The 57,671-nt window shown below is 61.8% G+C and carries 45 protein-coding genes (2 of these 45 cut by a window edge); 27 read left to right on the top strand and 18 right to left on the bottom strand.

Annotated elements, in window-relative coordinates:
• Together ACS5Q0_RS10970 and ACS5Q0_RS10965 are read right to left on the bottom strand one after the other, a co-directional pair.
• Positions 1-602, bottom strand: the 5' portion of a protein-coding gene (locus tag ACS5Q0_RS10970) for an aspartate aminotransferase family protein (RefSeq protein ID WP_473126663.1). It extends 790 nt beyond the left edge of the window; only the first 602 of its 1,392 coding nucleotides appear in the window; the start codon lies at positions 600-602; the stop codon falls past the left edge of the window.
• 19 nt (positions 603-621) lie between these two features.
• Positions 622-1,155, bottom strand: a complete 534-nt coding sequence (locus tag ACS5Q0_RS10965) for a DUF2147 domain-containing protein (protein ID WP_473126662.1) — start codon at positions 1,153-1,155, stop codon at positions 622-624.
• 436 nt (positions 1,156-1,591) lie between these two features.
• Here ACS5Q0_RS10965 and ACS5Q0_RS10960 point away from each other — a divergent pair, with 436 nt between their 5' ends.
• From ACS5Q0_RS10960 to ACS5Q0_RS10910, 11 genes are all read left to right on the top strand, one after another.
• Positions 1,592-2,467: an efflux RND transporter periplasmic adaptor subunit gene (locus tag ACS5Q0_RS10960; protein WP_473126661.1), complete on the top strand. Its 876-nt coding sequence runs from the start codon at positions 1,592-1,594 to the stop codon at positions 2,465-2,467.
• Positions 2,467-5,556, top strand: a complete 3,090-nt coding sequence (locus ACS5Q0_RS10955) for an efflux RND transporter permease subunit (protein WP_473126660.1) — start codon at positions 2,467-2,469, stop codon at positions 5,554-5,556. The genes ACS5Q0_RS10960 and ACS5Q0_RS10955 overlap by 1 nt, the downstream gene beginning before the upstream one ends.
• 259 nt (positions 5,557-5,815) lie before the next feature.
• Positions 5,816-6,400, top strand: coding sequence for an acyloxyacyl hydrolase (locus ACS5Q0_RS10950; protein WP_473126659.1), 585 nt, complete (start codon positions 5,816-5,818; stop codon positions 6,398-6,400).
• A 447-nt stretch (positions 6,401-6,847) separates the two neighbouring features.
• Entirely contained in the window at positions 6,848-9,274 is a 2,427-nt protein-coding gene (locus ACS5Q0_RS10945; RefSeq protein ID WP_473126674.1) for a penicillin acylase family protein, read from the top strand.
• Between the two features lie 278 nt (positions 9,275-9,552).
• Positions 9,553-10,488, top strand: coding sequence for a D-alanyl-D-alanine carboxypeptidase family protein (locus tag ACS5Q0_RS10940; RefSeq protein WP_473126658.1), 936 nt, complete (start codon positions 9,553-9,555; stop codon positions 10,486-10,488).
• 411 nt (positions 10,489-10,899) lie between these two features.
• On the top strand, positions 10,900-11,853 hold the full coding sequence (locus ACS5Q0_RS10935) for a Bug family tripartite tricarboxylate transporter substrate binding protein (protein ID WP_473126657.1): 954 nt from the start codon (positions 10,900-10,902) through the stop codon (positions 11,851-11,853).
• Entirely contained in the window at positions 11,843-12,361 is a 519-nt protein-coding gene (locus ACS5Q0_RS10930; RefSeq protein WP_473126656.1) for a tripartite tricarboxylate transporter TctB family protein, read from the top strand. Before ACS5Q0_RS10935 ends, ACS5Q0_RS10930 begins: the two co-directional genes overlap by 11 nt.
• The gene (locus tag ACS5Q0_RS10925; protein WP_473126655.1) at positions 12,362-13,849 is read left to right on the top strand and encodes a tripartite tricarboxylate transporter permease; all 1,488 of its coding nucleotides are present in this window, start codon (positions 12,362-12,364) and stop codon (positions 13,847-13,849) included. It begins immediately after the preceding gene.
• Between the two features lie 58 nt (positions 13,850-13,907).
• On the top strand, positions 13,908-15,443 hold the full coding sequence (locus tag ACS5Q0_RS10920; RefSeq protein WP_473126654.1) for an MmgE/PrpD family protein: 1,536 nt from the start codon (positions 13,908-13,910) through the stop codon (positions 15,441-15,443).
• A complete protein-coding gene (locus ACS5Q0_RS10915; RefSeq protein WP_473126653.1) occupies positions 15,436-16,317 on the top strand; it encodes an isocitrate lyase/PEP mutase family protein in 882 nt (293 codons plus the stop codon). The genes ACS5Q0_RS10920 and ACS5Q0_RS10915 overlap by 8 nt, the downstream gene beginning before the upstream one ends.
• Positions 16,318-16,328: 11 nt before the next feature.
• Positions 16,329-17,045, top strand: coding sequence for a GntR family transcriptional regulator (locus ACS5Q0_RS10910; protein ID WP_473126652.1), 717 nt, complete (start codon positions 16,329-16,331; stop codon positions 17,043-17,045).
• Between the two features lie 280 nt (positions 17,046-17,325).
• On the opposite strand, the gene ACS5Q0_RS10905 is transcribed toward ACS5Q0_RS10910, so the two are convergent.
• Positions 17,326-17,967, bottom strand: a complete 642-nt coding sequence (locus tag ACS5Q0_RS10905; protein WP_473126651.1) for a TetR/AcrR family transcriptional regulator — start codon at positions 17,965-17,967, stop codon at positions 17,326-17,328.
• Positions 17,968-18,191: 224 nt separating this feature from the next.
• Here ACS5Q0_RS10905 and ACS5Q0_RS10900 point away from each other — a divergent pair, with 224 nt between their 5' ends.
• The 4 genes from ACS5Q0_RS10900 to guaD all read left to right on the top strand — a co-directional run bounded on the left by ACS5Q0_RS10900 (position 18,192) and on the right by guaD (position 24,729).
• On the top strand, positions 18,192-19,361 hold the full coding sequence (locus ACS5Q0_RS10900) for an efflux RND transporter periplasmic adaptor subunit (RefSeq protein WP_473126650.1): 1,170 nt from the start codon (positions 18,192-18,194) through the stop codon (positions 19,359-19,361).
• Positions 19,358-22,504, top strand: coding sequence for an efflux RND transporter permease subunit (locus tag ACS5Q0_RS10895; RefSeq protein WP_473126649.1), 3,147 nt, complete (start codon positions 19,358-19,360; stop codon positions 22,502-22,504). Before ACS5Q0_RS10900 ends, ACS5Q0_RS10895 begins: the two co-directional genes overlap by 4 nt.
• A gap of 70 nt (positions 22,505-22,574) precedes the next feature.
• Positions 22,575-23,114, top strand: coding sequence for a TetR/AcrR family transcriptional regulator (locus ACS5Q0_RS10890; protein ID WP_473126648.1), 540 nt, complete (start codon positions 22,575-22,577; stop codon positions 23,112-23,114).
• 238 nt (positions 23,115-23,352) lie between these two features.
• Positions 23,353-24,729: a guanine deaminase gene (gene guaD, locus ACS5Q0_RS10885; RefSeq protein WP_473126647.1), complete on the top strand. Its 1,377-nt coding sequence runs from the start codon at positions 23,353-23,355 to the stop codon at positions 24,727-24,729.
• A 77-nt stretch (positions 24,730-24,806) separates the two neighbouring features.
• Here the strand turns inward: guaD and ACS5Q0_RS10880 are convergent, their stop codons facing one another.
• The 12 genes from ACS5Q0_RS10880 to ACS5Q0_RS10825 all read right to left on the bottom strand — a co-directional run bounded on the left by ACS5Q0_RS10880 (position 24,807) and on the right by ACS5Q0_RS10825 (position 38,323).
• Positions 24,807-25,628, bottom strand: a complete 822-nt coding sequence (locus ACS5Q0_RS10880; RefSeq protein ID WP_473126646.1) for an SURF1 family protein — start codon at positions 25,626-25,628, stop codon at positions 24,807-24,809.
• Positions 25,559-25,969 carry a cytochrome o ubiquinol oxidase subunit IV gene (gene cyoD / locus ACS5Q0_RS10875; protein WP_473126645.1) on the bottom strand — a complete coding sequence of 137 codons (411 nt, stop codon included), beginning with the start codon at positions 25,967-25,969 and terminating at the stop codon, positions 25,559-25,561. The genes ACS5Q0_RS10880 and cyoD overlap by 70 nt, the downstream gene beginning before the upstream one ends.
• Positions 25,966-26,592, bottom strand: a complete 627-nt coding sequence (gene cyoC, locus ACS5Q0_RS10870; RefSeq protein ID WP_473126644.1) for a cytochrome o ubiquinol oxidase subunit III — start codon at positions 26,590-26,592, stop codon at positions 25,966-25,968. The genes cyoD and cyoC overlap by 4 nt, the downstream gene beginning before the upstream one ends.
• A 4-nt stretch (positions 26,593-26,596) precedes the next feature.
• Entirely contained in the window at positions 26,597-28,600 is a 2,004-nt protein-coding gene (gene cyoB / locus ACS5Q0_RS10865) for a cytochrome o ubiquinol oxidase subunit I (protein ID WP_473126643.1), read from the bottom strand.
• 17 nt (positions 28,601-28,617) lie between these two features.
• Positions 28,618-29,871, bottom strand: coding sequence for a ubiquinol oxidase subunit II (gene cyoA / locus ACS5Q0_RS10860; RefSeq protein ID WP_473126642.1), 1,254 nt, complete (start codon positions 29,869-29,871; stop codon positions 28,618-28,620).
• Positions 29,872-29,874: 3 nt separating this feature from the next.
• A complete protein-coding gene (locus tag ACS5Q0_RS10855) occupies positions 29,875-31,218 on the bottom strand; it encodes an MFS transporter (RefSeq protein WP_473126641.1) in 1,344 nt (447 codons plus the stop codon).
• 455 nt (positions 31,219-31,673) lie between these two features.
• A complete protein-coding gene (locus ACS5Q0_RS10850) occupies positions 31,674-32,729 on the bottom strand; it encodes a methyltransferase (RefSeq protein ID WP_473126640.1) in 1,056 nt (351 codons plus the stop codon).
• Between the two features lie 6 nt (positions 32,730-32,735).
• Positions 32,736-34,310: a DHA2 family efflux MFS transporter permease subunit gene (locus ACS5Q0_RS10845; RefSeq protein ID WP_473126639.1), complete on the bottom strand. Its 1,575-nt coding sequence runs from the start codon at positions 34,308-34,310 to the stop codon at positions 32,736-32,738.
• 214 nt (positions 34,311-34,524) lie between these two features.
• Positions 34,525-35,370 (bottom strand): SAM-dependent methyltransferase, encoded by an 846-nt coding sequence (locus ACS5Q0_RS10840; protein ID WP_473126638.1) that lies wholly within the window; start codon positions 35,368-35,370, stop codon positions 34,525-34,527.
• Entirely contained in the window at positions 35,367-36,506 is a 1,140-nt protein-coding gene (locus ACS5Q0_RS10835) for an NAD(P)/FAD-dependent oxidoreductase (protein ID WP_473126637.1), read from the bottom strand. The genes ACS5Q0_RS10840 and ACS5Q0_RS10835 overlap by 4 nt, the downstream gene beginning before the upstream one ends.
• Positions 36,507-36,520: 14 nt before the next feature.
• On the bottom strand, positions 36,521-37,234 hold the full coding sequence (locus ACS5Q0_RS10830) for a methyltransferase domain-containing protein (protein WP_473126636.1): 714 nt from the start codon (positions 37,232-37,234) through the stop codon (positions 36,521-36,523).
• 6 nt (positions 37,235-37,240) lie between these two features.
• Complete coding sequence (locus ACS5Q0_RS10825) at positions 37,241-38,323, bottom strand: type III polyketide synthase (RefSeq protein ID WP_473126635.1); 1,083 nt, start codon at positions 38,321-38,323, stop codon at positions 37,241-37,243.
• Between the two features lie 441 nt (positions 38,324-38,764).
• On the opposite strand from ACS5Q0_RS10825, the gene ACS5Q0_RS10820 reads away from it, so the two are divergent.
• The gene (locus ACS5Q0_RS10820; protein ID WP_473126634.1) at positions 38,765-39,541 is read left to right on the top strand and encodes a hypothetical protein; all 777 of its coding nucleotides are present in this window, start codon (positions 38,765-38,767) and stop codon (positions 39,539-39,541) included.
• Between the two features lie 235 nt (positions 39,542-39,776).
• Here ACS5Q0_RS10820 and pgi read toward each other — a convergent pair whose 3' ends face one another.
• On the bottom strand, positions 39,777-41,426 hold the full coding sequence (gene pgi, locus ACS5Q0_RS10815) for a glucose-6-phosphate isomerase (RefSeq protein WP_473126633.1): 1,650 nt from the start codon (positions 41,424-41,426) through the stop codon (positions 39,777-39,779).
• 330 nt (positions 41,427-41,756) lie between these two features.
• Between pgi and ACS5Q0_RS10810 the strand changes: the two genes are divergently transcribed.
• The 8 genes from ACS5Q0_RS10810 to ACS5Q0_RS10775 all read left to right on the top strand — a co-directional run bounded on the left by ACS5Q0_RS10810 (position 41,757) and on the right by ACS5Q0_RS10775 (position 49,991).
• A complete protein-coding gene (locus ACS5Q0_RS10810) occupies positions 41,757-42,752 on the top strand; it encodes a DctP family TRAP transporter solute-binding subunit (protein ID WP_473126632.1) in 996 nt (331 codons plus the stop codon).
• A 69-nt stretch (positions 42,753-42,821) separates the two neighbouring features.
• Positions 42,822-43,379: a TRAP transporter small permease gene (locus ACS5Q0_RS10805; RefSeq protein WP_473126631.1), complete on the top strand. Its 558-nt coding sequence runs from the start codon at positions 42,822-42,824 to the stop codon at positions 43,377-43,379.
• Positions 43,376-44,656, top strand: a complete 1,281-nt coding sequence (locus ACS5Q0_RS10800; protein ID WP_473126630.1) for a TRAP transporter large permease — start codon at positions 43,376-43,378, stop codon at positions 44,654-44,656. The genes ACS5Q0_RS10805 and ACS5Q0_RS10800 overlap by 4 nt, the downstream gene beginning before the upstream one ends.
• Before the next feature lie 111 nt (positions 44,657-44,767).
• The gene (locus ACS5Q0_RS10795; RefSeq protein WP_473126629.1) at positions 44,768-45,748 is read left to right on the top strand and encodes a D-2-hydroxyacid dehydrogenase; all 981 of its coding nucleotides are present in this window, start codon (positions 44,768-44,770) and stop codon (positions 45,746-45,748) included.
• Between the two features lie 109 nt (positions 45,749-45,857).
• Positions 45,858-46,682 carry a class I fructose-bisphosphate aldolase gene (locus ACS5Q0_RS10790; protein ID WP_473126628.1) on the top strand — a complete coding sequence of 275 codons (825 nt, stop codon included), beginning with the start codon at positions 45,858-45,860 and terminating at the stop codon, positions 46,680-46,682.
• The gene (locus ACS5Q0_RS10785; RefSeq protein WP_473126627.1) at positions 46,679-47,719 is read left to right on the top strand and encodes an alcohol dehydrogenase catalytic domain-containing protein; all 1,041 of its coding nucleotides are present in this window, start codon (positions 46,679-46,681) and stop codon (positions 47,717-47,719) included. Before ACS5Q0_RS10790 ends, ACS5Q0_RS10785 begins: the two co-directional genes overlap by 4 nt.
• Positions 47,712-49,268, top strand: coding sequence for a xylulokinase (locus ACS5Q0_RS10780; protein ID WP_473126626.1), 1,557 nt, complete (start codon positions 47,712-47,714; stop codon positions 49,266-49,268). Before ACS5Q0_RS10785 ends, ACS5Q0_RS10780 begins: the two co-directional genes overlap by 8 nt.
• Positions 49,269-49,286: 18 nt before the next feature.
• The gene (locus ACS5Q0_RS10775; RefSeq protein ID WP_473126625.1) at positions 49,287-49,991 is read left to right on the top strand and encodes a FadR/GntR family transcriptional regulator; all 705 of its coding nucleotides are present in this window, start codon (positions 49,287-49,289) and stop codon (positions 49,989-49,991) included.
• Between the two features lie 530 nt (positions 49,992-50,521).
• Here the strand turns inward: ACS5Q0_RS10775 and ACS5Q0_RS10770 are convergent.
• On the bottom strand, positions 50,522-50,647 hold the full coding sequence (locus ACS5Q0_RS10770) for a hypothetical protein (protein WP_473126624.1): 126 nt from the start codon (positions 50,645-50,647) through the stop codon (positions 50,522-50,524).
• 322 nt (positions 50,648-50,969) lie between these two features.
• Between ACS5Q0_RS10770 and ACS5Q0_RS10765 the strand changes: the two genes are divergently transcribed.
• Positions 50,970-53,264: a bifunctional diguanylate cyclase/phosphodiesterase gene (locus ACS5Q0_RS10765; RefSeq protein WP_473126623.1), complete on the top strand. Its 2,295-nt coding sequence runs from the start codon at positions 50,970-50,972 to the stop codon at positions 53,262-53,264.
• A gap of 114 nt (positions 53,265-53,378) precedes the next feature.
• On the opposite strand, the gene ACS5Q0_RS10760 is transcribed toward ACS5Q0_RS10765, so the two are convergent.
• On the bottom strand, positions 53,379-54,353 hold the full coding sequence (locus tag ACS5Q0_RS10760; protein ID WP_473126622.1) for a Bug family tripartite tricarboxylate transporter substrate binding protein: 975 nt from the start codon (positions 54,351-54,353) through the stop codon (positions 53,379-53,381).
• A 302-nt stretch (positions 54,354-54,655) separates the two neighbouring features.
• On the opposite strand from ACS5Q0_RS10760, the gene ACS5Q0_RS10755 reads away from it, so the two are divergent.
• Together ACS5Q0_RS10755 and acnA are read left to right on the top strand one after the other, a co-directional pair.
• Entirely contained in the window at positions 54,656-55,387 is a 732-nt protein-coding gene (locus tag ACS5Q0_RS10755) for a GntR family transcriptional regulator (protein WP_473126621.1), read from the top strand.
• A gap of 34 nt (positions 55,388-55,421) precedes the next feature.
• Positions 55,422-57,671: the 5' portion of an aconitate hydratase AcnA gene (acnA, locus tag ACS5Q0_RS10750; protein ID WP_473126673.1), read on the top strand. The gene runs 441 nt beyond the window's last position; only the first 2,250 of its 2,691 coding nucleotides appear in the window; the start codon lies at positions 55,422-55,424; its stop codon lies beyond the right edge, outside the window.

The raw sequence follows: 57,671 nt of genomic DNA, 5'->3' as shown, positions 1-57,671 counted from the left end.
ATGAAGGCGGCGATGGTCTTCGACGCGAGTGCGCGCTCGAGAGCCGCAAGGTCGTCGAAGGGGATCTCAGCGCAGTCCGGCAGGAGCGGTTCGAACCCCCTTCGGAACATCTCGTCGCCTGTAATCGACATGCTGCCATAGGTAAGTCCATGAAAGGCATGGCTGGCGAAGAGAATGCCCGGCCGCCCGGTGGCGCCGCGGGCGAACTTGAGCGCAGTCTCAACTGCCTCTGTCCCTGAATTGGTGAAGAATGCCTTGTCAAGGTATGGCGTGCGCGACAGAAGGCGCTCGGCAAGAAGTCCTGCGAGTGGAGATACGTCCATCTGTACAAGGTTCGGCAGCTCCCCATCCATGGCTGAGACGAGCGCGTCGCGAACGCCCTTGTGATTGCGTCCGAGAGCGAAGACACCCCAGCCGGACAGGAGGTCAAGGTAGCGCCGATCGCGACTGTCCCACAGATGGGCTCCCTGTGCCCTGCGAAAGCTCACATCGTAGCCGATCACCTTCAGCACGCGCACCATCTGTTCGTTGAGATGGCGCGTGTGCAGATCGTATCGGTCCTCCTCGTGAGCGTGGAAGAGTGCAGCGATGTCAAGACCCATTGAGGAGCTCCGAGTCCGTTTAGCGGGGCTTTATGGAGCGAGTGCCGTCGGTGGGCTTCGGCTGGTTCGTGCCCAGGGTCTCACTCGCGCGTGTCCAGGTTTCGCCGTCACAGAGAAGACCGCCAAGGATGCAGCCCTCGATCCTGAGGGAGGTCGGGCTCTGCGGTACCAAGGTGGCTGCATAGGTCTTGCCGTTTTCGGCATTGTAGACGCTGCCCTCCCATGAATTCTGGCCCTTAAGCTTCATACTCTTGATGATCTCGAGACCGAGAAGGGGTTTGTTGCGCTTGGCCGGATCAGGATTGTTCGAATCGACGCCGCCCGGGGTCTTTGTCCAAATGAGCGTGCCGCAACGGGTTCCGTCGCTGCCGTCGCCGCACGGCGCGATACTGATGCGAGCGGTCTGATCGGCGACAATCCACTCGCCGTCGATGGGCGCAGCCGGCGTCTGCGCGATCGCAGCCGTCTTCAGCCCATTCTCGGTCCGGGCCGCCGCCGAGGCGAGGATGAGTACTCCGAGAGAGGTCGCGACAAGTACCTTCTTTCTGACCATGCTGGCGTCGGACCCTGCGGGTCCGCTCCGGTTGAGCCTGAGCAGGTTCACATCTGCGCAACGGAAATCGGTCTTGAGCTTGTTTCTTGCGATTCTAGAGTGTTCTTGTGCCCTTAAAGCGGCAAGCATGAGGCGTGATTCGCGTAAAGGCGGATGGAACACAGAGCGGCTTTGTGAAACCTTCCAGGCCGTCTCTCGGAACTATTCTGACGAAGCCTGGCAGTTTGCGGGGATGCTGTGGCGCTATCACTGGTCACGCGTCTGTCGGATCGGCCCGTCGCCAAAGCTCGACCAAGTGATGATAGCTGTCTCAGCCGTTGCAGGATCGGATCTGCCGGTACGCCGCTGTATAGGACCCGGCACAATCAAGCGGCCTTGCTCTGGACAAGCCCAGCCGCCCGTGGCTTCTTCTTCCAGGTGATCTGGAGCGGATGGTATGGCCCCTCCCTTCGTATGCAGGCTGGCCCTGATCGGCTTGGCACTATGGCCGACGCTTGGCACAGCGCAACCCACGACGCCGGTTCCGACTGTCACGACCGCTACCGCCACCCAGGCATGCTTCGAGGATCATGTCTCCTTCATCGGTGCGCTTGTGCCCCGAGAGGATGTGCTCGTTATCCCCCTCGTCAATGGCGCAAGAGTGAACGAGGTGCTGGTCGAGGCGGGCGAGCGGGTGAGGAGCGGCCAGGTACTGGCGCGGCTCAGCCGGCCGGGACCGTCGGAGGTGCCGACCGGAGGGTCGATTGACGTGACAGCGCCCGTGGATGGCGTAGTCCTGACCCGTAGCGCCCGCATTGGCCTCATCGCCTCCGCCTCGTCCACTGAGCCCCTTTTTCGCCTCGCCCGCGATGGTGCTATGGACGTGATGACGGGGCTCCCGGCGGGCCGCCTCGTGAACGTGCGTGCTGGTCGTTCCGTGCGCCTCCAGACCCCCGGAGGAGAGATCCGCGGCGAAGTGCGCCTCGTCGCGCCGGAAGTTGACCGGCAGAGCCGACTCGGCCTGGTGCGCATCAGCTTCGATGGAGACCCGCGCCTGCTCTTCGGCGCTTCTGTGTCCGGCGTCATCGAAACGGGGCAGAGCTGCGGCCTAGGCATTCCGCTTTCGGCTCTCGTCTCCGAGCGTGACCGGACGCTGGTGCGGCGCGTGCGCGATGGCAGGGTAGAGAGCGTCGCGGTGCAGCCCGGCCTCGTCCAGGGCGATATGGTCGAGATTCGCTCAGGACTCGCGGCCGGCGATCTCGTGGTCGCCCGTGCAGCCGACTTCCTGCGAGATGGCGATGCCGTGCGCGCCGCGCCGGCAGAGGTGCCGTGATGAGGATCCCCATCTCGGCAACGTCGATCCGCCGGCCGATCCCTGCCATCGTCCTCTTTCTGGTGCTGTCTTTGCTCGGTCTGATGAGTTTCCGGCATCTGCCAGTGACGCGCTTGCCTGCAGTCGATCTTCCCATCGTCTCCGTTGCCGTACCGCACTACGGTGCATCGCCGGCCGAGATCGAAACACAGATTACAGCCCCGATCGAGAATGCAGTGGCAGGCGTTGCCGGCGTGCGCCACATCTCATCAACCATCTCGGATGGCCTGTCGAACACCGTGATAGAGTTCCGCCTCGAGATGGACGCGGCCGCTGCGGTTAACGGTGTCAAGGACGCAGTGGCTCGCGTTCGCACTGAACTTCCCCAGGCCGTGCAGGAGCCCATAGTCCAGAGCATTGAAATTGCCGGCCAACCCATCGTCACATATGCGGTAAGGGCGAAAGATCGCACACCGGAGGAAATCTCCAGATTCATCGACGAGACCGTCAAGCGCGCGCTCCTCGGTCTCCGTGGCGTCGCGGGCATCGAGCGCATCGGCGGGGTCGTACGCGAGATCGCAGTCCATCTCGACCCTGTGAGATTGGCGGATGCTGGCGTCACTGTCGTCAACGTAAACGAGCAATTGCGTGCGGCGTACGTCAACGGTGGAGGCGGGCGAGTTGAGGTAGGGGCGCGCGACGCGGCAATCCGCACGCTTGCCGGTGTCAACAGCGTTTCAAGCCTTGCCGCCCTTCCTATCATCCTGCCGACTGGCGGACCGGTCCGCCTCGATGATCTCGGTACGGTGACGGATGGGATGGCGGAGCCGAAGACCTTCGCACTTCTGGACGGCGAGCCCATCGTCGCTTTCGCAGTGTCTCGTGCCCGCGGCGCGAGCGATGTGGACGTCGCTCGCGCCGTCGCAGACCGCATCGCTGTGCTGCAGAGTGCGAACCCCGACTACGAGATCCGCCTCATCGACGTACCCGTCAGCTACACAATCGGCAACTACCAAGCCACGATGAGCACGCTCATCGAGGGCGCGGTGCTCGCCGTCATCGTGGTATTCGTATTTCTGCGGGACTGGCGCGCCACGCTGATTGCGGCAATCGCCCTGCCACTCTCGGTCGTGCCGACCTTCTGGATTATGGACGTGATGGGGTTTTCGCTCAACCTCGTAACGCTCCTCGCCATTACGCTCTCGACCGGCATCCTTGTCGACGATGCCATCGTCGAGGTCGAGAATATTATCCGACACATGCGGATGGGAAAGAGTGCTTACGAAGCGGCGCTCGAAGCCGCAGACGAGATCGGACTGGCCGTCATCGCCGTGACGGCGACGCTGATTGCGATCTTTGTACCCTCGAGCTTCATGGGTGGTGTTGCAGGCCAGTTCTTCAAACAGTTCGGCGTGACTATCGCGGTGGCAGTGTTCTTCTCGTTGCTCGTCGCCCGCCTTATCACACCGATGATGGCGGCCTATGGTCTTCCTTCGGCACGGGAACTTGTGGAACGTGAGGGCAGGGTACTGCGCACCTATACGCGGCTTGTGGCTTGGTCGGTCCGCCACCGAATTGTCACGGTGGCTCTCGGATTGGCAATCTTTGTCGCTTCGATTGCAAGCGCCCTGCTACTGCCGACCTCCCTTCTGCCTCCGGAGGACACGAGTCGCTCGCTCCTTGTCGTGGAGCTGCCTCCTGGCGTCGACCTGACCGATACGCGCCGCACCGCGGAGCTCGTCACGCGCCGTCTCAAGGCGTTGCCGGAGGTGCGCTCCGTTCTCGTCCAGGGCGGGCGAGTGCCGATCGGGATGTCGGAGGCGCGCGATGCCACCTTCATTGTCAACTACACACCACGTTCGGAGCGAAGCCGCACCCAGCGCGAGCTCGAAGGTGTCCTTGCGGCGGAACTCGCCAACGTGCCCGATATCCGCTCCTACTTCCTCGACGCGAACGGTTTCAGGCCGGTCACGGTCATCGTCATGGGCGCCGACGGCGCGAAAATCTCGGCGGCGGCGGCGGATCTCGCGGCGCAGATGCGTCGCCTGCCCATGCTTGTCAATGTGATCTCCACCGCCTCTCTGGGGAGGCTTGAGGTCCGCATCGTCCCTCGGCCCGCGGATGCCGCCGCGCTCGGTCTTCCCGCCGCGGCACTTGCAAACGCGATCCGTATCACGACCCTCGGCGACCTCGAACCGAACCTTCCTCATCTCGGTGGCAACGAACAGCTCATTCCTATTCGCGTGCGCCTCGATCCCGCGGCGATCACGGACCCGCGGGCGCTCGATGCCATACGTCTCTCGCCGCCGAACGGCGGCCCACCGGGCATGCAGCCGGTTCCCCTCGCTGCGGTGGCGGATGTGGAGATCGGCCGCAGCTTGGCCTCGATCGAACGGCACGACCGGTCCCGAAGCGTCACTGTCGAGGCGGATCTGGCCAGCGGCGCTGCGCTCGGCGATGCCCTTAAGGCGACGCTCGCGCTGCCTGCTGCCCGCACCCCGCTGGCTGGAGTCACCGTGCGCGAGGCGGGTGACGCCGAGGTTATGACGGAATTGTTCAACGGCTTCTCTACCGCCATGCTGGCGGGACTCCTTCTCGTCTACAGCGTGCTGGTGCTCCTCTTCGCGAGCTTCCTGCAACCTTTGACAATTCTGTTCTCTCTGCCGCTTTCCATTGGGGGTGCGATGCTGGGCCTCCTGGCCGTTCACCAGCCCATCAGCATGCCGGTTTCGATCGGTATCCTGATGCTGCTCGGCATCGTGACGAAGAACGCTATCCTCCTCGTCGATTTTGGGCTGGAGGCGCAGTCGCAGGGGATAAGCCCGGAGGAAGCGATCGTCGACGCCGGGCGCAAGCGCGCTCGACCGATCATCATGACCACTGTCGCCATGATCGCCGGTATGGTGCCCTCGGCACTCGCGATCGGTGCCGGCGGGGAGGCCCGGGCGCCGATTGCCATCGCGGTTATCGGTGGGCTCATCGTCTCGACCCTCCTTTCACTCGTCTTTGTCCCGGCGGCTTTCGTGCTCATGGAGGATTTCTCCCGCTTCCTGCGAAGGCTCATCGGCCGACCCGCACAGCCCGCGTCCATGGACCCGAAACTTGATTGAGAGCTGCTGTCTTCGGACAGTGTGCGGGAGGTGCAAGGCCGTCTTGCCGACGGATGAGCAAGGTGGGAACCAGAATCGGGTCGCGTCAGGATCGGTTCGCCGCCTGGCAAACGTCACCCGCCTCATACGCGTCGAGTTCAGGGGCCGTCCCCCAAATGCGTCAACGACGAACTCTGATCGGGTACCTACTTTGCTAGTCGTGCGAAGGTGGTCCTCATAAGGTATGAACAGACGAGTGCAAGATCGGTGGGGCACATCCATGAAGCGGCTTCTCGTTGCGGCGCTGGCATTAACTGGCGGCGGGACGGCAGTCCACGCGGCGGACCTTTCACCGCAAGGTCCGCTGCCGCTCCCTCCCCAGCAGCAAGTAGTCCCGCGCTTTATCTCGGAGATCCGCTTTGGCGTGACGGCGCAAGACCCGACCGGCCCTGAAAGTGGGTCAGCCAACCTGACTGGTGAGATTCTGTCGGTTCGGCCGTTTACCGCGACTAACCCGGTCCTCGATCTGCTTATTCCCCGTCTCCATGTGGGAGGCAGCCTCAACCTCTTTGGCGACACCAGCTTCGGCTATGCCGGCCTGACCTGGACCTTCGACATAACGCCAGCCATCTTTGTGGAAGGCAGCTTGGGCGGCGCCGTTCACAACGGCGAAAACGATCCAATCGACAACCATCACAACGCATTGGGCTGCACAGCCCTATTCCGCGAGTCAGGTTCGGTCGGCGTGCATGTTGCGGAAAACTGGACCATAATAGCAACCGTGGAACACCTCTCGAATGCGGGCTTGTGCTCGAACAACCGTGGACTCACCAACTTCGGCCTAAGGGTGGGCTACACCTTTTGAGGGGGATTGGGTCTCTCCCATGACATCCGCTCCCTCGCATCCACCTCAAACAGTGCTCATCATCTCAGTGCGGGGACTGGGAGCCACCCATTTCATCGCTTGGTTCCGGGCATGGGGGAGGGAGGAGAGCGGGAGAACCTTGGAGGCTTCTGCTACGCAGCTGAGGAGGCGCTTGCCCCCGCCCCCATGATCGTAACCGGCCGATCCTGGCGCGCGAATTGGCGGACTGCATCATCAGAGCCAGTCCATGGCTTGAAACGGGGCGGTCTAGGGAAATGGGGCTGCCCGCTGCTCCGACAAGTCGCCTGATCCCCATATCTGCCCTGCCGGGAACGCAGTTGTCTCCCCTTCGCTCAAGCTTGAGCATCAAGCTGATTTGATTCCTGCACGCCACTCCATCCCGGAGAGAAAAGGAATAAATCGCTTGTTGACAGGGAGGAACACATGATGAAGACGCGGTCCGGAACTAGACGTGTTGTGCCCCTTGTTGGCGCTCTGCTCGTGACCACCGCGCTCCCGGCCTGGGCCGAGATGTCGAGTGCGGTCCGGACAAGCTCCCATGAGGTGCAGGGGCTCCAACAACCGGCCGAGATGATCGTCGATCAATGGGGCATTCCGCACATCTACGCAGCGAACACCCGCGATGCCATCTTTCTTCAGGGCTACAACGCCGCTCGTGACAGGCTCTGGCAGATCGACCTCTGGCGCAAGCGCGGACTTGGCCTTCTCGCGAAGGATTTCGGCCCCGCCTACGTGGCGCAGGACCGGGCCACTCGCATGTTCCTTTACCGCGGGGACATGAACCAGGAATGGGCCGCCTATGGACCCGACGCCAAGAACTATACGGAGGCGTTCGTGGCCGGTATCAACGCCTTCGTCGACGAGATCCGCGGTGGTCGCAGACCTACTCCAGTCGAATTCCGGGTCGCCGGCACGATGCCCGACCGCTGGACGCCCGAGGACGTCGTGCGCATCCGCAGTCATGGCCTCACCCGTAACGTGGCCTCTGAGGTGTCGCGGGCGCGGGTTGCCTGCGCAGCCGGGTACGAGGCCGATCGCTTTCGGCGCAAGATCGAGCCGGACTGGACAACCAAGGTGCCCGATGATCTCGATCCTTGCTCGATCCCGCGCGAGGTGCTGAACGATTATCAGCTCGCTACGCGCGAGGTCACCTTCGCGAAGCCAGGGCAACAGCGCACGTCACTCGATCCCGACAAGTTCCTGGCCGAAGCGGATGATCGCGTCAGCACCATCGGTTCCAACAACTGGACGATCGCGCCCAGCCGCACGGCCACCGGCCGGCCGATCCTGGCCAACGACCCGCATCGGGCGCATGGGGTGCCGTCCTTGCGCTACATCGTGCACCTCAACGCTCCCGGCCTCTCGGTGATTGGAGCGGGCGAGCCGGCGCTGCCTGGGATCTCCATTGGTCACAACGGCCAGATCGCTTTCGGCCTGACCATCTTCGCCATCGATCAGGAGGATCTCTTCGTCTACGAAACCAATCCGGACAACCCCAACCAGTACCGCTATCGCGACGGCTGGGAGGATATGCGGGTCGTGCGAGAGACCATCGCGGTGAAGGGGGAGGGACCGCGTGAGGTCGAGATGCGCTTCACGCGGCATGGCCCCGTTCTTCACGCCGATCCGTCGCAGCGGCGGGCTTTCGCCATGCGGTCGGTCTGGTTCGAGCCCGGCACCTCGGCGTATTTCAACTCGGCGGAATACATGACCGCCAAGGATTGGGACGGCTTCAAGAAAGCGATGGTGAACTGGGGGGCGCCATCCGAGAACCAGGTCTATGCCGACACCTCCGGCAATATCGGCTGGATTGTCGGAGGCCGCTCGCCTTTGCGTCCGAACTGGGACGGTTTGATGCCCGTGCCCGGCGATGGCCGCTACGAATGGTCCGGATTTCTCAAGGGCGAGGAGCTGCCTCAGGTTTTCAATCCCGAGACGGGGTGGTTTGCCACCGCGAACGAGATGAATATCCCGGCCGGGTACCCGATCGCCGAGCGCAAGGTCGGCTTTGAATGGTCCGACCCCTCGCGCATCACCCGCATCAAGGAGGTTCTCGCATCAAAGGAGAAGATCACGCTGGCCGACGCCATGGCCCTGCAGACGGACGACTACACCGTCAATGGCCGGAGACTGACAAAGCTGCTCGAGCCGATCTCGTCTGACGATCCGATGCTCAGCGAAGGGCTGAACCTGCTCAGGGAGTGGGACCATCGAACATCCCACGACAGTGCGGGTGCGGCCCTGTTCGAGGTCTGGATGACCAAGCACCTTGGGCGTGCCCTGACAGCGAAGGCCCTTCCTGAGCCGGCCCGCGCCACGCTCGGCACAAGCGACATTGCGGCGGTCGTGGATTACCTGGAGAGCCCCGACCAGGCTCTTGGGGCAGATCCCCTTGCAACTCGGCGGGAGATCCTCCTCGAAAGCCTGAGGGGCGCCATGAACGAGGTCCGCCAAGTGCTCGGTCCAGACATCTCCAATTGGGAGTGGGGCAAGCTGCATCACGCTCAGTTCGACCATGCCCTGGCTCCTCTGGCGGACGAGACGACCCGTGCTCAGATGACGGTAGGCCGGCTGGCGATGGGCGGCTCCGCCTTCAGCCCTCGCGCTGCCTCCTATCGCGCGTCTGATTTCCGCGTGACTGCCGGCGCCTCGTTCCGGATGGTGCTGGATGTCGGCAACTGGGACCAGAGCGTGACCATCAACACCCCCGGTCAATCAGGCAATCCCTTCAGCGCCCATTATCGCGACCTCGCGCCGCTCTGGGCCGCCGGTGATTACGTACCGCTCGTCTATTCCCGTGAGGCCGTCGAGCAGGCGGCTCGTGACGTCATCAAGCTCGAGCCGGCCCGCTAGCGCATCGTGCCGACCCAGCGGGTCGCGCAGGGAAACGGGGATCCGATTTTCGCTGCGCGGCCCTTCGGGTCCGCCCTCAACGATGCGCTCATTCAAGAAGGGAGCATCGGACCAATCCCAAACGTGCACGTCCATATGAGCTGGTGGCTCCGACCAAGTGAAGAGCTTCAGGGCGGCTGTCGTCGGTCCTGTGGCAATGGCCCGACTGGGGTACCGAGGCTGGAGGGCCTCGTAATCAGAGGCTTGCGCGCGGTCGCGCTTCGGTCAACCATCGGGGTATGAAGCTGCCCTCGTTCCTGCTCGCCGCTGGCCTGATCCTGACGACCGCGCCAACCTGCGCCAATCCCCTGCTGTTGGTGGACGCGTCGTCCGGCGACATCCTCGCCGCTCAGGAGGCGACCCGCTCCTGGCATCCGGCATCGCTCACCAAGCTGATGACGGCGCATCTTGCCCTCACGGCAGTTCGAACGGGCCGGCTCACTCTGGACAGCTCCCTCGTCCTGAGTGATCGGGCAGTGGCCCAGGCGCCCTCCAAGTTGGGTGTCCCCTCAGGCACGTCGCTTCGGCTGGAGGACGCGCTCCTCATCATGATGGTCAAGAGCGCCAACGATGTGGCGGTCGCCATCGCGGAAGCCGTCAGTGGAAGCGAGATGGCGTTTGTCGCCGCGATGAACTCGGAGGCGAGGCGTCTTGGGATGACCGGAACGCGCTTCGTCAACGCCAGCGGCCTGCACGATGACCGTCAGGTCACCAACGCGCGGGACATGGCCGTGCTGATGCTGGCAGTCCTGAGCTACCATGGGGACCATGCCGAGCTTTTCCGGACGTCAGCCGTCACGGTCAACGGCCGCATGCTCAAAAACACGAACAAGCTGATCGAGGATTATGCCGGCCTCGAGGCAACGAAGACTGGTTACGTGTGCGCCTCCGGGTTCAATGTGGCCGTCTCAGCCGTCCGCGAGGGCCGGCGTGTCGTTGGTGTGGTCCTCGGCTCTCCCAGTGCGGCAGCACGGACCCGGACTATGCGGGAGCTCCTCGACACGGGCTTGGCGGGAGCGACAGAACCCCGTGGCAATCTGCGCACGGTAAGGGCCAACGCGCCTGCGCCAGGCACGGACCTGCGGCGCCGCAAGTGCGGCCGGCAGGAGCCTGGGACCACGATCGCCGCCGGCAGCGATGTGAAGTCTGCTGGAGACCCGCAGCTCCGCCGCTGACGAGCTCACCGGCACATCAACCGAAAGAGCCGACGTTACCGACAACTTGGGCGTCTCCACCCCTCGTGCCGGCAGGCCAGAGCTGTTCGCGCCGCCATGCCGGAAAGGGCAGCTGATTTCGCCGCCGGAGTGGCTCGAGGCGTGAAATTGGCGTCGACGTATCCAGCCTCAACGAACGGAACATGGCTTTCGAGGCAGCTCTGACGCTGCGCCGAATACACTTTTCCAGCGTCTTTCTGTCGACAAAAGTACCTTGTTTGACACCAGATCACGTTCATGATCTTCTCATAACCGCAATTCTGCCGACAAAAACGAGAACAGAGCAGCGTTGTGATGTATCAATCAGGGCAAGCCGGATCTACGGCGCGGGCCGGAGATGCTCACCTGCAAAGGCCCAGGGAGGAAATAAGAATGAATGTGAAAAAGGCGTTGTTGCCTTTCGCCATGCTCGCCGCGCTCATCGCGGGCGGTGCGCAGGCACAAGTCAATGTCATGTTGCCGGCTAACCCTGGAGGTGGTTGGGACGCGACTGGTCGTCAGGCATTCCAGGCGATGCGCGAGGCAGGCATCTACACCGGCGGCGTCAACTTCACGAACACCGGCGGTGCTGGCGGCACCATTGGCCTCGCCGCCTTTGAGAAGGCACAAAGAGGTAAACCGGACGCCCTGGCTGTGTTCGGAGCCATCACTGTCGGCTCGATCATTCTGAACAAGTCGCCGATCAAGCTGTCTGAATTCCGCCCGGTATCCCGGCTCACGGCAGAGTATCTGGTAATCGCGGTGGCGGCCAACTCGCCCCATAAAACGCTGAAAGATCTCGTGGCCGCGCTCAAGGCCAATACGGGCGCCAATGCCATTGGCGGCGGCTCGGCTGGTGGCGTTGATCATATCGCTCTGGCCCTTCTGGCGAAGGCTGGCGGGATCCCGGTTTCCGACCTCAACTACATCCCTCAGACCAGTGGTGCCGAGACGGTCACTGCCATCGTCAATGGTACGTTGGCGGCTGGAATTTCGGGTATCTCCGAGTTTGCCCAGTTCGCGCAGCAGGGGCGCATCCGCATCCTCGGCATCACCTCGGCCGAGCGTGCAAAGGGGCTGGACGCGCCGACCTTCAAGGAAGCCGGTTATGACGTCGAGATCGCGAATTGGCGCGGCATTCTCGGTGCTCCCGGTATGCCTGACGATAACTACGCACTGTGGGTGGATCGCTTCACCAAGCTCAACGCGAGCCCGGCCTGGGCGACGGTTCTCAAGACTCAGGGCTGGGATCAGTTCTTCCTTCCGGGAGCCAAGTTCGGCACCTTCATTGCCGAGGAAGAGGCCCGGATCGGCACCATCCTCAAGGAGGCCGGCCTTGCCCAATAGCCGACGACATGGCGAGGCGGGAGGCGGCACTCAAGCTACCTCTCGTCCCTGGTGGCTCGGCGCCGCGGTCGTTGTGCTCGGGAGCATCTGTCTCTATGGCGCCTTCAGTCTGCCGCAGGGTGCTCGCTATGCCGCCATCGGCCCAGGTCTGTTTGTCTCCATGGCTGGTGCTGGTTTGGTCGTTCTGGGCCTCATCCTCTTGGTGCAGATCGCGCATGGAGAGGCCTTCGACCCGCAGGATAGCGAAGATGCGTCCGGCGCCGAAAAGGCAGATACCCCGGCCTTGCTGACCGCACTGGCGGCCGCCTGTATTCCGATCCTGACTATTCAAGGCCTTGGCCTGCCGATCACGGCCATGTTGTCCTTCACCTTGGTTGCGCGAGCCTTTGGCTCGCGCAGGACGCTTGCCGACATGGTTGTCGGCGCCATGCTCGGTGCCTTGTCCTGGCTTCTCTTTACCCAGCTGGGCCTGCAGCTCGGCGGCTTCCTCCCGGTCGCGGGGCTATAAATGCAAACCTTCTCCTTGCTGATCGAGGGCTTTGGCGTCGCCTTGCAGCCGACGAACTTGCTCTGGGCTCTGCTCGGGTCAGTTCTGGGCACCGCGATCGGGGTCCTGCCTGGCATTGGTCCCGCCCTCACGATCGCGCTGCTGCTGCCTGTCACCGTCAGTGTCGCACCGACTTCGGCTTTCATCATGTTTGCTGGCGTGCTTTACGGCGCCATGTATGGCGGATCGACAACCTCGATCCTCATCAACACGCCGGGCGAGGCCGGCTCGATGATGACGGCGATCGAGGGGAACAAAATGGCCCGCGCCGGCCGGGGCGCCGCCGCGCTCGCCACCGCCGCGCTCGGCTCGTTTATCGCGGGCACGATCGCGACCCTGCTGCTCACCTTCGCCGCTCCTTCTATCGCCGAGATCGCCTTTTACTTCCGGCCGGAGGATTATTTCGCTCTGACCGTTCTGGCTTTCACCTCTGTGGCGGTGGTGATGGGAAGCTCGCGCGTGCGCGGCTTTATCTCGCTGTTCATCGGACTTGCCCTCGGTGTCATCGGAATCGACCAGATGACCGGTCAACCGCGCCTGACCTTCGGAGCGGCTTCCCTGCTCGACGGCATGGAATTGACGGTGGTGCTGGTCTCGTTGTTCGCAGTTGGCGAGATCCTCTATGTGGCAAGCCGCTATCGCCGGAATTCGTCCGACATCGTGCCCATCAAGGGCCAGACTTGGATGACACGAGAGGACTGGAGACGGTCGTGGAAACCCTGGCTACGGGGCACGGCGCTCGGCTTTCCAATGGGGGCTCTGCCTGGGGGCGGCTCTGAAATCCCGACCATGCTCTCTTACACGCTGGAGCGCAGGCTTTCCAAACATCCCGAGGAATTCGGCAAGGGGGCGATCGAAGGGGTCGCTGGTCCTGAGGCTGCGAACAACGCGGCGGCTGCGGGAATTCTGATCCCATTGCTGACTCTCGGACTGCCGACCTCGGCGACGGCGGCGGTGCTGCTGGCTGCCTTCCAGAATTACGGTCTGCAACCAGGACCCTTTCTTTTTACCTCCAATCCGCAGCTGGTCTGGGGCCTCATTGCCTCTCTCTATGTGGGCAACGTGATGCTCCTGGTGCTCAACCTGCCTCTCGTTGGGATCTGGGTGCGTCTGCTGGCCATCCCTCGACCTCAGCTTTACGCCGGCATCCTTGTCTTCGCCACCATCGGCATCTGGGGCGTTTCGAATTCCTTGACCGACCTCATCTGCATGGCGGCCATCGGGGTCATGGGATACGTGATGCGGGTTTATGACTTTCCCATCGCGCCGGTATTGATCGGTCTGATCCTCGGACCGATGGCCGAACAGCAACTGCGCACGGCTCTCGCCGCAGGACAGGGCAACCCTGTGGTGCTGGTCTCAACACCCCTGTCCGCGATCTTGCTGGCGATTGCCTGCCTCTTCCTCCTTGCTCCCATCGTGCTGCGGCGCCTGCGTGCAAATGCGTAATCGTTCCGGCCGCGGCCGGAGCTCCCTGCAACCTTCTACAGTAATGACCATCCGACCAATGAACAAACATACCGTACGGGTCCACCCATCCGCCGCCCAACTGCCGCGCGAGCAGCAACTCGCTTGGCACATCGCCAGCTTCGCAGCCCATTGCGGGCCGCTCAGCGCCGACGTGATCGACATGATGGCGTGCCGCATCGTCGACAATGCTAGCGTTGCCTTGGCGGCGATCAATCGGGCGCCCGTGGCGGCCGCTCGGGCCATGGCTTTGGCGCATCCCCGTCCGGGCGGCGCGACCCTTTACGGGCTGTCATCGGCAACACGGGTCGACGCCGAGTGGGCCGCCTGGGCCAATGCAACGGCCGTGCGCGAGCTCGATTTCCACGATACGTTCCTGGCCGCCGATTATTCCCACCCGGGCGACGCCATTTCGCCCCTTATTGCCGTGGCCCAGCAGATGGGCCTCGACGGAGCAGCCCTCGCGCGCGGCATTGCAGTCAGCTATGAGGTCCATGTGGCCTTGGTCAAGGCGATCTCGCTGCACAGATACAAGAAGGACCACGTGGCTCACCTTGCGCCGGCGACCACAGCCGGCATTGGGGCTCTGCTCGGTTTGCCGACCGAGATCATCTTCCAGGCAGTCAACCAAGCGGTGCACCTGTCCTTTTCGACGCGCCAGTCGCGCAAGGGTGAAATCAGCTCGTGGAAGGCCTACGTGCCCGGCTTCTCGGGCAAGCTCGCGATCGAGTGCATCGACCGCGCCATGCGTGGAGAGGCTTCGCCGTCTCCGATCTACGAAGGCGAGGACTCAGTTCTGGCATGGATGCTGGGCGGCGCGGATGACTGCTACGATGTTTACCTGCCAGCCGATGGGGAGAGCCCGCGGGCCATCCTCGAGACCTACACCAAGGCTCATTCGGCCGAGTACCAGGCGCAGGCGCTGATCGACCTGGCGATCGACTTGGCAGGCCAGATCGAAGATCTGTCGCAGATCAAGGACATCCTGCTCGAAACCAGCCATCACACGCATTACGTGATCGGCACCGGCGCCAATGACCCGCAGAAGACCGATCCGGAGGCGAGCCGAGAGACCCTCGACCACTCCATCATGTATATTCTGGCGGTCGCGCTCGAGGATCGCAAATGGCACCATGTGGATTCTTATACGCGTGAGCGCGCTCGCCGGGCTTCGACGGTGGCGCTTTGGCACAAGATCAGGACGGTCGAGGATAAGACCTGGACTGCCCGTTATCACGATCCGGATCCGGCCAAGCGAGCCTTCGGCGGCAAGCTGGTCATCACCCTCCAGGATGGCCGTGTCATCTCTGGCGAACGCGCCGTGGCCGACGCTCATCCAAATGGTGCGCGTCCCTGGACGTGGCCGGATTACGTGGGCAAGTTCGAAACGCTAACCCGCAACGACATCGGTGATGCAGAGCGACAGGCGTTCCTCGCCGCCGCGAAAGGCTTTGCGAGCCTCGCCGCTGGTGCGCTCGACAGCCTCGTCCCAGCATTCCCCGCTGGAACCGTCAGCCCATCCCGGCCGACGGGCCAAGGCATCTTTGATCGAGGCCTGGAGCAGGTTCATGCTTAATCACGAGATCAACAAAGCCTTTCGGGCCCGCCTCGAGAGGGGCGGCGCAGTCCTCCTGCCCGGCGCGGCAAACGCTCTGGCGGCGCGGATCATTGCCGATCTCGGATTCGAGGCAATCTACCTGTCCGGCGCCGGGTTGACGAATACGTATTTGGGCATGCCCGATCTTGGCTTCATCAGCCTGCCGGAGATTGTCCAGCACACCGCGACGATCCGCGATGCAACGGATCTCCCGATCATCGTCGACGCGGATACCGGCTTTGGCAACGCGCTCAACGTGCGCCATACGATCCGGATTCTCGAGCGGGCCGGCGCCAGCGCCGTCCAGATTGAGGATCAGGTCAGTCCGAAACGCTGCGGCCACTTCTCAGGCAAGGAGGTCGTCGATCTTTCCGAGGCGCGCAGCCGCATCAAGGCGGCCGTCGATGCGCGCCAGGATTCGAACCTCTTGATCGTGGCCCGGACAGACGTGCGGGCGACCCAGGGACTTGCCGCCGCAATCGAGAGGGCGCAGGCTTTCATCGAGGATGGCGCCGACATCACCTTCATCGAGGCGCCGGAGAGCGCCGAGGAGATCCGCGAAATCCCGATCCGCCTCCGGGAGACGCCTCAACTCGTCAATCTTGTGGTAGGCGGCCGTACTCCCATCCTGGGTCTCGAGGAGTTGAACGAGATGGGCTTTGCCCTTGTGCTTTATGCCAATGTGGCTCTGCAGGGCGCAGTGCATGGGATGCAGGCCGCATTGGGGCATCTCAAGAGCAATGGCAGCCTTGACGAGGCAGGGCCCGTCGCGAGCTTCAAGGAGCGTCAGCGGCTGGTGAACAAACCCTTCTTCGACCAGTTGGAACAGCGTTACTCGACGCCAGACCGGTAAGGTGAGCCCAAATGACTTCTCCGGACAGCGAGCACATCGAGATCGAGGACGAGGAGGACAGCCGATCGCTGTCCGACCTTCTCTTCGAGCAACTGAGCGAGGCGATCGTCCGGGGCGAGTTTCCACCCGGCACGAAGCTCAGCGAGCCGCGGTTGGCGGCACGATACGGCGTCAGCCGTGGGCCCTTGCGAGAAGCCATTCGGCGGCTGGAGGAACGCAAGCTCGTCACCCGCACGCCGCGGCAAGGTGTGCGGGTCGTTGTCCCGTCCCGCAAGCTCGCCATCGAGCTCTTTCACATTCGTGAAGTTCTGGAGGGCTTGGCCGCGAGAGAGGCCGCCCGCCACGCCACGAGCGCCGATGTCGCCGAACTCCGGGCCATGCTCACAATGCACCGTCAGGTGCTGTCCGAGCCAGATGCGATGGTCTACTGGCAAGCCAGAGCCAATTCCGACTTCCATTTTCTGATTGCTCGGATTGCCCGAAACAGCCACTTGTTCGATCTGCTCTGCGACGAATACTACACGCTGTTTCGCCTTTACAGAATGCAGCACCGCATTGTCCCGGGGCGCGCCCAGCGTGCCTTGCTCGAACATGAGCGCATCGCCGATGCCATTGCCGATGCCGATGCCGAGCTGGCCGAAATGCTGATGCGACGCCACGTCGCCTCCGCCCGGTCTGCGCTCGAGGCCAGCGTCGGCGAGGTCGGGTCCGACAAGGCAAACGATTAGAGCGGATCCAATGGATCTCGCGCTTCTCCGCTCTTTGGAAGAGTGCATCGCTCATACGAACCCCTCGGATCTGCACAATGCGCTAGGTTGCTTGATCTCGACGCCATAGCGGGAGCGATTAAACAGAGCCTCGCACCGGGCTACTCATTTCAGTTCCTAAGAAGATCAGCGACAGCAGGTGAAACTTGCCGCCGATGCGAAACAGATAGCTCTCGATGCGAGGCTGGGATCCGTTGCTGCGAGGGGGCACAGGGTCGCAACAGATCCAAAGAGAAGCTCGCTAGTGGTGGCCAGAATCCTCTGCAGATCGTGGCAGAAGGCCATTGAGAAGGAGATCAATCGCAATCTCGAAGTGCCGCTCCATGTCGATAGGCCGTCGATCGGAAAACAGAAGCATTGAAATGTTCAGTGATAGGGCAGGCGCGAGGAGGAGCTCTGGAAATTCGAGGATCGACGATGGACGGATCTCGCCCTTCGCCGTGCCATCCTCAAGGCTTTGGCTTAGGCGTCTGACCGCCGGACCCATGAAGTTCTGATGATATTCGTCGATCAGCTCTGGGAACCGCCTCGCTTCGGCGATCAGCAGGCGGAAGATTTCCCGGCTGCGCGGATCGGTGGCGAGGATCCGGTATAGATAGCCGAGATAGGCGCGCAGGAATTCGAGTGCCATGGACGAGCTGTTCGCAGCGAATTCCTCGGCTTGAACGTGAAGTGGCCGTGAGAGCTCCCGGACCATCGCGATGAAGACCTGCTCCTTGTTCTCGAAGTAGAAGTAGATCGTGCCCTTGGTGACGCCGGCACGTGCAGCGACGTCCTCCAGACGCGTGGCGGCGTAGCCCGTCCGGACGAACTCCTCAAACGCGGCTTCCAGGATCTCCCCGGGGCGTTCGGCCTTGCGGCGGGCTCTGACACCTCCAACCATACGATATTCCTCAACATTCCCTTTGCTGAACGCAGATCGCTACGCGTCTTCCGGCACTGTCCTCCACAAGAGGCCCCAGTTGAACCAACGCGATCGCCACCTTTTGGCTTCCATCGCCTGGAGCATCAATGACTAAAACTGACTGACTAGTCAGTTAATAACTGTTGACTGACTCAAAAGTCAACGAATATATGCGGTGCACCATCAACCAACCGAGTTTCCTGATGCCCCGCTCCATGACGCCGGCAGCCCATCTCCTGCTAACCGCAGTCCTGCTCCTGACCTGCTGGTCACCTGCAAACGCGCAGCAGCCCGGAGGGGGGCAGATGCCGCCGCCGCAGGTGACCGTAACGCTGGTCGAGGCGAAGGAGGTGCCCGTCACCTATGAATATGCGGCCCGCATTTCGGCTCACCGCGAGGTTCAGGTCAGAGCGCGCGTCGGCGGCATCTTGCTCAAGCGGCACTTCAACGAAGGCTCGACCGTCAAGGCTGGCCAAGTGCTCTTCGAAATCGATCCTGCGCCCTTCGAGGCGGAACTCGCCCGGGCCAAAGCGCAGCTTCAACAGGCCCAGGCCCAATACAATCAGGCTGTCCGGGATGCGGAGCGTGCCTTGCAGCTCTATGCAAAAGGCGCGGGCAGCGAGAAGGCCCGCGACGACGCAATCTCGGCCAAGGAGCTTGGCGCTGCTGCCGTTGCAGCAGCCGAAGCGCAGATGCGCACGGCCCAGCTCAACCTCGATTACACCAAGGTCAAAGCACCCATCAGCGGCATCACCAGCCTGGAGCAGGTGCCGGAAGGCAGCCTGATCGGCACCAGCGGAGACAGTGGCCTGCTGACCTCGATTACCGAGCTCGATCCCGTCTACGTCAACTTTTCGTTCGCCGATCGGGAAGGCGCCGAGATCCGTCGTCTTCTCGATGCCCAGGGCTCCAAACAGGCTCCTGCCAATAACCTCAGGGTAAGGATCACCTTCGGCGACGGGCAGGTATACGACCAGGAAGGCACCATCGACTTTACGTCGAGCAGCATCGACACCGAAACCGGAACCCTTCAGGCGCGCGCCGTCGTGAAAAATCCTGACCGCCGCCTTGTCCCCGGCCAGTTCGTGCGGGCAACCGTGACCGGTCTGACCCTCAACGATGCCATCGTGGTGCCCGAGGCTGCCGTGATGCAGGGACCGCAGGGGCAGTTCGTCTATGCCGTGAATAGCAGTGGCCAAGCCGAGGTGCGCCCGGTTCAGCTCGGCCGGCAGATCGACGGCGGTTGGATTGCCGACTCGGGTCTCAAGTCCGGTGACAAGATCGTCACCGAGGGCGTCATCAAGGTTCGCCCCGGTGCGCCGGTGACGGCCTCGGTCGCATCCACCAACACCAACGTGGCGGTGCAGCAGTGAACCCGCGCTTCTTCATCGATCGGCCGGTCTTCGCGGCTGTCATCTCCATCGTCATCGTCCTCGCCGGAGCCCTGGCCCTCTGGGCGCTGCCGATTGCGCAATATCCCGAGCTGACGCCGCCCCAGGTGGTCGTGAGCGCCACCTATCCCGGTGCGAGCGCCGAGACGGTGGCCCAAACCGTGGCGGCGCCTCTGGAGCAGCAGATCAACGGCGTCGAGGGCATGCTCTACATGCAGTCGTCGAACTCCAGCGCCGGCACGATGCAGCTGACCGTGACCTTCGCCCTCGGCACCGATCCGGACCAGGCGACGATCGATGTCAACAACCGAGTGCAGCGTGCGACTCCGCTTCTACCCTCGGAGGTGACGCGGCAGGGCGTTACTGTCGCCAAACGCTCGACCTCGATCCTCGGCATGGTGGCCATGTTCTCGAAGGATCCGCGCTACGACCGGACCTACGTCGGCAACTACGCCCTCCTCAACGTCATCGACGAGCTCAAGCGCATCCCGGGCGTCGGCGATGCCTCGGCTCTCGGCTCGCTCGATTATTCGATGCGGATCTGGCTGCGCCCGGACAAGCTCGCCCAGTACAAGCTGACGCCGACCGATGTCGCGACCGCCATCCGCGAGCAGAACGCCCAGTTCGCAGCTGGCCGCTTCGGCGACGAGCCGACCGACAGGTCGGTGGCCTTTACCTACTCGGCTACAACCATGGGCCGCCTGCCGAATAAAGAGGCGTTCGAGAACATCATCCTGCGCTCGGACGAGAATGCGGCGGCGCTGCGTCTCAAAGACGTCGCCCGCGTCGAACTCGGCGCCCAGAGCTACGCGGTTACGGCTGAGCTCAATGGCACGCCCGCTGTTCCGATTGCAGTCTACCTCCAGCCGGGCGCCAATGCGCTGGCCACCATGGAGGCGCTGACTGCCCGGATGGAGGAACTGAAGAAGGCTTTCCCGGAGGGGATCGACTATCAAATTCCGTTCGACACGACCAAATTCATCAAGGTCTCGGTCGAGGAGGTCATCCACACCTTCATCGAAGCCATCATCCTCGTGGTCGCTGTCGTGTTCCTGTTCCTGCAAAACTGGCGCGCCACGCTGATCCCGGTCATCGCGGTGCCGATCTCGATCATTGGCACCTTCGCCGGCATGTACCTGTTCGGCTTCTCGATCAATCTGCTAACTCTGTTCGGTCTGGTCCTCGCCATCGGCATCGTGGTCGATGACGCCATCGTGGTGCTGGAGAACGTCGAACGCATCATGACGACTGAGCACCTGCCGCCGCGCCAAGCCGCCATCAAGGCCATGAGCGAGGTCACGGGTCCGGTCATCGCCATCGTGCTGGTGTTGTGCGCCGTGTTCGTGCCCGTCACGTTCATGGGCGGACTCGCCGGCGAGATGTACAAGCAGTTCGCCGTCACCATTGCGATCTCGGTGACGATCTCAGGCATCGTGGCGCTGACGCTCACACCCGCCCTATGTGCGCTGATCCTCAAGCCCGGTCACCAGCAGCCGGCCCTGCCGTTCCGATTGTTCAACCGCGTCTTTAACCGGTTCACTGCCGGCTATACAGCAGGAGTGCGCTTCCTGGTCCGCCGTGTCGCCGTCGGTCTGCTGATCTCTGCCGGCGTGGTCGGCGCGACCGGCTACCTGTTCGTGACTATTCCGGGTTCGCTCGTGCCGGACGAGGACCAGGGTGTCCTGTTCAGCATCGCCGTGCTGCCGCCGGCGGCTTCGCTGAGCCGCACTCAGGCGGTTGTGGGCACGGCCAGCCAGAACTTCCAGAACCATCCAGCGGTAGAGAACGTCTTTGCCGTGTCGGGCTTCGATCTGCTCTCGGGTAGCATGAAGACAAGCGCCGGCACCTCCTTCGTGTCGCTGAAGGATTGGGCCGAGCGCGAGGCGCCGGAACTCGACGCCCGCAAGCTTCCGGGTCCCTTCATCGGCATGAATGCGGGGATCAAGGATGGCATGGTTCTCGCCTTCAATCCGCCACCCATCATGGGCCTGAGCACTACCGGCGGGTTCGAACTCTATCTGCAGGACCGCACCGGGGGCGGCGTCTCCAGCCTCAGCGCGGCTACCGCCAAACTGGTCGAGGCCGCCTCCAAGCGTCCCGAGCTCGCGGGTGTGCGGACGACCTTCGACACGAGTGTGCCTCAATACAGGATTGATCTCGACCGGGAGAAGGCAAAGGCTTTGAACGTGCCGATCAACTCGGTCTTCGAGGCCATGCAGAGCACGTTCGGCAACCTCTACGTCAACGACTTCACATTGTTCGGACGCAACTATCGCGTGATGCTGCAGTCGGAGTCGAACTTCCGCCAGACCCCCGACGACCTCAGGCACGTCTTCGTCAAGGCGAGTTCGGGCAGCATGATCCCGCTCAGCACGCTTGTAACGGTCGAGCGCGTCATCGGCCCCGACCAGTTGGAGCGCTTCAATGCCTTCAACGCCGCGAAGGTGACGGGCAATCCTGCCCCTGGCTACACCTCGGGCCAAGCCATCGCGGCGATGCAGGAGGTGGCCCGGGAGGTGCTCTCGGATGGCTTTCAGATTGCCTGGACGGGCTCCGCCTATCAGGAGCTGGAGACCGGCGGCACCGGATCCCAGGCAATGATCTTCGGCCTCATCATGGTGTTCCTGATCCTGGCGGCGCAATACGAGAAATGGAGCCTGCCGCTCGCGGTCATCACGGCCGTGCCCTTTGCTCTGTTCGGTGCTCTGGTGGCAATCTGGTTGCGCGGTCTGACCAATGACGTGTACTTCCAGATCGGGCTGGTCACGCTCATCGGCCTGGCGGCCAAGAACGCGATCCTGATCGTGGAGTTCGCCGTTCTTCGACGTCAGGAAGGGGCCAACGCGGTCGAGGCCGCCATTGATGCGGCGCGGCTGCGCTTCCGTCCCATCGTGATGACGTCGCTCGCCTTCATCCTAGGTGTCGTACCGCTCGCCATCTCGACGGGCGCTGGCTCGGCGAGCCGTCACTCCATCGGCACAGGCGTTATCGGCGGCATGCTGGCCGCGACGTTCATCGCGACCTTCCTGATCCCGATGTTCTACCGCCTGATCGCATGGCGGCAGCCGAAACCCAGAGAGGGTGAGTCCGCTGTGCCGATTACAGCGTCACCCGAGGCTTCTTAGGCAAATAAAATGGTCTGGCTGCGCCTCGACGCTGCGTGGTCAGACCTAAAGAAGCAATCACATCTGGATCATGACAGCACAAACCGATCATTCGTCAGTCTCGGCTCGTGACCGTATCCTGGCTGCAGCCGAGGATCTGATCTGCACCGGCGGCATCGCGGGTTTCACGCTCGATGCCGTTGCTCAATCGGCGGGGCTCAGCAAGGGTGGCCTCTTGTACCATTTCAGCTCCAAGGACAGTCTGATCTCGGGCCTGCAGCGTCGCATGGCGCTGCGGCTCGAGCAGATGCTTCGCGACGCAGAGAACGATCAGGAGCCCGTCCTGGAGAAGTTCATCCGTGAACTGCGCCGGGACTATGAATCGGGCGGACGCCGCTTTGCGCCATTGCTGCTGGCGCGCGAGCAACAGGACCCATGCCGGGAGTTCCAGGTGATGGTGACATGCCTTGTGCAGCGAAGTGGTGGAGGAGACAAGAAAGCAACCCTGCTTCTGCTGGCGTCCTTTGGGATGGTGCTCGCCAGTCTCGCGCGGCTGCCCTGTACCGATCCTCGACAAACCGAAGAACTCTTTGATGAGATGCAGGCGATCGCTGCAGCAGTGTCGGCCTAATGTGAGTGCAGCCCAGGCGGATTGGCCTCAGCGGACTCAAACGTGAGAACGAAAAAGCCAGGCCGTCAATCCCGCGCCTGTGGTCTGCGTGTCCGGGCGCGCAGGTTCACTCAAGGTTCCCATGCATGTCGGCTGTTAGATGTTGTGGTCTTGGACCTGACAAAGCGCAAAAAATCCCTTGCCTGCCCAGTGAGGGAACGTATGACGTCCCAACCAACTGATTGAGAGGGATAATCCAATGCCAGACAGGGTTGTGGCAGGCACCGCGTTTCACGTGCCGACACGCGGCACGCTGGAAGTGCTGGAGGACGTCCTTATCCTGATCGATTCTGCTGGGAGAATTTCGGAGATCCTTCCAAAAGATCACCCACGCTCTGCCGAGGTCAAGGCTCAGGCTGAGCGCCAGGGCATCTTGACTGCGCTTGAGGATGGCCAGTTTCTTCTGCCAGGGCTTGTTGACCTTCACATCCATGCCCCGCAATGGCCCCAGCTGGGGAAGGCCTTGGATGCCCCTCTCGAAGTCTGGCTCCAGAAATATACGTTTCCTCTCGAAGCCCGGTACTCTGATCCCTCTTTTGCCCGCGAGGTCTATTCTTCTCTTGTCGAGGCTCTGCTGGCCAATGGCACGACGACTGCTGTTTACTTTGCGACCATCCACCTTGAGGCGTCTCTAGCACTTGCGGAAATCTGTCTTTCGAAGGGACAGCGCGCTTTCGTCGGCAAGGTGGCCATGGATGATCTCACTCAATGCCCGGATTTTTATCGCGACGTGAGTGCGTCTGATGCTCTGAACTATACCCGATCCTTTATTGAAGGCGTCCGCGAGCGTGCCGGTGACGACGATCCGCTGGTCCGCCCGATTGTTACGCCGAGGTTTATTCCGAGCTGTACCGACGCCTTGCTCGACGGCCTCGGGAAACTTGCGGAAGAGCTGAACTGCCTGGTCCAGACCCATTGCTCCGAGAGCGACTGGGAACGCAACTTCGTTCAGGAGCGCTTTGGCGCGAGCGACACGGAGGTTCTGGCCCGATTCGGGTTGTTGCGCCAGAACACCATCCTGGCACATTCGAATTTCGTCAGCGATGAGGACTTGGCATTGATCCAGCAGAAGGGAGCTGCCGTAGCCCATTGTCCACTCTCGAACTTCTACTTCGCAAATGCCGTTTTCCCATTGCGGGCAGCCTTAGACAGGAGCGTGCGTGTCGGACTGGGGAGCGATATCTCCGCGGGGCACAGCCCGTCAATTCTGGACGGCTGCCGCCATGCCCTGCTGGCGTCTCGCGTACGCCAAAGTGGCGTTGACCCGGATTTATCCCCCGACGAGCGCGGCCTCGCAGGATCGGCGATCTCAGTTCCGGAAGCCTTTTGGTTGGCAACGGTCGGGGGCGGAGAGGCCTTGGGCCTTCCAGTCGGGAAGTTTGCCCCCGGCTACAAGTTCGATGCGCTGCTGATGGATATCCAGGTCCCCGGCTCGAATGTCAGTTGGGCACCGGAAATGGATACGATCGAGGACCTGTTTCAGAAGCTCGTCTTAAACGCAACGCGAAGCAACATTGTTGTGACTTGGGTCAATGGAGCAATCGTCGCACGCAGCCCGTCCGCCCGGATGCCGTGAGCGAACTGCTGCCGATAGTCCAAAAGGGCTTCTGCTTGGTTAGGCCGAGAATACCAATGGATCGGCTGAGTTCCATCTCACGACTCGCGTAGACCAGTGTCGCGCTGTCCTACCCAGGCGGGTCGCAATCGATCGATGTTGACGAAGATTGCCCCCGCTGCGGCCATCAGCGCCAAAGCGCCCCAGGTGAGCGCATAGACGAGGTGGTTGTTGGAGAAAGCGATCACTGTCAGCCCTGCGACAGGCAAGCTGGTTTCACTAGGTGTCCGTTCGGCATCGATGAAATAAGGCGCGACCTTATCGAGGCCACGTGCCGCGGCGATCGCGGCGACGTCGCGTGAGAACCAGCGATCCGATATCGGGTCGTTTGTCCTCAGAAAGGCGCCGCCCGGTTCGGATATGCGCAGGAGGCCCACCACGGTGACGAGCCCTGGGCTTCGCGGACGCCACGAGGCTGGGTCGCGCTCGGTTGCGGGAACGAAGCCGCGGTTGACGAGGATTGTCGTCCCGTCGTTTCGGGCCAAAGGTGTCACGACCCAATACCCGCCGCCCAATTCCGTCACGGCCTGGACAAGCGTCGAGCGATCTCCAAGCCAGTCTCCCGTCACGACTACGCGGCGATACTCGTCTGTAGCGGACGATATGCCAGCCCAACGTTCCGGTCCTGGCGCGGGCGCTGGGGCCGCGTGAACCCGCGACTCCACGCGCGCGATCAGGTCAAGTTTAAAGGCGCGGCGATGGACTTGCCAGACGGCGAGCGTGGCGAGGCCGACCACAAGCAGGATTGCAACGATGTCGAAGGCAACCAGCGCTGCGATGCTTTTGCCCGTTAGGGCTTTTGCAAGGCCTCGTGCGGCGGCATCGGCATCATGTTCTGGTCCAAATGGTACATGACCCATATCGAGCCAACCAGCGTAATGACAACAAGAATGAGCGTGAACAACAGGGCTAGGAAGGTCCAGCCGCCCTCCGATTTTGTATTCATGTGCAGGAAATAGATCATATGAACCACGATCTGCCCCGCCGCCAGTGCCATAATGACGATGCCGGTCGTGCGCGTGTCGTTCAGGACATCGCCCATCACGAGCCAGAATGGGATGGCGGTAAGGATGACCGACAGGATGAAGCCGGTCATATAGCTTCTGAACGTGCCTTGCGCGCCATGGGAATGAGGCTCCCCGTGCGTCTCCTCGCGATGTTGCGGTCCCCCGGATATCCTGGGCTCGGCGATCTGGCTCATCGCATGACCCCCATCAAGTAAACGAAGGTGAACACGCCAATCCAGACCACGTCGAGGAAGTGCCAGAACATGGACAGACACATGAGCCGACGCTGGTTTTCCACGATCAGCCCGCGCTGACGCACCTGGACCATCAGTGTGACGAGCCACACGATGCCGAACGTGACGTGCAGTCCATGCGTGCCTACCAGCGTGAAGAACGAAGAAAGAAATGCGCTCCGCTGAGGCGTTGCGCCTTCGCGGATCAAATGGGCGAACTCATAAAGCTCGATCGCGAGGAACGCTGCGCCTAGCAGGCCCGTGATCGCGAGCCAGGCGAGGGTTTTGTTGACCCGGTTCTTGTCCATCTCCAACATGGCGAACCCGTACGTGATCGAAGACAGGAGCAGGAGGCTCGTGTTGACCGCGACCAGCCGCAGATCGAACAGGTCGGCGCCTGATGGCCCCGCTGCATAGTTGCGTCCGAGTACGCCGTAGCAGGCGAACAGGACCGCGAAGATGAGGCTATCCCCCATCAGGTAGATCCAGAAGCCGAACAGCGTGCCCCCGTCGCCGTGGGCATGCTCCTCCTGCTCGTAGAAGACCGGTGCCGTTGCGCCCGGCGGCGGGGTCATTTCATGCATCGGCTCAGACCCTTCCTGCGGGTTGCGCCATCCTTTGGCTTTCAAGCCGGACGACGTCCTCGACCGGGATGTAATAGTCCCGGTTGTAGTTGAACGTATGGATGATGGCGGCGGCGAGGAGAGCGACGAAGGACAGGGCTGCGAGCCACCAGATGTACCAGACCAGGGCGAAGCCGAGCACGGTGCTGAGGCCCGCAAGGATAACGCCCGCGCCGGTGTTCTTGGGCATGTGGATCGGCCTGAAGCCTTCCAAAGGATGGTCGTACCCGCGCTTCTTCATGTCCCACCATGCGTCGAGATCGTGGACCACCGGCGTGAACGCGAAATTATAGGGTGGGGGAGGCGAGGACGTCGCCCATTCGAGGGTGCGCCCGTCCCAGGGGTCACCCGTCAGGTCGCGCAACTGGTCGCGCCGAAGATAGCTGACGAAGAGCTGAATCAGGAACGCCAGGATCCCCGCCATGATGATGAAGACGCCGATCGCGGCGATCGTCAGGAAGGGCTGCACGGCCGGGTCGTCGAAGTGCTGCGTCCGGCGCGTCACGCCCATCAGGCCGAGGATGTAGAGTGGCCCGAACACGGTCCAGAAGCCGACAAGCCAGCACCAGAACGACGCCTTGCCCCAGAATGGATCGAGCTTGTAGCCGAACGCCTTGGGAAACCAGTATTGGACACCCGCCAGCAGCCCGAACACTACGCCGCCGATGATCACATTGTGGAAGTGAGCGACCAGGAACAGGCTGTTGTGCACCACGAAATCAGCAGGCGGCACGGCGAGCAGCACGCCCGTCAGCCCACCGATCACGAAGGTCGGGATGAACCCCACAACCCAGATGAAGGGTGTCTCGAATCGGATTTTCCCGCGGTACATGGTGAAGAGCCAGTTGAACACCTTCGCTCCCGTCGGGATTGAGATGATCATGCTCGCAATGGCGAAAAAGGAGTTGACGGTCGGGCCTGCACCCATGGTGAAGAAGTGGTGAAGCCAAACGAGCCAGGAGATGAGGGCGATCACCATCGTAGCGTAAACCATCGACGTGTAGCCGAACAACCGCTTGCTGCAGAAAGTCGAGGTGACCTCCGAGAAGATGCCGAAGGCGGGCAGGATGAGAACATAAACCTCCGGATGACCCCAGATCCAGATGAGGTTCATGTACATCATCGCGTTGCCGCCATAATCGTTCGTGAAGAAATGCGTTCCCACGTAACGGTCGAGCGCGAGGAGCGTCAGGGTTGCAGTCAGGACTGGAAAGATCGTGACGATGATGGCGTTGCTGGCCAGCGTCGTCCAGCAGAAGACGGGCAGCTTCATCATCGTCATGCCCGGAGCGCGCATCTTGACGATGGTCGCAATCAGGTTGATGCCCGACAGCGTCGTGCCGACGCCTGCGATCTGGAGGCCCCAGATGTAGTAATCGACGCCGACGCCTGGACTGTAAGCCGCCCCTGACAGCGGCGCGAAGCCCAGCCAGGTAGCCCGCGAGAACTCACCGACGAAGAGCGACATCATCGTGAGGACGGCGCCGCCCGCCGTCATCCAAAAGCTGAAGTTGTTCAGGAACGGAAAGGCGACGTCTCGCGCACCGATCTGGAGCGGCATGATGTAGTTCATGATGCCGGTCACGAATGGCATGGCCATGAAGAAGATCATGATCATGCCATGGGCGCTGAAGACCTGATCGTAATGGTGCGGAGGCAGGTAGCCTTCGGATGCGCCGACCGAAAGAGCCTTCTGGGTGATCATCATGACCGCGTCGGCGAAACCGCGCAGCAGCATCACGATAGCGAGCACGACGTACATGATGCCGATCTTCTTGTGATCGACGCTCGTGAGCCATTCCCGCCACAGGTAGCCCCACTTACCGTACCAAGTGATGGTGCCCAGAAGCGCAATGCCCCCCAGGGCCACGACCGCAAAGGTCCCGAGCAGGATGGGCTCATGGTAGGGAATGGCTTCTAGCGACAGACGCCCGAAGATGAGTTGCTTGAGATCGAGGTTCGAGAACATGGGGATACTCGTTCCAATCAGTGCGGGTGGCCGTCGGTGGGCTGATTGTTCAATTGGGCCGGCGCAGGTCCCCGGTCGGCGCCCGGGAGGGCATTGCCCTGTCCCTGATCAGGCTCGGTCTTGGGAGTATTGACGCCGCCTCGGCTCAGGTCTTGATCCCGTGGCATCATGCCCTGCGGCTGGACGGAGCCCTGAGGCGGGCGGCCAGAGGCGGGAAAGGTTGCTCCGGATGGCTCGTTCCCGCTCTCCAGGCGGCGGTTGTCGTAATCAAGCCGCCTGCGGTTCGCTTCGCTTTCTTCGGCTGCGCCACCCGTTCTGTCGATGTGATGCATCTCGCCGATGCACATCTGGCCCGGTTTGACGCACAAGCCCACGATGGCGTCGTAGAGACTGCTCTCTACCGATGCGAAATAGCGGACTGGCTCTGCTTCGCTCGGCTTTTCGAGCTTGAGATACGCGTCCCGGTCGAGGGAGGCTCCGGCTGACTTGACCTTCGCGATCCATTCATCGAAGCCCTGCTGGCTGAGGCTTCGGAAACCGAAATTCATGCGGGAGAAGCCCGACCCGCTGTAATGCGCCGACTGGCCGGTGAATTCTCCCTCCTCGTTCATGACGGCATTGAGCTTCGTCTCCATGCCGGGCATGGCGTAGATCATGCCGGCCATGGCGGGAACGAAGAACGTGTTCCATACGGAGGAGGACGTGATCTTGAAGGAGATCGGCACATTCGCGGGCGCTGCCATCTCGTTCACGCTCGCAACGCCGTATTCGGGATAAATGAACAGCCATTTCCAATCGAGGGCGACGACCTCGACCGTCAGGGGCTTCGTGTCAGGGGGCACGGGTTGGTTGGGCCCGATCCGCGTGAGCGGCCTGAAGGGGTCGAGCGTGTGGGTGCCGATCCAGGTCATGGCGCCCAGCGCAATGATGATGAGCAGGGGAACGGTCCAGATGACGACTTCGAGCTGAGTCGAATGGTGAAAGTCGGGGTCGTAGGTCGCGTCGGGCTTCGATGCGCGGTAGCGCCACGCGAAGATGAATGTGAGGGCGATCACCGGCAGGATGACAAGCAGCATGAGCGCGGTGGACGCGATGATGATGTTGCGCTGCTGGACCGCGACGTCGCCGGCGGGGTTCATGACAACCATGTTGCATCCGGCGAGCAGCCCCGAGGTGGTGACCAGTGCCAGGATATGCAGGGCTTTACGCTTCAGTGACCCGCTTGGGCAGTGACCCGCGTTCTGATGGATTGGGTTCTTTGGCTTCCGCATGGCTCAAACCTGCCGGATTTCCGAGCGGGACAGGCTGAGCGCCACGAGAGTCGTGACCGCCCCGGAGAGCAGGTACAGACCGACGCAGGCGAGGCCGTAACGGGCTGATAGGAACAAAACGATCAGCGGCGCGAAGCCGGCTCCGAGCAGCCAAGCGAGGTCGTTGGTGAGAGCCGCGCCGGTATAGCGAAAGCGCCGACCAAGTTGTGACGTCACTGCGCCTGACGATTGTCCATAGGACAGGCCGAGCAGTGCGAAACCAGCATTGACGTAGATCGTCTGGCCAATCGCGTTCTCCTCGACGATCAGGGGGGCAATGGTGCTGCAAATGGCAAAGACCGCGATGAGGCCAGCCGAAACCAGGAGGAGCATGCGGCGGCCGATCTGGTCCGCGATCAGGCCCGAGGCCAGAACCGCACCGGCGCAGATAAAGGCGCCGGTGCATTGGATCATAAGGAACTCGCCTGCAGAGCGCTGCGTGAACAAGGTGATCCAGCTGATGGGAAACACGGTGACGAGGTGGAACAGGGCAAAGCTCGCCAGCGGGATCAGGGCACCGACGAGGAGAGTGCGCGCATGGGTTCGGAGGAGCGGAATAATGGGCGAGGGTTCGAGCCGTCGCTGTTCGAGAAGGCGTGAAAACTCCTCGGTGGCCACGAGCCGCAACCGCGCAAACACGGCCACGACGTTGACGGTGAACGCACAAAAGAAGGGATAGCGCCAGCCCCAGTCCAGGAAATCAGCCTCGGACAGGTTGAGCATGAAGAACGAGAACAGGACGCTTGCGACCATGAAGCCAAGCGGGGCGCCGAGTTGCGGTATGGAGGTGTAGAAGCCTCGGCGCTCGATGGGCGCATTGAGCGCAAGAAGCGAGGCGAGCCCGTCCCAAGCGCCGCCCTGAGCGAGGCCTTGTCCTATGCGTAGGATGCCGAGGAGATAAAGAGACCAGACGCCGATCTGCTCATAGCGGGGCAGGAAGGAGACCGCCATGGTGGAGAAGCCGAGCAGGAAGAGCGCGATGGTAAGCTTGACACCACGGCCGTGTCGCCGATCGATCGCCGTGAAGATGAGCGAACCGATCGGCCGGGCGACAAACGCCAGTGAGAACAGAGCAAAGGAATAGAGCGTCGCCGTTACAGGTTCCGCAAAGGGAAAGAACACCTTGGGAAACACCACCACGGAAGCGATAGCGAAAACGAAGAAGTCGAAATATTCCGCAGCCCGGCCAATCACCACGCCAATGGCGATTTCGCTTGGCGCAACCCTATGATCGGTGGATACCAAGCGGGCATCCCGCTCAAGGGGCGTGGAGGAGGGTTGTGACCCTTGAACCTGATCCATCGTCATCTGGGTGATCGCCTCCAGTGAGAATAGTTCAGCTTAGTCAGTAGATCTGGTTCAGACCTATGACAGTTCGTTTTCCTGCTACTCGATTTGAGGCTTCGTTGCCGTAATCAAGGTCAAAGTTAACCGCAAGTTTTAGGGTCGACGGCTGGTTCAGCAACCCGGTGCTCAAGTATTTTGGCGTAAGATCGCGCTTCCAGTGTTAGAACAAGTGCTGATGGAACGGACGCTGGCGCAGTCCATTCCTGCGCGCACGTTATCAGGCGAACGCTTGTCAGGTGCCTTATCAGCCAGTTCGAAACCGATGCAGCGAGAAATGTAACTTCATCCGCACCCCCACCATGAGCCTGGGCTGTCCTGTCTGGATCAGCTTCCCGCTGTTTAGATTGGCTCTTTTTCTTTGTCTCGGCCATATGTCTTGACTGCGGCTTGGGCCTCTTCGCCGAGAGGGCTCCCGGTCATGTTCTTATAGCCGTCATCAGGGCCGCGCCCGGCATCGTTCTGAGCCAGATCGGACGGCGGGGTCTCAACTCAGCAGTTCTCTGCCATTTCTGAACGGTACTGACCGGCCATGTTCCGGCGGTACTCGTGAGAGCAAAGTAGATGTCGAGAACAGCTCCGAGGCGGCGGCTCGGTTGGTTCGCATCGGCCGGCGTATCGATCCGAACCGCGTCGAGGATCATGAACACGCCGCCTGGCCTGAGAGCACGCGCCACCTTGCAGGCGAGATGGACATTCTGATCCTCGTCAAAGTGATGGATGAGATTGGCGGCCAGGACGGCATCATAGCGGTGTTCCCCCAGGTCGTCCTCAAGAGCATTGCCGGCGATATGAGATACTCGATCGCCCATGCCCTCGCGCGCAAGGATGTCTGCTGCCGCAGGGACCGCCTCCGGCAATTCCAGAATGGTGGCCGTCAGTGCTGGATGACGGCGGCATAGCTGGACGGAATAAAAACCGTGAGAGCCCCCGATGTCGAGCAGGGCTCGCGCCGGGTTGGGGAGGCGTGCGCGCCAAGCCAGCTCCGTTGCCGGGGCCGTCGAAAAATCACGCATGCCCCATTGATAACGATGCCATTCGTCGGGACTGAGGGTCCGATGCATATCCCGGGCAACGCCATCGTAAAGCCACTGATCGAAGCCCTCGGTCCAGCGCCACTCGATGTCCTGGAAATCCAGCTTATGCACGAGCGTATAGGGGCTTCCCGCAAGGAGCCATTTCCGAGACAGCTGGTTGAGTTCGTAAACCCCGTCCTGATATCGGACGTAACCATGGGCCAAAAGGGCATCTAAGACCTTGCCGGTCGCGCGAGGATCGGTGCCGCGCGAGGCCGCGACCTCCTGGACCGTGCGTCCGCCATCGTGCAGGGCCTCGAACAAGCCCGCCCGGGCGGCTGCCATTATGATCCGAGCGAACTGAAACGCGGCCTGGGTATCGGCCAGCGGCTTCGGGCCGAGGTTCAGCTTGAGAGCCAGCCACTCAAGGACGGTTTCAGCATGAGCACCCAATCGCATCGCACCTCACTCCCTGGCCGCTTCCAATCTGCGGCGGACCGATCCTTGACGCCGTTGTTGGACTGCTACCGCTCCCGCCAGAGGCGCTCCGACCATCGCGAAGATCGCCGACAAGAGCCAAGCTTCATTGATGGCGAGCGTCAGGGCCGCTTTCTCCACGAGCGGCTTCAGAAAGGCTTGTACGAGCGGGCTGTCCGGTGGAGGGTGAGGCCTCGCCAGCAGATCCGGTGACAGACCGATGAAATCGGCAGCCGAGCGGTCGCCGGCTACGAGCCGGCTGAGGAGATCTTGTCCGTGCCCGGCCACACGGGACCAGATCACCGTGTCGATCAGCGCGATGCCGATCGCTCCGCCCAGATTGCGCATCAGATTGAACAGACCGCTCGCATCTGGCACCTGCTCCGGATCCAGATGACCGAGCGCGAGCCGCGTCGGCGGCAGGATGCACAGCATGATCGCGGAACCGCGGATCGCCTGTGGCCAGACCATGCCTGAAAAGTCTGTCTGGGGCGTTTGGTCGGCGCTCAGCCACAGGCCTGCCCCGAACAATGTGAACCCCAGAGCAGCGAGTAGGGCCGTAAACCCACGCCGCTCGATCCAGACCGTCACTGGCGCAGCCACCAATTGGGCACTCCCCGTAACCAGCATGATGAGACCAATTTGGAGCGGAGCGTGCCCTCTGACGAGCGCAAGGAACACCGGCATGAGATAAACCGATCCATAGAGGCCGATTCCGAGCAGAAAGCTCAGGATACATCCGACCGCAAACCTAGTGTCGGCGAAGAGCGCAAGATCGACGAGTGGCCTCGGGCTGCGAAGCATCCGAACCGTGAACGTAACCCCAAGCACGAGACAGCTTGCGAATGCCAAAAGGACGGAGCCGGACAGCCATCCCCGTTTCGGGGCTTCCTTCAGTCCAATCTCCAAGGCAGCCAAAGCCGTCCCGATACACCCGACCGAGATCCAATCGAGAGCGCGAAGCCGCTTTGATTCAGACCTGTGCCGGGGAAGGCAGATCGCGCCGACGAGCAGCGAGACGAGCCCCGGCAGGATATTGATCAGGAACAGCCAGTGCCAGGAAAAGCGGGTGGTGGTCCAGCCGCCAACCATGGGACCGAGCGTCGGGGCGAGCACCGCCAGAACGCCGGCAATGGTCGTCGCCATTCCTTCGAATCTGCGGGGCAGCAGGAGGAACACGGCAGAGAACACCATCGGAATGAGAGCGCCGCCGCTGAACCCCTGCAGGATGCGCCATCCGGTCAAGGAGGCGAAGCTGGAGCTCGCAGCGCATCCGGCCGAGGCAAGAGTGAACCCACCGATGGCCAGCATGAAGAGCCGCCGGAAGGTCAGCGCGTGCGTGAGCCAGCCGGTCAGCGGGATCGAGATGACCTCCGCGATCAGGTACGCCGTCTGAATCCAGCTCATCTGATCGGGGGAGATCTCGAGAGCCGAGCTGATGGCCGGCAGAGACGTAGCGACAATCTGAATGTCGAGGATTGCCATGAACATGCCGAGCGCCATGGCGGCAAAGCCCGCCCAGGCGGTCGCTGAGGCATGGTTCGAGGCGTAACCGGAAGACATGGGCTCGGCTCCATATGCGATAGGAAGCGGACGACATGCGACGGACCTCGTCATCGGAACTTGGCCAAAAAGCCGATTGTGTGGAGCGTTCCTGAATCAGCTGGTCGTCAGCAGCTTCGAAACCGGGGATGCTCCGCTCCCAAGTCCTTCGAGCCTGTCACCACGCATGCTGTGCTCCTCACACCTGCTCTCCGCTGCGAGGCGACGCCTCTTCTCAAGGCTTGCGCACAACAAGCAAGCCATAGCGCATGGACCCCGTCGCATAGGCAGCCCGAATACGCAGCAGGCTCAAGGCGAAGATGCGGTTCTTCGCGTGGGCATCCAGCAGATAGCGCCAGTAGCGCCGATCCGTCAGGAGCAGCCTGGCGACACGCCCTGCACAGATAGTCCAGGTGCGCTGGACCTGAGCGCTGAGATCATGGAAACCATCGATCACGAATCCTGCTTCGAGTGCCCATCTTCGGTAGTCGGCCTCTGTTCCCAGGCTCGCGAGCCGTCCCTCCCGACAGATTGGCTCCAGCAGATATTGTTCTTCCCAGCGTCCAGCTCCCGTTCTCGCAAGCCAGGCGCAGACGCCAAGCCTTCCTCCTCGTCGAAGGGTTCGATACGCTTCATTGAAGAAGCGCTGCTTATCGGCGATGTGTTCGGAACTTTCGATGGCAATGATGCTGTCGAAAGCGTTCTCATTAAATCCATTCTCCAGCCAATCCCGGCGCAGGAAGCTGAGCAGGGCATTCCCCTCGCTCCGGACCCGGGCATGCTTCAACTGCTCCTCGGAGAGAGTAAAGCCCGTGACGTGAACCCCAAAATTCTCCGCGAGCCATTCCGCCGTGGCGCCATAACCGCACCCGACGTCGCAGACATGTTGTCCGGGCCGCAGCGCCAGTTCACGTGTCAGGTAAGCGATCAGGGCCTCGACTGCTTGAGCGGGGCTCTCCCGGCCCGTGAGCCAAAGCCCGTGATGAACATGGTCTCCCCATATCTCACGGTAGAACGGATCGAGTTCATCGTAGTGGTCGGCGACCGCCTGTGTCGTCTGGGGTGTTCTTGGAATGATCATGGTGCGATCAGCGCCCGCTGAATGGCGGCCGTGCGCAGACGCGTGATCGCCACGATGAATCGAAGCGCCGCAGGCCAGGCCTGAAACATCCGGAGAAGGACCGGCTGACCCGGGAACCAGCGGCCTGCATCATGAATCAGTGAGGCGATCCGGATCTGTCTGCGCACATCATCCCGCATCCTGTGGTGGTAAAGCGAGCTTTCCCTACCATACCGCGCGAACATTGACGCTGCCATGAAGCCGCTGTGCAGCGCCATCGACATGCCGTCGCCTGTAAAGGATGGAGTAACCGCGAACTGATCGCCGAGCCGAAACAGGCCCTTTGGTTCGGAAGGCGGAGCGGCATGGATAAAGCCATAAGGGATATGAGAGATCGCTAATGGGCGTGTCGTCACGGCGACAGCCCCATCGAGACGGGACGCCATCGGGGAGCACTGATTGCAGATGTACTCCAGAAGGCTGTCCCAACGCTTGCCCACGCCATCGAAGCATTCCGGGCTGACCAGTAGACACAGGTTCGTGATGCCACCCTCGATCATCTGTAATCCGGCGTAGCCTCCGGGGAAGAGAACAATCTCGACCATGCCCTCAAGGCTAGCCTGCTGGGATGGGGCGAGAACAAGGTGCATCTTGAAGCCGATGAGCTCGTCACTGGTCCCGGCGGTTACGCGCTTTCCTCCGCGAAGATCGTGCTTGCCTGTGGCGAGGAAGAGGGTCCTGGCCTGCAACGGATCGCCGGTGCCTCGATCGATGCGCCAGTTCGCGCCATCGGGTGCAATACTGCGGACCGGTGTCCCGCGTTCGATCCGGGCTCCGCTCATGGCTACCGTGCGCAGGAGAGCCTCGTCCAGGCTCCTGCGCGAGAGGCCTCGTGCCCTGAAGGGAAGCTTTGCTTCGGCGATCATCCGGTTGCAGATGATGCGTACGGATGAAATCGTGCTGGCGCCCAGGTGATCCAGATCGATACCGAGGCGCGTCAGATAGCCCTGTGCCTCGATGCTGAGGAACTCGCCGCAGACCTTGTGGTGTGCCTCCGCGGTCCGCTCAATCAACAGGACGGGCCGGTTTGCGCGGGCGAGGAGGCAGGCTGCTGTCGAGCCGGCCAGGCCGCCACCGATCACTGCGTTCTCCTCCATGGGTTCCCCTGGCCTCATTTCAGGTGGCTCACGCACAGTCGGAACGGCGCATGCCACCGAATTACAGCAGCCGAAAGATCGACGCCGGCTTCTCTTAGGATCTGCTCCCAATCGGAGCGGCGGAAGCTACGTGCGATTGATACAGGGCCGTCGTGCCGGACGAAGCGGTGCCACCCCGCGAGCCAGGAGAGCAGTCGGAATGCATGGAACGGGAGACTGTGCCGGTGCAGGTCGGCGATGAACCAGCCGCGCACGGCCGTGCGCTCCATCCATTGCACGAATTGCACGAGATCGTCGTGACTCATGTGATGCGCGGTCTGAGAGCTGACGATGAAATCAATCGGCCGATCAGAGGTGAACTGGAAGACGTTGCCTGTTCGGAAATCGATCCGATCCTCCTGAGGCGTCGCAGCACGCGCGATCACCTCGCTGTATGGATTGAGATCGATACCGATCAACGCTATACTTCTTTGTCGACGCCTGCCCCATTGATGAATCCGACGCAGCAGGTCGCCATAACCATAACCCACGTCGAGAACGGTCATGCTATCGTTCTGACCCATATGGCGGGTGGCGTGATCGAGCCACGCCAGAATTGGGCGATGTGTCAGGGTCAGAATGTTGACGCGCGCAAGATCCTCAAGACATGCCTTGTAGTCGTCGAGTGAGACGCTCTCCGTATCCATGAGTTCCGTCTCGCCACTGCGCTGGGTGAGTGCGATACCCATGGTGCCTTACCCCTCAAGAGCGAATCTGAAGGTCTCCGCCACAAGTCCCGGCCCGAACGCCATGGCGAGGCCCTGCGCAGGTGACGGCGCAAACTGCATCATGCTCTTGAGTACGAACATCAGAGTGGCCGAAGACATGTTGCCGAAGGCTCGAAGAACATCCCGAGACCATCGCAATGCACCGGGGCCGAGATCGAGGCCATGCTCGACAGCATCGAGGATCGTTCGACCGCCTGCATGCACGGCCCAGAGATCGTACTCGCCCTTGTTTCGTCCGCGCAGGATTCCCTGGTCGTCGTTCCGCATGGTTTCCTGCCGTAGAGCGCGCGCGATCTGTGACGGAACTTCACCGGAAAGGGTCATCTTAAATCCCGAATCCCCGATCCTCCACGTGATCAGGTCGCTCGAGTCCGGGATCGTCACAGCACGAAAGTCCTTGAGCGCAACTCCCTCCGGTCGCGCCGAAACCAGGCTCGCGGCACAGCCGTCTCCGAACAGAAGGGCGCTGAGCAGAACTTCGAGATCGGACGTGTCCTGGAGGTGCAAGGTACACAATTCGAGATTGAGGACCAACACGTTCGCCGAAGGTTCGGATCGAACGATGTGATGGGCGATCTTCAGCGCGTTGACGGCAGCCGCACATCCCATGAAGCCGACCAGCGTCCGCTCGATGGACGGACTGAGACCGAGGCAGTCGGCGAGTTGTTGATCAAGCCCCGGCGCTGTAAAGCCCGTGCAGGAGGCAACCACCAGGTGAGTGATGGACGATATGCTCTCCTTGAGGCCGAGAGCCTCGACGCTGCGCTCAGCAAGCCTCACGGCATGAGCCTCGAAATGAGCCATTCGGGCGGCAGTGCCGGCGAATTGACCCAGACGGTAGAGCCCGTCTCGGTCAATGGCGGCCTCCAGAGTTCCATAGGGCTCCAGGGTCGAGTAGCGATGGTCGATGTCGGCCCGCTGCGCCATTCTCTGGAAGAGGAGCTTGGTCCTTTGATCGGGCAGAACCCGATCTGCGAACTGGATGAAGCTTCCATGCACATCGTGGTCGGGAACTGCCGTGCCGATCCGATTGATGTAGGCCACTGTCATGTTGCACCTGAGCACTGTCCGGATATTGGAATGAGAACACCCGGGGCTTCAGGAAAATTCGAGACGCGCCAAAAACGATGCTCACTTACCCGTGATCACTTGGGCCTCTTCCCTGGCACCGATCGGGATCTGCCTAGGCGCACGGAGGCTGAAGTGGATCACCAGGAATGGGCCGGGCACCACAATTGACCGGCCGGTCATCGGCTGTTTCAGACAAGTTTCCCATGGCAAGCCTCCCCTCAGTAATAGATCGGGAAGGCTAGGGAGCAGCCCCTGTTACGACCTGTGGCGGGCCGCAATTCCAGTCCGATTGCCCCTCATCGGACGCGAACCTGAGAACCACTCAAGACGCATACAGCTTCCGGGGCTGGCCTGAAATCGACACATTCGTGCGCGACCTCGACAGCTACGTTTCGTTAACCATACATTTACGGAAGGCCAATGCTCAGACCTCTTGTTGCACTCGCGTTCCTCGTCTCGACCCCAGTTCTCGCCCAGGCTTATGACCGGCCTGATATTGTTCGAGGGCTTTGTCGTCCTGATGGCTGCGACGAGTTCGCCGTCCTGGCTGCCGCTCCTCTCGCGAAAGGAGGTGAGGGCACGCTCATGAAAACGCGGGTCAAGACATTCTTTGCCAGTTCCGCCGGACGCAAGGAACTGAGCGAGGAGAACGGGTATGTTTACTGCTCACGGACCAAACCTGCGATCGTGGCCGAGAAGAGCGGACGCACGATGGCCTTCTATCTCGCGCCGTTCGCGACGAAGGAAAGCCGTGAGACAATCCGTCAGAATGCCAACTTCCATGCACTTTACTTCAGCATCTGCCACGGCATGGAGGCGGGCAAGGCAGCTGTCCGGGACCTTGCCGGTCTGGCTCAGGGCCTCGGCTATCATGTCGCGTTGCCCCAGTCACAATACGTGACCCTGACCCGGGTCGAGGACATCCTGCTGCCCGAGAGCCGCAATCCGGTCGAGGCGAAGAATGACATTCGCCCGATGCCGCCGGCGAACATGCCGCCTGCCGCTTCGCAGCGGGATTGGGTGCTCGGCGAACCGGCTGACGCATTCGTAGAGCGCCGAGAGGTAATGCCGCGTCATGGATATCCCTACGATGCGGAGCATGAGGAGGGGCTGCTTGCTGGTTCGCGCCGTCTGACGAACCGTGCTCTCGATGCACTTGATGAAATGGGTGACTGGATGTTCGGCCGGCGATTCTGAGGCCGGATGGATCTATCGCGAACGTTATGTTCCAGAGTTGCGGCTCAATTTGCCCTTTCACGCACAATGAATGACGTGTTCAAGGTCAAGCCTGTGACCGCTCGGTAATTCTGCTCCAATTCGCTCGCTGGCTCCGGATTGGTGGCCGACCCTGCACAAAGCTCCGTGGAGCAAACGTGCAGAGGGCGCTCTGCCGGCCTCTCACGCCAGTCCGCGCCCCCTCCTGGCCGGCGAGCTATCGCGTGCGCTCGCGAAGAGACTGGATGTGGTCGATGAGGCCGTTCGTCGAGCTGTCGTGGCTTGTCACGGCCTTGCCGCTCTGAAGCTCGGGCAGGATTCGCGAGGCCAGTTCCTTTCCGAGTTCAACGCCCCACTGGTCAAAGCTGTTGATCTCCCAGATCACGCCTTGAACGAAGATCTTGTGCTCGTAGAGGGCGATCAGGGTACCGAGCCTGTGCGGCGTGAGCGCCCGATATACAATTGAGCTTGTCGGCCGGTTCCCCTCGAACACCCGATGAGGGACGAGCGCCTCCAGGGCCTCTCCCGACAGGCCTTGCTTCTGCAGCTCGGCTCTGACCTCGCCCTCCGTCTTGCCGAAGGCGAGAGCTTCGGTCTGGGCCAGGAAATTGGCGAGAAGCTTCTCGTGATGGTCTCCCAAAGGCGTTTGACTTTCCGCGGCGGCGAGAAAGTCCGCCGGGATCAGCTCCGTGCCCTGATGGAGGAGCTGGAAGAAGGCATGCTGTCCGTTCGTGCCCGGCTCGCCCCAGATGATCGGCCCTGTCGCGTAGTCCACTCTGCTGCCGTCGCGCCGCACCGACTTGCCGTTGCTCTCCATGTCGCCCTGCTGGAAGTAGGCGGCGAAACGATGGAGATGCTGATCGTAGGGGAGCAGGGCAAGACTCGAGGCGCCGAGAAAGTCCCGGTACCAGATGCCGAGCAGGCCCATGATCACGGGAAGGTTCTGTTCGAGAGGCGCGGTGCGAAAGTGCCGGTCCATCTCGTAGGCGCCCTCGTGCAGCTCACGAAAGCAATCGAACCCGACCGCGAGAGCGATCGGCAGCCCGACCGCGGACCAGAGGCTGTAGCGGCCGCCGACCCAATCCCAGAACTCGAACATGTTGGCCGTGTCGATGCCGAAGCGCGCCACCTCCGCGGCATTTGTCGAGACGGCGACGAAATGCCGTGAGACGGCATCCTCACCCAGCGCCTCTGTCAGCCACGCCCGGGCGCTTGCGGCATTCGTCATGGTTTCCTGGGTCGTGAATGTCTTCGACGCGACGATAAAGAGCGTCCGCGCCGGATCGAGCCGGGCGAGGGTATGGGTGAGATGGGCCGCGTCGACATTCGAGACGAAATGAGGCCGCAGGTCAGGGCGCTGATATGGCTTGAGGGCTTCGCAGACCATGAAGGGACCGAGATCCGAGCCGCCGATGCCGATATTGACGATGTCAGTGATGGTCTGCCCGGTGGCGCCGCGCCATTCGCCGCCCCGGACGCGCTCGGAGAACTGCCGCATCCGTTCAAGCACCGCCGTCACGCGGGGCATGACGTCGACGCCATCGGCCGTGATCGGCTGGCCCGAGCGATTGCGCAGGGCGACATGCAGCACGGCCCGGTTCTCGGTGGTGTTGATCTTCTCGCCGGCGAACATGCGGTCGCGCCACCCTTCCACGTCGGCTTGGCGTGCGAGATCGAGGAGAAGCGCCATCGTCTCTTCGGTGATCCGATGCTTGGAATAATCCAGCAGAAGGTCGTCGAGCCTGGCCGAGAAGCGGCTGAATCGCTCCGGGTCACGCGCGAAAAGCTCGCGCAGGTGCAAGGGGCGAATGGCAGCGGAATGAGCCTGCAAGGCCTGCCAGGCCGGTGAAGCAGTTAAATTCGTCATCGATATGGAGTCCGTTCAAATCCTATTCGCTCTGATCGCGAGCTTAGCATGTCCTTCAGATCGCCCGATGGCGGCATGCTCGGCAGTATGGTCCTTCGAACGCATTCTTCAACAGCCGGCGCAAGCGGTCCCGTACGCAGAAGGGCTGGACCCTGAATAAACGGCCGAGATGCGGCGAAACTGCGTAACAAAAATGGCTCCGCTCAACCGACTATCGTCTAATTCCGCAATGGTAGACATTATTGGTTATACCACTTGTCAGCTTTTTTATTGTCATCTAGCCTATTGGTATAACCAATAATGCCAACTAAGAACCAGGAGGAGACGAGAATGCTGAAAACCATCGTCCGTGGCATGGCCACGGCTGCGCTCATGATGGCGGCAACCGCAGCGGGGGCCCAGACGAACTTCACCCTTTCGACACCGGACCCGGACAATTCCGAGATTACCCTGGCGGCCAATAAGTTCGCCGAGCTCGTCTCACAGAAGACCGGCGGCAAGGTTGCCGTGAAAGTATTTCCGAACGGGCAGCTCTATGGCGGCGATCCTTCGGCCGCGGTGAAGCAGCTTGCGGGCGGCTCTCTCGACATGCTGCTGCTGTCCACATCGCTCTACGCCAACTTCAACCCGAAGTTCACGGCCATTTCCGTGCCTTACCTGTTCGCGGACACCGCGCAGCTCCGCTCCTATCTCTCCGGGCCGATGGGCCAGGAGCTCACTGCCGACTTGAGCAAGATCGGTATCCAGGGCCTCGGGTTGTGGCCGCGCCCGTTCCGCCAGATGACCAATTCCCGCAAGCCGATCACGAGCCCGCAGGATCTCGCCGGCATGAAGTTCCGGGTTCCGAACAACCCGCTCTGGGTCGAGTTCTTCAAGAAGCTGGGCGCTGCCCCGACCCCGATGGCTTTCGCGGAAGTTTACAACGGTCTGCAGCTCAAGGTCATCGACGGACAGGAAAACCCGATCAACATTCCGGTGACTGCCAAGTTCTACGAAGTGCAATCCTACGCGACCATGTCGAACCACATGGCGGACGGTTGGGTGCTGGCCATCAATCCCGCCAAGTACAACGCGCTTCCTGAAGACCAGAAGAAGGCCATCAAGGAGGCGGCCGTCGAGGCGGAGGCCTGGAAGGTCGAGAACGATGCCGCCGACGAAAGCAAGTCGATCGCGACCCTGACCGAGAAGGGCATGAAGGTCGAGCGCCTGACGCCCGAGCAGCAGAAGGCCTTCGCGGCCGTCGCCAAGGAGCTGTTCCCCACCTTCGCGCAGTTGGTGAAGGATCAGGCGTTCTTCGATCGCACCATCGCGGCGGTCAGCAAATAACACGATCGATCATCCTCCAGGAATGCTGGCCGCTTGCGCGGCCAGCATCGCATTCGGGAGTGACGGCCTATGGCTCACAAGCCATCCCTTCTCGGCAGATTCGTCAAAATCACAGCCGACTTCGCAGCGGGGGCGACAGCCACCGGCATTCTGATCGTGGTGCTCGTCCAGGTGGTGGGCCGGCTGCTCGGAGCGCCCGTATCCTGGTCCGAGGAGGCCACCCGCTATCTCTTCGTCTGGATGGTCTTCCTCGGGCTGGCCGCAGGATTCCGGACGGTGGAGAGCGCGAGGGTCGTAGTGTTCATCGCCGCGCTTCCGAACCTGTTTCGGCGTCTTGCCGTGCCGATCTATGTCAGTTCCTCAGTTCTGTTCTTCGCTCTCATGGGATGGACCGGCCTGAGCCTCATCCGTCAGCAGTTGATGATGAACGAGCAGACGGCGACCCTTCCGATCCCCATGTGGGTGATCGGACTCATCATGCCCATCTCGGCCGTTCTCGCTATTCTGGCGATCTTTGAATCGCTCAAGGCAAGCCGCAATCTCATCGAGCTTCCGGAGGTCGGTGTCCAGCCGCAGGTCGAACTCGACGAAACCGACGCCTTCGTTTCGAAAGGGCATACGTCATGAGTATTGCGCTGCTTCTGCTCTTCCTGGGACTGTCCGCCATCGGCGTTCCTCTGGCCGTCGCCCTGGGCCTTGCCAGCGTTGCCGTCATCCTGCTGTTCACCTCGACGCCGATCGACCTGCTGTCGCAGAGCATGTTCTCGGCCATGAACTCCTTCCTGCTCGTCGCCGTGCCGCTCTTCATCCTGGTCGGCCATTTCATGGAGCGGGGCAGGGTCGCCGAACGCATCTTCGACTTCGCCGAGGCCATGGTCGGCTGGATGCCGGGCGGCCTCGGCCACGTGAACGTGGTGTCCTCCGTGATCTTCGGTGGCATCTCCGGATCGTCCGTCGCCGACATCGCATCGGTGGGCGCCATCGAGATCAAGGCGATGGAGCGGCATGGCTTTCCGAAAGGCTACGCGGTTGGCATGACGCTCGTCACATCGACGCTGTCCTCCATCATTCCGCCGTCCATTCTCGTGGTGATCGCGGGCTCCATTGCGAATGTGTCGATCGGGACCTTGCTCGTGGCCGGTCTAATCCCGGGCCTGTTCATTGCGTTCGTCTTCATGGTGTTCAACCATTTCTACGCGGTGAATTACGGCTACAATCCGCCGTCCCCGTTCAATGTCCGACTCGTGGTCACCACAGGCCTTCGCGCGATCCTGCCGATGCTGACGCCCGTCATCCTGCTCGGCGGCATCGTCAATGGGTTCTTCACGCCGACCGAAGCCGCCGCCATCGCGGTGCTCTACACGATGTTCCTGTCGGTGATCGTCTATCGCACGATTCCTGCCTCCGAGATCTGGAGCATCTTCGTCGAGACGGCCCGCGCCTCCGGCACGATCCTGTTCATCGCGGCGACCGCGAAGCTCGCGGCCTGGGTCTTCACCTTCGACGGGTTGCCGGTGCAGGTCGCGGAATTCCTGTCCACCATCAGCACCGGGCCGACGATGGCGCTGTTCCTGATCTTTCTGTTCCTCGTCGTGGTCGGAATGTTCATGGATGCGATTGCGGCCATGTTCATCCTCATCCCCGTGCTGCTGCCGCCGGCCATTAAAATGGGCATCGACCCGATGCACTTTCTGATCGTGACCGTGATCACGCTCACCCTGGGCCTGGTGACGCCTCCCGTCGGCGTGTGCCTCTATGCCGTCGCCCAGGTGGCCAAGATGTCGATCGAGGATGTCATCCGCGGATCGATGGCGCCGATCCTGATCCTGACCGCCGCGATCCTGGCCCTGGTCCTGTTCCCGGTCTTGACCGTGGGGCCGATCAGGTTGCTCGGGCTGTACTGATTGTCGCCCTTCGAGCGTCCCGGCAAGGACGGGACGCCGGTTCATCAGGGAATCCAGGCCCTGCATGCAGCGGAACGGATTGCCACAACTGACTAGCACGAAGTGGTTCGCATGACTGAAATCTCGCCCGACAGGCCGGTTCGCATCGTCTTCCTCGACCGTGATACGCTTTCGCCGGAAACGAAGCTGCGGACGCCGTCCTTCCCGCATGAATTCGTGGCCTACGGGAAGACCGCACCCGAGGAGGTCGCGTCCCGGATCGCCGGCGCCGACATTGTGATCACCAACAAGGCCCCGGTCCGGCGAGACGCCATCGCTGAGGCGCCAGCGCTGAAACTGATCGCCGTCGCCGCCACCGGATACGACGTCGTGGATGTCGTGGCTTGCGCAGAGCGCGGCATCGCCGTGTGCAACATCCGCAACTATGCCGTGAACACGGTCCCCGAGCATACCTTCGCTCTGATCCTCGCCCTGCGGCGCAGCATCCTGGCTTATGTGGACGCGGTCCGCCGCGGTCGCTGGCAGGAGGCGGGTCAGTTCTGCTTCTTCGATTATCCGATCCGGGATCTCGCCGGCTCGACCCTCGGCGTCATCGGCGACGGCGTGCTCGGCAAGGCGGTGGCGGATCTGGGCCGCGCCTTCGGGATGCGGGTTCTCTTCTCGGCCTACAAGGGCTCGGCCGGGATGGGGCCGCTCTACACGCCCTTCGAAGACGTGCTGCGCCAGAGCGACGTCATCAGCCTGCACTCGCCGCTCATGCCGTCGACCCGCAACATGATCGCGGCGCCGGAATTCGCGTTGATGGAGCGTCGCCCGCTCATCGTCAACACCGCGCGAGGAGGGCTCGTGGACGAGGCCGCTCTGGCGGATGCGCTCACCTCCGGCCGGATCTCCGGCGCCGCGTTCGACGTCGTGACGGCGGAGCCGCCGCCCGCCGATCATCCGTTCATGCGCCTCGTCGATCGGCCCGACTTCATCCTAACGCCCCATGTGGCTTGGGCCAGCAGCGAAGCCGTTCAGGGACTCACGGACCAGCTGGTCGAGAACATCGAGCTGTTCTGGGCCGGGATACCACGAAATTTGGTCGCGTGATAATTGGTCAAACCAATTGCGATATTCAGAATATAGGTTTATAAGATTGGTATAACCAAATGCCCCCCATCGTTTCGTCGGTGTCCCCGACTGTGCTCTAGGAGTCGCTATGTTTCTCGGTAAAGAAGTTCGCCTCAGCCGGATCGTGAATCGTAAGTCGGGCCGCATGCTGGCCGTTACGGTCGATCACCCGATCACCCGCGGGATGATGCCCGGGCTCGTCGATATCCGATCCGTGATGAAGAGGGTGGTAGCCGGTAGCCCGGACGCGATCACGATGCACAAGGGCATCGCCGAAAAGGTGTTCGCCCCTTATGCGGGCCAGGCATCGATCATCCTGAAGGCGAGCGCCTATTCGGTGCAGTATCACCCGACTTACGACGCGCCGGTCGCGGACGTGGAGGAGGCGGTGCGGTTCGGCGCCGACGCCATTTCAGTGGGCTGCATCGTCGGCGGTCCCGATCAGGCGCAGCAGCTGACCTTCCTCGGTAAGATCTCGAAGGAAGCAGCCTCCGCCGGCATGCCGCTCGTCGCGCATATTTACCCGAAGGGCGCCCTGATCAAGGATCAGCATGACGCCAAGGTGCTCGCCTATGCGGTTCGCGCCGGCGCCGAACTCGGTGTCGACATCATCAAGACCATGTGGTCCGGCTCGGCCGAGAGCTTCCGCTCGGTCGTCGATGCCTGCCCGTCCATTGTGGCGCTGGCCGGTGGCGAGATGGGCGAAACGCTGGAAGACTATCTGCGGATGACCCGTGAGGCGCTCGATGTTGGCATGCGCGGCGTCACCTATGGTCGTTTCGTCTGGTCCCACCCGCATACCTCCGCCGTTATCAAGGCCCTGTCGGCCCTGATGCACGACGATGCTGGTGTCGAGGCAGCTCTGCGGGTTTATGATCGCGCTCTCGAAGAAGAGAAGGACCTCCGGACATGAAAGCCGCTGTTCTTCGCGCTCCCGACGACGTCGTCCTGCAGGATGTCGCAACTCCGTCCGCCGGGCCGGGCGAGCTGATCCTGAAGGTGAAGGCTGCGACCGTCTGCGGGACGGACATCCGCATTCTCCGCGGCCGCAAGACCAAGGGCGTCCGCTTCCCGTCCGTTCTCGGCCATGAGTTCGCGGGCGAGGTGGTCGAAGTGGGGGCCGGGGTCTCGCAGTTCTCCTGCGGCGACGCGGTCTCGGTCAATCCCGTTATTCCCTGTCGCAAATGCGCGTATTGCAAGACCGGCCGGGAGAACGTCTGCCAGAACCGTCAGGCCATTGGGTACGAGTTCGATGGGGCTTATGCCGAATACCTGAAGGTCCCGGCGCTGGCGCTCGAATCCGGCAATGCCGTCCGCATTCCGCAGGGCATGCCCTACGAGGCGGCCGCCCTTGCGGAGCCGCTGGCGTGCTGCATCAACGGGCTGCGGAATGTGGGCGTGGAACTCGGCGACGTCGTCGTCATCCTCGGGGCGGGGCCGATCGGCCTCATGCACGCGGCGCTCGCGCGCCGGGCCGGCGCGCGGCTGGTCATCATGAGCGAGCCGAACGAGATGCGCCGCCAAGCCGCTCTCGATCGCGGCGTCGACATCGCCTGCGACCCGACCAGGGAAGACCTGGCGCAGGTGATCCGCGGCGTGACCGACGGACTCGGCGCGGATGCGGTGGTTCTGGCCATCGGCGTTCCGGCACTCGCCAACGAGGCGCTGAAGCTGGTCCGCAAGGGCGGCCGCGTCAATCTCTTCGCAGGGTTCTCCGCCGGCGACATGGCGACGTTCGATGTCAACCTCGTGCACTACAACGAGATCATCGTGACGGGAGCCAGCGCGTTGCGCCGGCAGGATTACGAGACGGCCCTCAAATTGCTCGCGGGAGGGCTCATCGATGCCGACTCGCTCGTGACCCATCGCTTCGAACTGGCCGACGCCGTCGAGGCGCTGAAGGAGGCGGAGAGCGGGCGGGCCTTGAAGGTGGCGATCCGCAATGACTGAAGCCTTTCTCGGAGTCGATGCAGGAACGAGCGGGATCAAGGTTTGCGCCTTCACGCGTGAAGGCCGCCTCGTCGCCAAGGCGCATCGGGCCGTCCCCGTCATCACGCCTTATCCGCTCTGGGCCGAGATCGACCTCGAACGCTACTGGGCGGCGACCGTCGATGCCATCCGTGAAGTCGCGGCCCGCGCCCCGTCCATCGTCTCCATCGGGCTCGCCACGACCTGCCCGACGACCATTCTTCTCGACGAGGACGGTCAGGCGGTGCGGCCGGGCATTCTCTATCTCGACGGCCGCGCCCAGGCCCATCTTGACGAAGTGATCGGTTCCGACGGCGCGGCCTACATGAAGCAGACCGGCAACCGGGCGAGCACGTCGACCTGCTGGGCCGCCAACCTGGCCTGGATTCGGGAGCACGAGCCGGCGGCATGGGCGAAGGCGCGGCGCATCACCATGCTCAACGGCTTCCTGGCCCGCCGCCTCAGCGGACGGGACGGCATCGAGCCGACGCAGGCGTCCTATTCTGGCCTGATGCGGATCGGCGATTCCGAGCCGCGCTGGAACCGCGATCTCCTCGCACTGTGGGGGCTCGACGCCGCGATCCTGCCCGAGATCAGCGCCTGCACGGACATGATCGGTCGGGTGACCGACGGGGCGTCGGCCGCGACGGGACTGCCGGTGGGAACGCCTGTCGCCCTCGGCGCCGCCGATACGGCGGCGGCTTCTTTCGCCGTCGGCCTCACGAGCAGCGGCAAGGTCTTCGAATCCGTCGGCACGTCGGGGGTGATCACGTTCTGCCTCGACCAGCCGGATTTCGAGCCGTCCTTCCTGCATCGCCAGCATATCATGCCGGGCCGCTGGCTGGCCCATGGGGCGATGTCGACATTGGGCGGCGCCTTCGGCTGGCTCAACAACAAGGTCTGGCCAGAAATCAAGACTCTGGCCGAGCTGGAGCATCTGGCCCAGGAATCCGTCCCAGGAGCCAACGGTCTTCTGTTCCTGCCCTATCTGGCGGGCGAGCGCAGTCCCATCTGGGACGCGGAGGCGAGCGGCAGCTGGCTCGGGCTTCTTCTGCGACACAGCCGCCAGGACATGGTGCGCGCCGTCTTCGAGGGAACGACCTTCGGCCTGCGGCAGATACTGGAGCGCGGCTCGGCCAAATGGGGCACGCGTCCGGAGCGGATGCTCGGTGTGGGCGGCGGAGCGCGGAACCGGTTCTGGGGGCAAATGAAGGCGGATGTCCTCAAACTCGACTACATCATGTCCGATATGCCTGACGCTGCGGCACTAGGGGCCGGACTGCTCGGCGCCATCGCGGCAGGCCTGTTCACAGGCACCGCAGATGCGGACCTTCCGCTGATCTCGGCCAATGCCGCGCCGATCCGGCCCGGTTCCCGACGGACCATCGAGACCTACGATCGCATGTTCAGGATCTTCGATGCGGCTTACCCGCAGATGCGCGACTTGATGCACGCTCTTGCAGATCGTAGTTCTGGCCAGTACGCAGACGAGGAGCCAAGTCCCCGTTTTGGGGCGCGGGCCAGCGGGTAGAAGGAGCTGCGGTTTTCGATGACCGACGGCGAAGACGATATCCTTGCGCGTGTCATCGACATCGCCATGGAACTCAGGCCTGACAGCAGCGGGCGGATCAAGCTCCCGACAGAGCGTGAGCTGGCCGACCAGCTCGGCGTCCAGCGCCCGACCCTGCGGGACCGGCTGACCGTTCTTGAAACGCTCGGGCTGCTCCAGCGCGTCCAGGGCAGCGGAACCTATCTGGCGCTGCCGAACTCGCGCTTTCTGCAATTCTATTTCGACGTTGCCCTCAAGCTCGGGTTCATTTCGATCGACCAGATCCAAAGCGCCATGGAGATGATCGGCCGGGAAATGGCGGGCGCGGCTGCCATTCAGGCAAGTTCCGCGGACCTCGCCGCGCTCGATGGCCTGATCGATCGGATTGCTCAATCGGATTCCCTGGAAGATGTCGTCGAGCTCCAGTTCGAGCTCCATGCTAGCCTTGCCAGAGCGTGCCGCAATCCCGTGATCGTCATCGTCATCGATGGTCTCTCCTCGGTCATTCGATCGGTCATTGCGAACAAGGTCAGGATCATTTCCATGGTCCGCGGCGCTTTCGAGCGAAACGTCGAGGCCTATCGAGCGCTCGTCCAGGCATTGCGCGACCGCGAGCCTGAACTGGCGCGCGAGGCGATCCAGGAATGTTACTGGTTGTGGCGCCGGGAGGAGTCGAAAATTTCTATCCTCAATATCAACGAGTGATGATCAAGCGGACGTCGTCTGGAGAGGACCCGACGATGCTCAGGCGCAACCGGATTGCCAGGATTCCCAAGAGAGCGCGGTCTTGCCGCGCCCGAGGATGGGTTGGTGCTGCCCGCCAGTCCGCAGGTTGGCGCAAACGGTGAATGGGAGTGAATGGCAATGAGTGGCCCTAAGCCGTGCCCTGTTTGCGGAGGAGCCAAACTGGGCGTCAACTGCCTTGAGACATACGGGCAGTACGAGGCACATTATGTTTGCCTGAGCTGCGAGAATGAAGACGCCCCACAAGGTCCTTTGTCAGAGCCGTGCGGTACGGCGGCTGAGGCGGAAGAGGCTGCTCTTCGGGGTTGGAACGGTTTCGTATCCGGGTATTTTTCTCACAGGGCCGCCTAAAGCATTTTCGTCGCAATGGCCCGGTTCGCCGCAAAGAAGCGGCACAACCCCGAAGAGACCTGGTTCCAGGCAAGTGGAAGCACCTCTAGGTGTCAATACCGTCCTGTGATCCGAAACCCTGTTGCTGCCTGCGAACGTGCTCAGGGGAGCTTATTGCCGGCACGTGTGAGGTGCTCGTTCAGCATCCGCTCGGCCCTGAGCTGGTTTGCAAGGGCCAGGGCATTCACAAGGTGCATGAAAGCGCGGAGGATGGTGGCTACGATCATGACGGGTATTCCTAAAGCAAATCCCTGGAAGAATTCTCCTGGGAGACCGGAGCACTGAACTGTACTCCGCTGAGCTCTAGATAATCTTCTATGTTGCAGTGCGGAAGATTGGTCCGGTCACGTGACCTATGCGCCTATGACATAAGGACGTGTTGCACCGCCCTGCACAGATCAGGCGAGGGCCACCAGCCCCGAGCATAAACCGCGAGTTCTACATTCAGAACTCCAATTAGCGATTTCAGCGGTTGAGATTAACGAAATAACGACAACTTCGGGCGCATGCTAGCGGAGATCGTCCCGAGGAGCCGAGTCGGACTTCGTTGTGTCAGCTTATTTGATCCTTTTCCTTAGCATTTTTGCCGCTGGTGCCGCAGTCCTCGGTGCGGCCGCCCTTTTCGTGCGCGGGCACAGTGACGATCTTGCGAGAGCTGAGAGCGATCTGACCGGCCTCGCCCATGCATTGCAGGAGCAGACGGACGGCGTTCTCCAGTCCATCGATAGCGTCTTGCGCGACGTGGTCGGCAGAATTCCGCAGGCCTGTCTCACCGCAAAAGAGTTCGACGGGTTTGCCGCGTCACAGGCCACAAAGGCCATATTGGTCGGGGCGTCCCACTCCCTTTCCCCGATCATCCGCATCGACCTTGTCAATGCGCAGGGGCGGATCGTCGGCACATCGAATCCACACCCGACGTCCGATCCCATTTATCTGACCGACACGTCCTACTACCAAGATCTCTCAACGGATCCGTCACTGATCTCATATCTCAGCGAGCCCAGAAGGATCCGATCGAGCGGCAGAAAGATCCTCTCCCTCGCCCGGAAGATCAAGGACACCGAGGGAAACTTCCTCGGCATCATCGTGTCCATGATCGACCTCAGTCATTTGGAGGGAATCTACGAGAAGCATCTCAAGGCACGCTCGCTGACAGTTACGCTCTATCGGCGCGACGGCATCATTCTTGTCCACACTCCGGCAACGGAGAAAGCGCTCGGGCGCAGAATTTGGAAGCCCAACACGCCTCTGCAGCGGATGATCGCGAAGAACAGTCCGACGCTCATCCGCGACGTCGGCTGGATCGACGAGAAAGAACGGTTGGTTGCTCTTCATCCTCTTGCCCATCATGCCTGCGGCATAGCGGTCAGCCGGACCGTGGCGGAGCTCATGGCGGGACGGCGTTTCGAAGCCCGTTTGATCCGGTTCGTCGCCTATCTCATGGATATCGCAATCGATACCACGAGCCTGCTGGGCTTGAGGCATGTCAAAACCGGTATTCTCAGGGCTGCCAGCGAGAGCTACCTGTCGCGCCACGATATCCTGACCAGACTTCCCAACAGGCTTCTCTTTGTCGAGGAGCTGAAGCGGGCCCTCCTGACCTCCCAAAGATCCGGTGCAGATTTTGCGTTGCACCTTTTCGATCTCGAGCGGTTCAAGGACATCAATGACAATCATGGACATGCGGTAGGGGACGAGGTCATCCAAATCGTGGCGAGACGCCTGCGCGAACGTCTCAGAAAGAGCGATTTCGTCGCTCGTATCGGCGGCGACGAGTTTGCCATCATTCAAAGGCCGGTCGTGGGCCGGCAACAGGTCATCGACCTCATCACGGCCATCCAAGCCGCCATGAAGGTTCCATACACAATCGGCAATACGGAGATCGAGCTCGGGCTTTCCGTCGGCGTCGCGATGGCGCCCTCCCACGGCAAGACCACAACCGAACTCATGAGGTCGGTCGACGTCGCCCTCTATGCGGCAAAATCCGATGCCGACAGCACTTATCGGTTCTACGACCCGAACATCAAGGATTCTCGCGCGGAGCGTCGCGCACTTGAGGGAGCGCTGAGGAGCGCCCACGAGAACAAGGAATTCGAGTTGTATTATCAGCCGATCCTCGATCTGGCGACAAATCGGATATGGGGCTGTGAGGCCCTGGTGCGATGGAATCATCCGACGAAAGGAATGATCGCACCTCCCGAGTTCGTCCCGACCGCTGAAGAATCGGGTCTCATCGGTCCGATTGGCGATTGGATCCTCGAGGAAGCTTGCTCGGCGGCCATGACCTGGGATTTCCCTCTGAAGGTTGCGATCAACCTTTCCCCCGTGCAGTTCAAGCGTCGTGACGTGTTCGCCAGCGTCAAGAAAGCCTTAAGCACATCCGGTATGCCGGCCCGTCGCTTGGTGCTGGAGATCACGGAGTCCGTCAAACTCACTGAGGAGGCGACTGCGACACTCAAACGGCTCAAGGCTCTCGGGGTCTCGATCGCACTCGACGACTTCGGAACCGGCTATGCGTCGATGAGCTATTTGAGGAGTTTTCCTTTCGATAAGATCAAGATCGATCAGTCGTTCGTGCGTACCATGACGGGCTCACCCGACAGCCGTGCGATCATCAAAGCGACGATCGGCCTTGCGAACGATCTCAAGATGAGCACGACGGCCGAGGGTGTTGAGACGGAAGAGCAGCTCGACGCCCTGCGCCTGGCTGGCGCTTCCCAGGCCCAGGGGTTCTTTATTGCGAAACCGATGTCTCGCGAGGCCATTGCAGCCTTCATTGCGGACAATGAAAGAGCTTGGCACGACGAGCAGAGCAGAAGATTCCCAGCACGAGCCCTGGCCTGAACTTGTGCAGGATCAATGGATTTTCCTCCATCGCCAGCGATGCTGCAGCCGCCCCCATTAGCAAAACGCCGCGCGAAGGCGCGGCGTTTGCATGGCAATGCTGAAGGCCTATGATTATGACTTCACAAGGCCGACGGAGGTCAGTACCTCCTTGGTGCGTGCCTGATCCTCGGCCAGGAACTTGGTGAAGGCGTCGCCGGACAGATAGGAATCGGCCCAGTTCTTCTGCTTGAGAATCTCCTGCCACTCCTTCGATTTCGCCATCGTCTCGATGGCAGCCGCGATTGCCTTTTTCTGCTCGGGCGTTATTCCCGGCGCCGCCATCACCGAACGCCAGTTCGACACCTCGAGATCGATTCCCTGTTCCTTGAAAGTCGGAGCATCGATCTCAGGAACGCGACTGGCCGAGGTAATTCCAATCAAACGCAGCTTGCCGGCCTTGATCTGGCTTTCGAACTCGCCGTAGCCGGATATGCCCGCCGTCACCTTGCCGCCGAGGATGGCTGCCAGGGCCTCACCGCCGCCCGAGAAGGCGACATAATTCATTTTTCCCGGATCGACTCCGGCGAGCTTTGTGAACAGGCCCACGGCGATATGGTCGATCCCACCCGCCGCGCCCCCGCTCCAGGTGACTTTGGCGGGATCAGCCTTCACCAGAGCCAGAAGATCCTTCGCCGACTTGATCGGAGATTCCGGCGGAACCACGACCGCAAGGTACTCCGCCATCAAACGGGCGACCGGCGTGACCTGATCGAGCTTGACCGGCGCATTGTTCGTCAGAATCCCGCTGACCATTGCCGATCCGCTCATCATGAGCTGGCTGGGATCGCCTTTCGTCGTGTTCACAAACTGAGCGAGGCCGATGGCTCCGGCGGCACCGGGGACGTTCGTGACCTGGACGCTCTTGGCGATGCCGGCTTGCGTCAGAGCCTGCTGCATAGCGCGCGCCGTCTGATCCCAGCCACCGCCTGGGCCGCTTGGAATCAGGATCTTGAAGTCTTTGTCCTGGGCGATGGCGCCAGTCGAAAGAATGGTCGCGAAGACAGCTGCAGCTGCCGTGTGCAGGACTGTTCTGCGAGAGTAGGGCATGGTTCCTCCGGAGCGTTTTTACAGTGACGTCACCGGCCGCTTGCGTGCTGCCGGCGCTCATCGATTGAGCTGCCGCCTTTTCCACTCAGTTCGGCGGCTTCTTGTTGGCAGCGTATCAATGTTGCGCGCTGCATGGCTTCATTCGAGCTTGTGGCAGAAGGCTTGTCAAGCATAAGTGTCGACAATTTGTCTAATATCCATCAAACTGACTCAGCCTATGCCTGTTGTACCCACAATATTGTCGACATTCATTGACGATCCAATGAAGCGGCGTGTAAAGACCGTCAGCGAGGAGACACCGCATGTCCCGAGAATCATCGAGCGCCGTGGACGAGAGACTGACCGCTGCCGATCGCATCCTGAACCAGCTCAGCGATGCCATCCTGCAGGGGCAGTTGCGCCCTGGTGAGAAACTCAGCGAGCCGGAGCTGGCGCGGCAGCTTGGAACCAGCAGAGCTCCCCTTCGGGAGGCGATCAGTCGTTTGGAGGAGCGCAAGCTCGTGACGCGCGCGCCGCATGTCGGCGCACGTGTGATCGAGCTGACGCCCGAGAAGATCCAGGAAATCTTTGTGGTGCGGGAGGCGCTTGAAGGCATGGCCGCGCGGGAGGCGGCAATCCGGATCAGTGACGCTGAAATCGAGCAGCTGAGGCTCATTCTGGCCCGGCATGAAGCTCGTCTCGACGAGAGCACCTTCAATGTCGAGGATCTTCAGGGCGACCCTGACGACGATTTCCATCTTTTCATCGTCACGTGCAGCCGCAACGAGACCCTGATCAATCTCCTCTGCGGCGAGTATTACAATCTCATTCGTCTGTGTCGCCGCCAGCAGAGGCGGATCGCCGGACGCGTGCAGCGCGCCTTGGTCGAACACCGCCGAATCGCGGACGCTCTGGCCGATCGCGACGCGGAACTCGCCGAGCTGACGATGCGCCGCCATATCGCTGCCGCGAGGGCAGGCCTGGCGGCGAGCGCCGCATCCGGATCAATCCCGGAAGCGTCCCCGAACACGTCCAGGCAAAAGCCGCAGCGATAATGTCCCTGCAGCTAGTGCCAGAACGGATTCCATGATGTCCTTGAAAGCAAGCATCCGTCGGACCCTCACTGTCGACGAACAACAGATCGCATATTTCGACCTGAAAGCGCTGGCGCAGAACAACCTCGCCCACATCGAGCGGATGCCGTTCTGCCTCAAGATCCTGCTGGAGAACCTGGTGCGCCACTCCGGCCGGAACGGAGTGTCAGACGAGGACGTGTTGTCGTTCGCAAACTGGAAGCCTCGATCCGGCCAACAGGCCGAGGTCGCGTTTCATCCTGCGCGTGTGTTGATGCAGGATTATACAGGAGTGCCCGGTCTCGTCGATCTCGCGGCCATGCGAAGCGCTATGCAGAGCCTCGGGGACGATGCAAGGCGCGTCAATCCGCTGATCCCGGTAGACCTCGTCGTCGACCACTCTCTTATCGTCGACGAGGCCGGACATGCGGGCGCCTTCAGCAAGAATCTTGCTTACGAGTATCAGCGCAATGGGGAGCGGTACCGTTTCCTGAAATGGGCTCAGCAGGCCTTCAATACGTTGCGTGTGGTCCCGCCGGGGTCCGGCATCCTCCATCAGGTCAATCTCGAGCACATCGCCTCCGTCGTTCGGGTCGAGCAGCATGACGGCGAAAGCGTCGCGTTTCCCGATACGATGGTTGGAACGGACAGCCACAGCACGATGGTCAATGCCCTGGGTGTTCTCGGCTGGGGCGTCGGCGGCATCGAGGCGGAGGCGGCGATGCTCGGGCTGCCTCTAGCCGTGTCGTTTCAGGATGTCGTCGGGGTGAGACTCACTGGCCGCCTCCGCGCCGGAGTGACTGCAACAGATCTTGTTCTCACGCTGACACAGCGCCTGCGGTCTCTCGGCGTCGTCGACAAGCTGGTCGAGTTCACGGGGCCTGCTCTCGACGAACTGCCCGTCGCCGACAGGGCGACGATCGCCAACATGGCGCCGGAATATGGATCAACCTGCGCCTTCTTCCCGATCGATCAGGCGACCTTGGACTATCTCCTCCTGACGGGCCGTGAGGCCAGTCATGTCGCGATCATCGAAGCCTATTGCCAGGCCCAAGGGCTCTGGCGAGAGGCCAGGGCTCAGGAGCCGGATTTCAACACGATCGTTCCATTCGATCTCGGTGACGTGGAGCCTTGCGCGGCCGGTCCGAGACGGCCACAGGATCGCGTGCCGCTCCATCAGGTGCCGGAGAACTTCCGAGCCGAGATGCAACCTCCCTCGTGCCGGGCAGCCGATGACGAAGTCAGTGATGGAGCCATCGTCATCGCAGCCATCACGAGCTGCACGAATACCTCCAACCCCGCTGTCATGATCGCCGCTGGCCTCCTGGCGAGGAAGGCGGTTGCTCTGGGTCTCAAGGTCAAGCCCTGGGTCAAGACTTCCTTGACGCCGGGATCCAGAGTCGTGGGTGGCTATCTCGAGGGAAGCGGCCTTCAGGCTGACCTCGATCAGCTCGGATTTCAGATCGCAGGCTATGGTTGCGCCACATGCGGCGGAAATTCGGGGCAGCTCGCCCCCTGGGTCGAAGAGGCGATCCGCGACAAGAATCTCGTGGCTTGCTCCGTGCTTTCAGGCAACCGGAATTTCGAGGCGCGCATTCATCCCCTGGCACGGGCGAATTACCTGATGTCGCCGCCTCTGGTCGTTGCCTATGCTCTGGCGGGACGCGTGACCGTCGATCTCACGCGGGATCCTGTTGGAACCACGCCTGAGGGCCGTCCCGTGTTTCTTCAGGAGATCTGGCCGACATCGTCGGAAATCGCAGAGGTGCTCGGCCGCACTCTGTCGCCTGGCCTGTTTCGTCAGTCCTATGCCGAACTCTTCGCCGGGGAGGGTGAATGGAACACCCTCAGCGGGAGCACGGGAAGCCTCTTTTCATGGGACGAGGCGAGCACCTATATCCGCTGTCCGCCCTATTTCGATGGGAAGCTCTCTGGAGAGTCACAATCCCTGCGGAGCTTGAAAGGCGCCAGGCCGCTCCTGCTGCTCGGGGACAGCATGACAACCGACCACATCTCGCCGGTCTCCGACATTCCTGCAACTTCGCCCGCGGGCCGCTATTTGACGGCGCAGGGGGTTCCTGTCCGCGATTTCAATGCCTATGGGGCGCGCCGAGCCAACCACGAAGTGATGGTCCGGGGCACGTTCGCCAATATCCGTCTTCGCAACGAGATGGTGCCCGGAACAGAGGGCGGCTTCACGCGACATTACCCGAGTGGCGATGTCATGTCCGTCTTCGAGGCCGCCGCCCGGTACGCATCCGCTCAG

This window comes from Microvirga sp. HS2 (assembly GCF_055792805.1).
The sequence above is the reverse complement of the archived record's forward strand: the minus strand, read 5'-3'. Positions and strand labels throughout refer to the sequence as shown.

What these genes read in the sequence shown, in the direction of transcription:
- ACS5Q0_RS10965 (WP_473126662.1), bottom strand. Translation starts at nt 1,155, where the DNA reads ATGGTCAGAAAGAAGGTACTTGTCGCGACCTCTCTCGGAGTACTCATC.
- ACS5Q0_RS10960 (WP_473126661.1), top strand. Translation starts at nt 1,592, where the DNA reads ATGGCCCCTCCCTTCGTATGCAGGCTGGCCCTGATCGGCTTGGCACTA.
- ACS5Q0_RS10955 (WP_473126660.1), top strand. Translation starts at nt 2,467, where the DNA reads ATGAGGATCCCCATCTCGGCAACGTCGATCCGCCGGCCGATCCCTGCC.
- ACS5Q0_RS10950 (WP_473126659.1), top strand. Translation starts at nt 5,816, where the DNA reads ATGAAGCGGCTTCTCGTTGCGGCGCTGGCATTAACTGGCGGCGGGACG.
- ACS5Q0_RS10945 (WP_473126674.1), top strand. Translation starts at nt 6,848, where the DNA reads ATGAAGACGCGGTCCGGAACTAGACGTGTTGTGCCCCTTGTTGGCGCT.
- ACS5Q0_RS10940 (WP_473126658.1), top strand. Translation starts at nt 9,553, where the DNA reads ATGAAGCTGCCCTCGTTCCTGCTCGCCGCTGGCCTGATCCTGACGACC.
- ACS5Q0_RS10935 (WP_473126657.1), top strand. Translation starts at nt 10,900, where the DNA reads ATGAATGTGAAAAAGGCGTTGTTGCCTTTCGCCATGCTCGCCGCGCTC.
- ACS5Q0_RS10925 (WP_473126655.1), top strand. Translation starts at nt 12,362, where the DNA reads ATGCAAACCTTCTCCTTGCTGATCGAGGGCTTTGGCGTCGCCTTGCAG.
- ACS5Q0_RS10920 (WP_473126654.1), top strand. Translation starts at nt 13,908, where the DNA reads ATGAACAAACATACCGTACGGGTCCACCCATCCGCCGCCCAACTGCCG.
- ACS5Q0_RS10915 (WP_473126653.1), top strand. Translation starts at nt 15,436, where the DNA reads ATGCTTAATCACGAGATCAACAAAGCCTTTCGGGCCCGCCTCGAGAGG.
- ACS5Q0_RS10910 (WP_473126652.1), top strand. Translation starts at nt 16,329, where the DNA reads ATGACTTCTCCGGACAGCGAGCACATCGAGATCGAGGACGAGGAGGAC.
- ACS5Q0_RS10905 (WP_473126651.1), bottom strand. Translation starts at nt 17,967, where the DNA reads ATGGTTGGAGGTGTCAGAGCCCGCCGCAAGGCCGAACGCCCCGGGGAG.
- ACS5Q0_RS10900 (WP_473126650.1), top strand. Translation starts at nt 18,192, where the DNA reads ATGCCCCGCTCCATGACGCCGGCAGCCCATCTCCTGCTAACCGCAGTC.
- ACS5Q0_RS10890 (WP_473126648.1), top strand. Translation starts at nt 22,575, where the DNA reads ATGACAGCACAAACCGATCATTCGTCAGTCTCGGCTCGTGACCGTATC.
- guaD (WP_473126647.1), top strand. Translation starts at nt 23,353, where the DNA reads ATGCCAGACAGGGTTGTGGCAGGCACCGCGTTTCACGTGCCGACACGC.
- ACS5Q0_RS10880 (WP_473126646.1), bottom strand. Translation starts at nt 25,628, where the DNA reads ATGGGTCATGTACCATTTGGACCAGAACATGATGCCGATGCCGCCGCA.
- cyoD (WP_473126645.1), bottom strand. Translation starts at nt 25,969, where the DNA reads ATGAGCCAGATCGCCGAGCCCAGGATATCCGGGGGACCGCAACATCGC.
- cyoC (WP_473126644.1), bottom strand. Translation starts at nt 26,592, where the DNA reads ATGCATGAAATGACCCCGCCGCCGGGCGCAACGGCACCGGTCTTCTAC.
- cyoB (WP_473126643.1), bottom strand. Translation starts at nt 28,600, where the DNA reads ATGTTCTCGAACCTCGATCTCAAGCAACTCATCTTCGGGCGTCTGTCG.
- cyoA (WP_473126642.1), bottom strand. Translation starts at nt 29,871, where the DNA reads ATGCGGAAGCCAAAGAACCCAATCCATCAGAACGCGGGTCACTGCCCA.
- ACS5Q0_RS10855 (WP_473126641.1), bottom strand. Translation starts at nt 31,218, where the DNA reads ATGACGATGGATCAGGTTCAAGGGTCACAACCCTCCTCCACGCCCCTT.
- ACS5Q0_RS10850 (WP_473126640.1), bottom strand. Translation starts at nt 32,729, where the DNA reads ATGCGATTGGGTGCTCATGCTGAAACCGTCCTTGAGTGGCTGGCTCTC.
- ACS5Q0_RS10845 (WP_473126639.1), bottom strand. Translation starts at nt 34,310, where the DNA reads ATGTCTTCCGGTTACGCCTCGAACCATGCCTCAGCGACCGCCTGGGCG.
- ACS5Q0_RS10840 (WP_473126638.1), bottom strand. Translation starts at nt 35,370, where the DNA reads ATGATCATTCCAAGAACACCCCAGACGACACAGGCGGTCGCCGACCAC.
- ACS5Q0_RS10835 (WP_473126637.1), bottom strand. Translation starts at nt 36,506, where the DNA reads ATGGAGGAGAACGCAGTGATCGGTGGCGGCCTGGCCGGCTCGACAGCA.
- ACS5Q0_RS10830 (WP_473126636.1), bottom strand. Translation starts at nt 37,234, where the DNA reads ATGGGTATCGCACTCACCCAGCGCAGTGGCGAGACGGAACTCATGGAT.
- ACS5Q0_RS10825 (WP_473126635.1), bottom strand. Translation starts at nt 38,323, where the DNA reads ATGACAGTGGCCTACATCAATCGGATCGGCACGGCAGTTCCCGACCAC.
- ACS5Q0_RS10820 (WP_473126634.1), top strand. Translation starts at nt 38,765, where the DNA reads ATGCTCAGACCTCTTGTTGCACTCGCGTTCCTCGTCTCGACCCCAGTT.
- pgi (WP_473126633.1), bottom strand. Translation starts at nt 41,426, where the DNA reads ATGACGAATTTAACTGCTTCACCGGCCTGGCAGGCCTTGCAGGCTCAT.
- ACS5Q0_RS10810 (WP_473126632.1), top strand. Translation starts at nt 41,757, where the DNA reads ATGCTGAAAACCATCGTCCGTGGCATGGCCACGGCTGCGCTCATGATG.
- ACS5Q0_RS10805 (WP_473126631.1), top strand. Translation starts at nt 42,822, where the DNA reads ATGGCTCACAAGCCATCCCTTCTCGGCAGATTCGTCAAAATCACAGCC.
- ACS5Q0_RS10800 (WP_473126630.1), top strand. Translation starts at nt 43,376, where the DNA reads ATGAGTATTGCGCTGCTTCTGCTCTTCCTGGGACTGTCCGCCATCGGC.
- ACS5Q0_RS10795 (WP_473126629.1), top strand. Translation starts at nt 44,768, where the DNA reads ATGACTGAAATCTCGCCCGACAGGCCGGTTCGCATCGTCTTCCTCGAC.
- ACS5Q0_RS10790 (WP_473126628.1), top strand. Translation starts at nt 45,858, where the DNA reads ATGTTTCTCGGTAAAGAAGTTCGCCTCAGCCGGATCGTGAATCGTAAG.
- ACS5Q0_RS10785 (WP_473126627.1), top strand. Translation starts at nt 46,679, where the DNA reads ATGAAAGCCGCTGTTCTTCGCGCTCCCGACGACGTCGTCCTGCAGGAT.
- ACS5Q0_RS10780 (WP_473126626.1), top strand. Translation starts at nt 47,712, where the DNA reads ATGACTGAAGCCTTTCTCGGAGTCGATGCAGGAACGAGCGGGATCAAG.
- ACS5Q0_RS10775 (WP_473126625.1), top strand. Translation starts at nt 49,287, where the DNA reads ATGACCGACGGCGAAGACGATATCCTTGCGCGTGTCATCGACATCGCC.
- ACS5Q0_RS10770 (WP_473126624.1), bottom strand. Translation starts at nt 50,647, where the DNA reads ATGATCGTAGCCACCATCCTCCGCGCTTTCATGCACCTTGTGAATGCC.
- ACS5Q0_RS10760 (WP_473126622.1), bottom strand. Translation starts at nt 54,353, where the DNA reads ATGCCCTACTCTCGCAGAACAGTCCTGCACACGGCAGCTGCAGCTGTC.
- ACS5Q0_RS10755 (WP_473126621.1), top strand. Translation starts at nt 54,656, where the DNA reads ATGTCCCGAGAATCATCGAGCGCCGTGGACGAGAGACTGACCGCTGCC.